Origin of the sequence: Catenuloplanes japonicus (assembly GCF_000717135.1) — a bacterium.
Taxonomy (GTDB): Bacteria; Actinomycetota; Actinomycetes; order Mycobacteriales; family Micromonosporaceae; genus Catenuloplanes; species Catenuloplanes japonicus.
The window spans coordinates 1-57,671 of the sequence record NZ_JNXY01000027.1 but is presented as its reverse complement, the minus strand read 5'-3'; the positions used below and the strand labels follow the sequence as shown (position 1 = coordinate 57,671).

Genomic DNA, 57,671 nt, shown 5'->3' with positions numbered 1-57,671 from the left:
GAGTGGGGCAAGGGCGGTCATGGCCGGCCCGCCAGCCGATCGGGTGCCGCGGACAATCGACATTCGCCGGTCGTCTGGCTCGGATCGGATGTGGGGGATGAGCCCTGCGCCGCTCGTGGTGATCGAGACCCGGCCTGTATCGCGCACGCGGTGGGATGGCCGTGCGGGCGGGTCTTTGTTCTCGGCCGGTGTGGCGCGGGAGCGGAAGGGAGGAGCGCCAGCGACGACCGGTGCCCGCGGGAGCGTGCGGACCGCAACCACCGCGAAGTGGGAAATGCTTCTTAAGATCTTGATCTTTGCTCTTCGGGATCGTGCGAGGCTACTGGCCGCCGGCGTTGAGGAGGGCGGGGAGGCGGGCGGCGAGGCGGTCGTACTCGTCGGGCTGGTTGTAGACCTGGCCGCAGATGCGGAGCCAGCCGCGGGCGTTCCAGGCGTTGACGCCGACCGCGGCGCCCAGTTTGTCCGCGATGAGGTGGCGGAGCGCGACCGCGTCCGCGTCGGTGGTGGCGACGCCGTGGGGCAGCGGGATGATACGCATGGCGACGCCCGCACCGCCGGGGTCCGGCAGGCTCGCGGCGCGAAGGCCGAGCGCGGCGCCGATCACCCGCTGGCCGTAGGCGGCGAGCGCCGCGTTGTGGGTGCGCACCCGATCGTGGCCGAGCGTGCGCAGCACGAAGAGGCCGCTCGGCGCGGACAGCCACGGCGTGTAGTCCAGCGTGCCCTGGGACTCGACGTTCGCCGGGAAGCCCTCACCGTGCTCCCAGGAGACGGCGAGCGGCTCGATCCGGTCCCGCCAACGAGGTGTCACGGCCAGCATTGCCACCGAGCGCGGCGCGAACGCCCACTTGTGCAGGTTGCCGACCCAGAAGTCCGCGCCGATCTCGTCGATGGCGAGCGGCAGCATTCCCGGGGCGTGCGCGCCGTCGACCAGGACCGCCACGCCGGCGCGGTGGGCGGCCTCCACGATGGGCACGAGCGGGAAGAGCTTGACCGTGGAAGAGGCGACCTGGTCCACGATCAGCAGGCGGGTACGGTCGGTGAACGCGCCCTTGATCAGCGACACCACCTCGCCGTCCCCGGCCGTCAGCGGCACCGCCACCGTGCGGACCACCGCGCCGGTCCGCCGGCACTCCCGGGCGGCCGCGACCGCGACCGAGCCGTAGCCGTGATCGGTCAGCAGGATCTCGTCGCCGGGGCGCAGCCCCATCGACTGCAGCACGATCGAGATGCCGGCGGTCGTGTTCGGAATCAGCGCGGTGCCGTCCGGGTCCGCGCCGAACTGCGTCGCCAGATGCCGCCGGGTGTGCCCGATGCGGTCGCGCAACCCCCGGGTGTAGAAACGCACCGGATCCAGCTCGATCTCGTCGCGGAGGCGCTGCTGCGCGCGCTGAACCGCGATCGGGGTCACGCCGACCGTGCCGTGGTTCAGATACGAGACGGCCGGATCCAGCGAGAAGAGCAATCGTGCGCCGGCTATCGCGTCCGGCGGCCGTACGTCACCAGCGCCCACCCGTCGATCGTAGTGGGCGGAACGGGCAGGACGCTGCTTTTCAGGCACGGGGGTGCGCCTGACGGTACGCGGCACGCAGCCGCTCGACCGAGACGTGCGTGTAGATCTGCGTGGTGGCCGGCGAGGCGTGCCCCAGCAGCTCCTGGACCACGCGCAGGTCCGCGCCGCCCTCCAGCAGATGCGTCGCGGCCGAGTGGCGCAACCCGTGCGGCGTGGTGTGCGGCAGGCTCTCGGCCCGCGCGTACGCCGAGACGACCCGCCGGGCGATCGTCGGCTGCAGACGGCCTCCCCGCGCTCCCAGCAGCAGCGCGTCACCGCTGTCCGGGCTGTTCAGGGCGGGACGCGCGGTGCGGAGGTAGACGTCCAGCGCCCGCTCGGCCGGCACACCGTAGGGCACCGACCGCTCCTTGCCGCCCTTGCCGAGCACCCGGACCAGGCGGCGCGTCCGGTCCAGATCGGAGACGTCCAGGCCGCACAGCTCACTGACCCGGATGCCGGTGGCGTAGAGCAGCTCCAGGACGAGACGGTCACGCACGTCCACAGGGGTGTCGTCGCCGTGGGCCGGGGACGTGACCAGCTTCTCCGCCTGGTCGGCCCGCAGCGGACCCGGCAGCGCACGCTGCGCCCTCGGACTGGCCAGCTGGGCACCCACGTCGTGCTCCAGGTGCTGTGCACGGTACGCCCAGGCGGTGAGCGCCCGCGCCGACGCCGCCCGCCGGGCCATCGAGGTGCGCGCGGCACCCTCCTCACGCTGCGCGGCCAGCCAGCTGCGCAACTCCGCGATGCCCAGGTCGCCCAGCTTCGCGCAGCCGGAGCCGGCCGCGTGCCCCAGCAGCGAGACCGCGTCACCCACATAGGCCCGCACGGTGTGCACGGACCGGTCCTCGACGGTCCCCAGGTGATGCGCGAACTCGTCGACGACCGCGCGCATTGCCGGCGGCAGGCTCTCGTAGATCGTCTGTGTCGCACGGGTGTGTCTGTGGTCGCTGCTCCCCATCCGTCGACAGTCCGCGCCGTCGAGGCCATCGTCAACCCGGCACGCGTGAGCGGCGCAGGCAGAGGGCGGCGGCGAAGCCCGGCTTCCGGGGCGAGGCCGGGTGCGCGGGCCGCCCGAGCCCGGTGCATCGCCCGAGAGCGCGGGACCGGCCGAGCGGGCGGGGCTCGAGTTGGCCCTCGGCGCTCGTGGAGAGAGCGTGGGGTCTCGTGAAGGGACCGGAGCGGGCACAGAGCAAGCGAGCCCAGATCGTGAATCGTGCAGGACTCGACCGGCGTCCGTCCGCATGGGCGGATCCGCCGGCCCTCCTCGCCTCGCGGGCCGGGCCGGCGGGACACCACAGAGGGTCAGGCGTTGCCGTCGGTCAGCTGGGGGAGTGCTTACGGAATGGGCAGGAAGGTCCCGGCCAGAAGTACTGAGTCCTCCTGACACCTTCGGGGTGACGCCTCGCGGGCGTGGAATTCTTCAGCTTCGGGCCGCGGCGGCACCTATTTTCCGGTCAGCTTTCGGCATCGAGGTCCAGACCAGCCGCAATGAACCGGGCTCACCGCGCCTGAAATTTCAGGAGATAGCGGCCCGTGGGCCAACCACGGCCTCGCTGACGCCGAAAGCTCAGTAACGATGCCCGCCCGACCTTCTTCCACAGTCCGAGCGCGTGCTTCCAATATCCGGGATTCAAGATCCTTTGCGTCTCCTTTCCCCGGCCCGCGAAAGGGCCACCAGAGACGCAAGGATCTTGAACAGCCCTGACGCCGGCCGCGAGCGGGGCCTTTGTCCTTTATGCGCCCGCAGTCACAGTGGTGACCGCCTGGCTGCCCCGTTTGCCGTCGACCCGCCCGCAGGGGTGCAGATCATCGGCAGGGCCGCCACCAACGCACCGGCGGCAAGGCGTGTGACGCAAGCCTGAACCCGACCACGACGAAACCAGCAGCGCGCCCGCCCGACGCAACCCTCAAAACCGGACCACCCGACAACCGCAGCCGATCAGCAAGAAGCGACCACCCACACGCGAGGACCACGCAGCCGCCGCGCGACAGACCAAAGCTGGCGGCCCTGCCGATGATCTGCTCGGCTTGACCCGGGTCGATGGCAAACGGGGCAGCCAGGCCGCACGAAACCCAGCCACGGATTCCGGTCCAGCGCAGCTGAAAAGGTGTTGAATCCTGCCCCGGAGCCGGAGCGCTCCCGCCGGAGGCAAAACCGCAACCAATCCTGAGCTCTCGGCGTCAGGACGAGGATGCCGCGGCCGCCAGGCTGCTAAATCATGAAATTTCGGGCACGGAGTGTCCGTCGACCAGGCGAGACCTCGAAGCCGAAGACTGAGCAAAGCGGCGAACGCAAGAACGAGCAAAGCCCCGACCACAGGCCCAGCGAACGCAGCAGCCATCTGGCCTGTCACCTCCCAATCCGACTACACGACGACCCAAGCCGCCGACATCACAGCGAAGCTGGTGGCCGTTCCGGCCTGGTGGCCGTTCCGGCCTGGTGTGGCCGTTCCGGCCTGGTGGCCGTTCCGGCCTGGTGGCCGTTCCGGCCTGGTGGCCGTTCCGGCCTGGTGGCCGTTCCGGCCTGGTGGCCGTTGGTTGCCCCCGGCGAGTAGTGCTCGTGAGGACCAGACGCGGCGGGAAGCGGAGCCGCCCGCCGCGATGGCCTCGGGAATGGTCACCGTCGCGGGGAGCGGCGGCGAGGGACGAGCGCGTAGGTGCCCTCCTGGGAGGTGATGAAGCCGAGTTCGGTGAGGAGGGCCAGGCGGCGCAGGGTGGTGCGGGGGTCGATGCCGGTGTGGGCGGACAGCTGGTCGGCCGTGGCCTCGCGGCGGCCGGCGGGGAAGGCTTCCAGCAGGCGGGCGGAGTCCTCGTCGAGGCTGTCGCGGTCCTGGTCGTGGCCGCGCGGGCGTGGGGCGAGGTCGTCGCCGATCGCGCCGACCTCTTCGAGGATGTCGGCGGCGCCGGTGACCAGGCGGGTGCCGGGCAGGTTGCGGAGCGCGTCGTGGCAGCCGACGGACATCACGGAGCCGACCGGGCCGGGGACCGCCATGGCGACGCGGCCGGGGATGCCCTGTGCGCGGCCGAGTGTCTGGACGGCGCCGCTGCGGGCCGCGGCCTCGACCACGACGGTGCCGCGGGTGACGGCCGCGATGAGACGGTTCCGGACCAGGAAGCGGTGCCGTAGCGGCTCGGCGCCGGGCGGCCATTCGGAGACGAGCAGGCCGCTGCCGGCGATCTGCTCGAACATGGCGGTGTTGCCGGCCGGGTAGGGCCGGTCGACGCCGCAGGCGAGGAACGCCACCGTGATCCCGCCGGCGCGCAGGGCGGCGCGGTGCGCGGCGCCGTCGATGCCGAACGCGCCGCCGGACACGACGGTCCAGCCCTTGCCGGCCAGGTCGAAGCCGATCTCCGAGGCCATCCGCTGCCCGTACTCGGTGGCGGCTCGGGCGCCGACCACGGCGACGGACCGGGCGAGCGTGGCGGCGAGCGGCAGCGGCCCCCGCACCCACAGGCACAGCGGCGGCCGGGTGTCCCGGTCGACGCGCTCGCGGGTGCTGCGCAGGTCGATCGTGCGGAGGTCGCCGACCTGGTCCGGCCACTCCGCGTCGCCGGGGATGATCAGTCGTGCGCCGAGTTCACCGGCGCGCGCCAGCAGCTGCTCCGCGGTCTGCAGCGGGTCGCCGGCCGAGAGGCGCGCCGCGGCCGTGTTGCGGGTCGCGGAGTGACAGGCCGGGTCGTTGAGGATGCGCCAGAGCGTCTCGGGCGCGCCGAACGCCTGGACCATCTCCCAGCCGATCAGGTGTCCGGGCTCGAGCAGCCAGGTCAGCGCGATCCGGGCCAGCCGGTCCGCCCGCGCGCTCATCCGTGCTCCCCGGCGCGCAGCTGGCTCGCCTCGGCCACCTCACCGGCACCGGGCCGGTCCAGTCCGTCGAGGTCGGCGATCGTCCAGGCCAGGCGCAGCGTGCGGTCGAACCCGCGTGCGGTCATCGAGCCCTGGTCCAGCGCCCGCTGGAGCCGGTGGATGTCGGCGGCGGGCAGCTGCCAGGGCGCGCGGCGCAGCGCGGCGCCGGGGACCTCCGCGTTGGTGCGCCAGCCCTGGGGCGACCAGCGGGCCGCGGCGGCCGCGCGCGCCTGCGCGACGCGGGCGGCGACGGTGGCGGAGTCCTCCCGCGGCCGATCCGCGCCGACCAGGTCGGCCGCGCGCATCGCGTGCAGCCGGACGCGCAGGTCGATGCGGTCCATCAGCGGGCCGGAGAGCCGGCCGAGGTATCGGCGGCGGGCCAGCGGCGTGCACTCGCAGGCGATGTCGCCGGCCGGTTTGGCGCACGGGCAGGGGTTCGCCGCGACGACGAGCTGGACGCGGGTCGGGTATTCGGTGGTGCCGCCGGTGCGGTTGAGCGTGACCCGGCCGGACTCCAGCGGCTGGCGCAGCGAGTCGAGCACCCGGGAGGCGAACTCGGGCGCCTCGTCGAGGAAGAGCACACCGCGGTGGGCCAGGGAGAGCGCGCCGGGCCGGGCGAGCCCGGAGCCGCCGCCGACGAGCGAGGCCAGCGTCGCCGTGTGATGCGGGGCCTGGAACGGCGGGCGGCGGATGAGCCGGCCGCCGGGCGGGAGCGTGCCGGCGATGGAGTGGACGGCGGTGACCTCCAGCGCGGCCAGATCGTCCAGCTCCGGGAGCACGGACGGCAGGCGCTCGGCGAGCATGGTCTTGCCGGCGCCGGGTGGGCCGATGAGCGCCAGGTGGTGCGCGCCGGCGGCGGCGACCTCGATGGCCCGGCGGCCGACGGGCTGACCGGCCACGTCAGCCAAGTCGGGCGCGGGCGGCAGCGGGGGCTCGGGGGAGCCGGGCGGCGGGAGCAGCGTGTCCGTGCCGCGGACGAAGCCGATCAGCCGTTGCAGCGTGTCGACCGCACGCACGTCGACGCCGGGCACGACGGTGGCCTCGTCCGCATTCTGCACCGGGACGACCGCGCGGGTGAGCCCGGCGCGGGCGGCCGCGTTGACCATCGGCAGCACGCCCCGGATCGGGCGCACGGTGCCGTCCAGGCCGAGCTCGCCCAGGATCGCGACGCCGTCCAGCCCGACCGGTGGCAGCTCGCCCGCGCAGGCGAGGATGCCGGCCGCGATGGCCAGGTCGAAGGCGGAGCCGCGTTTGGGCAGCGTGGCGGGGAGGAGGTTGACGGTGAGCCGCCGGTTGGGCCACTCCTCGCCGGAGTTGACGATCGCGGCGCGCACCCGGTCGCGGGCCTCGTTGAGCGCGGTGTCGGGCAGGCCGGTGAGCGTGACCCCGGGCAGCCCGGGGGCGATGTCGACCTCGACCTCGACGAGATGACCCTCCACGCCGACCAGCCCGACGCAGCACACCTTGGCGTAGCTCATCGTCGCCCGCCTTCAGAACGCGCTGCGGAGGTGTTCGACCGACGCGGCACCCCGGCGCCGGGGCGTCACGGCGACCACGTCGAAGCGGACATGCTCGCCGCGGGCGGGCGTGCCGGCCAGCCACCGGCCGGCGAGCCGGCGCAGCCGCTGCTGCTTGCGCGGGCCGACCGCCTCGGCGGGCACGCCGAACGTCGTCGTGCGGCGTGTCTTGACCTCGCAGAAGACGAGGTCGTCGCCGTCGGAGAGGATCAGGTCTATCTCGCCGTCGGCGCAGTGCCAGTTGCGGGCGACCGGGGTCATCCCCGCGTCGATCAGGTGCCGCAACGCCACTCGTTCCCCGTAGGCGCCGACCGCGCGGGTTGTGGGTGTCATGGGGTTCACCGTGGGTGGGGGCGGGGGTGGCGGGCAACGGCTCAAGATCGGGATGTGGAGGGGGAAACTGCCTGTGGACAGGCGGTCGATCTTGGGACAGTTGTGGTACGACACCCGTCACGGCAGTAGCGCGCGGAACTTTCGGTGACATACGGTGCCGACCGTGGATGGACGTCGGTATGCAGATGAACCAGAGCCGCAGTGGCAGGCCGACCGGGCCTGGGACGCGCCCGCGGACGACGCACGCGCGCCTGCCCGCCCGCGTCGCGCCTCCGACCCGCTGACCGACCCGACCGGCTACAGCGACCACTGGAACGTGCCGCGTGTCAAGGCGCCGGAGACGCCGGTCCCGGAGGTGCCCGCCCAGCCCGAGGTCCGTTCGCGGCGCGGGTACGACTACGACGCCGTCACCGGCCGTGGCCTGGAGGCGCTCCCGGTGGTCACGCCCACCTCCGCGGCCCCGGACACGACGCCCGCGCCCGCGGAACCGAACCCGGTCGCGGGCCTCACCGCCGCGTACCCGCTGACCGGCGACATCCCCCGCTACCGCACGGAGGCGCTGGACCGCGCCGCGCTCCGCCGCCCGCCCGCCGACCCGGGCGCGGCGCCGGCAACCCCGCCTCCCGCGCACGGCGAACCCGAGCCCGGCGCCCACCATGCGTATCCGGCCGCCGAGCCGGGCTATACCCAGATCCCCGTTGCCGAGCGCGTCTACACGACCCGTCGCCCCATCCTGGCCGTACCCATCGGCCTGGTCGTGCTCCTGATGGAGTTCCCCGCGCTGCGACTGCTCCTCGACGGCTTCACCGGCGGCGTCGCCGCGGCCGGCAACCTGGTCAGCGGCCTCGCGCTCGCGCTCAGCCTCCCGCTCACCGGCTTCGGCCTCTACGCGCTGTTCACCACCGGCCGCGCCGCCGATCACCGCACGTGGTGGCGCCCGCCACTCGCTCACCTCCCGCTCGGCCTCGTCCTGCTCGTCGCCGCCGCGGTCGCCGCCAGGTAGAACGGGGAACAAGAGCCCTCCCGGCCAGGTACGCCGGGAGCGGCGTATGCTTGCCCTCGGCGACCGTGACATGCGGTCGACCTCGCGCGCCTTCTTCACGGCGGCCGACGGTCACTGACAGTGATTGCCGACTTCCCGCCACGAGGCGCCGGCCTCCCTGGTCCCGATTCACGCGCACGAGCGCGAGCAGCGGGCCCGCCCTGGCCGGCGACCGGGCGCCAGGCGCCGGGCCGAATGGCATCGGCGGCACAACCAGGGACAACGCAGGGAGCATTTCACCATGGCTGTAGTCAGCATGCGTCAGCTGCTGGAGAGCGGCGTTCACTTCGGGCACCAGACCCGTCGGTGGAACCCGAAGATGAAGCGCTTCATCTTCACCGAGCGCAACGGCATCTACATCATCGACCTCCGCCAGACGCTCGATTACATCGAGAAGGCGTACGAGTACATCAAGAACACGGTCGCCGAGGGCGGCTCGATCCTCTTCGTCGGCACCAAGAAGCAGGCGCAGGAGGCCATCGCCGAGCAGGCGACCCGGGTCGGCCAGCCGTACGTGAACCACCGCTGGCTGGGCGGCATGCTCACCAACTTCCAGACGGTCTACAAGCGGCTTCAGCGCATGAAGGAGCTCGAGGCCCTGGGTGACCTGACCGGCACCGCCGCGGGTTACACCAAGAAGGAGACGCTGCAGCTCTTCCGTGAGAAGACCAAGCTCACGAAGACGCTGGGCGGCCTGCGGGACATGCAGAAGGTGCCGTCGGCGATCTGGGTCGTCGACACCAAGAAGGAGCACATCGCGGTCGACGAGGCCCGCAAGCTGGGCATCCCGGTCATCGCGGTGCTGGACACCAACTGCGACCCCGACGAGGTCGACTTCCCGATCCCGGGTAACGACGACGCGATCCGTTCCGCCGAGCTGCTGACCCGCGTGGTCGCCACCGCGGTCGCGGACGGTCTGATCGCCCGTTCGGGCCGTGCCGGCCGTGGCGGCGAGAAGCCGCAGGGTGCCGCCGTCGGTGCGGACGAGCCGCTGGCCGAGTGGGAGCGCGAGCTGCTGGAGTCGGGCGAGAAGAAGGCCGCCGCCGAGCCCGCCGCCGCTGAGGCCGCTGCCGAGCCGGCCGCCGCCGAGGCGCCGGTCGCCGAGCCGGCCACCGCGTCGGCCGAGTAACACCAGTCCTGCCGTGGGCCCGCGGGAGACTCTCCCGCGGGCCCGCACCACAGACCGCCGCCCTGCACGACACAGACATCGAAGAGAGAGTCATGTCCAACTTCACCGCTGCGGACGTCAAGAAGCTGCGCGACCTCACGGGCGCCGGCATGATGGACAGCAAGAAGGCCCTGACCGAGGCCGACGGCGACTTCGACAAGGCCGTCGAGTTCCTCCGCATCAAGGGCGCGAAGGACGTCGGCAAGCGTGCCGGCCGCACCGCCGCCAACGGGCTCGTCGCCCACTCCGGCAAGGCGCTGCTCGAGATCAACTGTGAGACCGACTTCGTCGCGAAGAACGCGGACTTCGTCGCGTTCGCGCAGGAGCTGGTCGAGCACGGCGCGAGCGCGGGCGTCACCGACGCCGAGGCGCTGAAGGCCAGCACGCTGGCCGACGGCCGCACCGTCGACGCCGCCGTGCAGGAGCTCTCCGCCAAGATCGGCGAGAAGCTGGTGCTGAACCGCTTCGCGCTGCTCGACGGCGTCACCGCCGTCTACCTGCACCGCAAGGCGCAGGACCTCCCGCCGGCCGTCGGCGTGCTGGTGGAGTACACCGGCAAGTCCGACGAGGCCGCCGACGCGGACGCGCGCGCCGTGGCGATGCAGATCGCCGCCATGCGCCCGAAGTACGTGACCCGCGAGGAGGTCCCCGCGGACGTCGTCGAGTCCGAGCGCCGGATCGCCGAGCAGACCGCTCGCGAGGAGGGCAAGCCGGAGGGCGCGCTGCCGAAGATCGTCGAGGGTCGCGTCAACGGCTTCTTCAAGGACACCGTGCTGATCGAGCAGGCCTCGGTCGCCGACAGCAAGAAGACCGTGAAGCAGGTTCTCGCGGAGGCGGGCATCGAGATCACCCGGTTTGTCCGGCTCGAGGTCGGCCAGGCCTGATCCAGGCCCGCACGTTTCGCGGCGCCGGCCGGGCAGGCCGGCGCCGGAGGCCATGAGTACGAGGAGGCCGTTGGTGTACTGCGACAGGCACCGCGGTCTCCTCGTCGCATATGGTGCACACCGCGACGGGTTCGTGTCGGCGTGGCAGCGCCGGTGGGTAACCCCGTCTCAAAGACAGCAGGCGAAGGGAAGGCGGGCCGCATGACGGTGGTGACCGAGCAGATCGCTCCGGTGGAGGCCAAGGCTGGCAGGCCGCGGCGGGTCGTGCTGAAGCTGTCCGGCGAGGTCTTCGGCGGCGGCAGCGTCGGCGTCGACCCGGATGTGGTGCAGGGCATGGCGCGCCAGATCGCCACCGTGGTCCGCCGCGGCGTCCAGGTCTCGGTCGTGGTCGGCGGCGGCAACTTCTTCCGCGGCGCGGATCTGCAGAAGCGCGGCATGGACCGCAACCGGGCCGACTACATGGGCATGCTCGGCACCGTGATGAACGCGCTCGCGCTCCAGGACTTCCTGGAGAAGGAGGGCATCGAGACCCGCGTGCAGAGCGCGATCACGATGGCCCAGGTCGCCGAGCCGTACATTCCGCTCCGTGCGATCCGTCACCTGGAGAAGGGCCGCGTCGTGATCTTCGGCGCCGGCGCCGGTATGCCGTACTTCTCGACCGACACGGTCTCCGCCCAGCGCGCGCTGGAGATCAACGCCGACGTGGTCCTGATGAGCAAGAACGGCGTCGACGGCGTCTACACCGCGGACCCGCGGACCGACCCGACCGCCACCAAGCTCGACACCGTGACGTTCGCCGAGGCCCTGCAGCAGGGTCTGCGGGTGGCCGACGCGACCGCGTTCAGCCTGTGCATGGACAACGGCATGCCCATGCTGGTCTTCGGCGCCGAAGGGGCTGACACGATCATCAAGGCCGTGGGCGGCGAGAAGATCGGCACCCTGATCACCGCCTAGGGGCGGGCAAAGCAAGATCAAATTCAAGAGCATGATGGGGTACGGGTGGTGCGCGCTTCCTGGGAGGCCGTGTACCCGCCCGACCAGCGATGATCCCCGGGTATTGGACGCAGCACCCGCCGAGCAGGAGTGAGGAGGCGAGGGAGCGGTGATCGACGATACGCTCCTCGAGGCCGAGGAGAAGATGGAGCGTGCCGTTGAGCACGCCAAGGACGAGCTGGCCGCCATCCGTACCGGTCGCGCCACACCGGCGATGTTCTCCCGGATCATCATCGACTACTACGGCACGCCCACCCCGCTGCCGCAGATGGCGTCCGTCGCCATCCCGGAGCCGCGGATGGCGATCATCAAGCCGTACGACGTATCGCAGCTGGGCGCCATGGAGAAGGCCATCCGCGATTCCGACCTCGGGGTGAACCCGGGCAACGAGGGCTCGATGCTGCGCATCCTGCTCCCGCAGATGACCGAGGAGCGCCGCCGCGAGATGGTCAAGGTCGCCCGGGGCAAGGCCGAGGACGGCCGGGTGGCGGTGCGCAACGTGCGCCGCCGCGCCAAGGAGGAGCTGGACCGCATCGTCAAGGACGGCGAGGCCGGCGAGGACGACGGGCGCCGCGCCGAGAAGGAGCTCGACGACCTCACCCACCGGTACGTGGGCCAGGTCGACGAGCTGGTCAAGCACAAGGAAACCGAGCTCCTCGAGGTCTGATGCCGCACCTCGACCCCTACGACGACGCGCGCGACGCACGGCAGCGGGCGCGGCACACCGGTGCCGCGCCCGATCCGTACTGGCCGGATCAGCACCCCGATCGTGATCCGCGCGGTGACCGGCCGGGCGGCCGGGAGCCGATCGCGCCCGTCTACGCGCCGCCCGGCACGGACGCGGGAGCCACCGCGGAGTTCGTCATGGATCGCCCGTCCGGTCCGCCCCCGGCCGTGATACCGGGCCGCCCGGGTGCCAACGTGCCCGGCCGCCCGGGTGCCGGCGTTCCCGGCCGCCCAGGTTCCGATGTGCCGGGCCGCCCCGGTGTCGACGCACCCGGCCGATCGGGCGCCATCGTGCCGGTCCGCCCGGGTCTCGACGTGCCGGTTCACCCGGGTGCCGACGCACCCGGCCGGTCGGGCGCCATCGTGCCCGTCCGTCCCGGCGCCGACGTGCCGGGCCGTCCAGGTGCCGGCGTTCCGGGTGCCGGCGTTTCCGGTCCCGGCACGCCCGGTGTCCGGGGCAGTGGCCCGCAGGGCCCGGGGGACACCACCCCGCGCGGCCCCGCCCTCCAGCTGCCCGCCGGCCCGTCGAGGACCGAGGACGACGACGCGGAGCCGCCGCGCCGCCGGGGCAAGGGCCGCCGTCGCGCGACCTGGTCTGGCGCGCCCGCCGCGGGCAACGCGATCCGTCAGGCCTCCTTCGAGTCCGAGGACCCGGAGAGTGCCAGGAGCAGACTGCCGGCGCCCGGCCGCAACCTTCCCGCCGCGATCGGTGTCGGCCTCGCGCTCGGCGCCGTGACCGCCGGCTCGCTCGTCTTCTGGCGCGAGGGCTTCCTGCTGCTGATCGCCGCGCTCGGGGTGGTCGGCATCTGGGAGATGACCCGCGCGCTCGCGGCCGGCGGCGCCCGCCCGCCGATGATCCCGCTGATCGCGGGCGGTGTGCTGATGGCCGGCCTGGCCTGGTTCGCCGGTCCGGACGCGCTCACGCTCGGCCTGCTGGTGACCGTGCTGGCCACGGCGCTGTGGCGGCTCGGTGACGGCCGGTCCGGTTTCCTGCGGGACCTCTCCGCGGCCACGCTGGTCACGGTCTACGTGCCGTTCCTGGGCGGGTTCGCGGCGCTGCTGGCGTACCCGGAGGACGGTGTGGCCCGGGTGGTCGTCACGGTCGTCGCGGTGGTGCTCACCGACACCGGTGGTTACGCCGCCGGCATCTTCCTGGGCAAGCACCCGATGGCGCCGTCGATCAGCCCGAAGAAGTCCTGGGAGGGCTTCGGCGGGTCCGCGCTCGCGTCCGCCGTGGGCAGCGCCGTGCTGGTCTGGCTGCTGCTGGACGTACCCCCGTGGTGGGGTGCGGTCTTCGGAATCGGCGTAACGATCTCCGCGGTGCTCGGTGATCTGGCAGAGTCGATGATCAAGCGGGATCTCGGCATCAAGGACATGAGCAACCTGCTACCGGGCCACGGCGGCCTGATGGACCGGCTCGACTCGATCCTGTTCGCGCTGCCGACCGCGTTCCTGCTGCTCTCGGTGCTGGCGCCGACCTCCTGAGCGCGGCGGCGGACGGCCGCCGGCGTGCGTGTGGAAGGGGCAGGGTGAGCGAGGACGCAGCTTTGGCACCCTGTGCGGCATTACTACCGGCCGTACCGTGGGAGACTGGTTGAGGTCGTGGTGGCGTTCCCAGCGTGGTGCGATTCCCGCCGGGTGACCCCGGCGGCACCGCCCGACCGAGACGTTTTGACCCGACGTAGTGAGGCGCTGCAGACACCGTGATGGGCCCGACTCTTCCTCTCATCCCCGTCGTTCCCAGCACCCCGGAGACGCCCGACGACGCCGTGCCCGCACAGGCCGGTCCTCGGCGCCGTCGTCCGGCGATGCCGCCGCGCCACCTGGCCGACCTCGATCCCGAGGCCCGCCGCGCCGCGGTCAAGGAGCTGGGACTGCCCGAGTTCCGGGCCAAGCAGCTCTCCACGCAGTACTTCGGGCGTTACGTGCGCGACGCGGCGGAGATGACCGACCTCCCGGCCGTGGCTCGGGAGAAGATCGGGGCAGACCTGTTGCCGCACCTGCTCACGCCGGTGCGCGAGATGTCCTGCGACGACGGCGCCACCCGCAAGGCGCTCTGGCGCCTGCACGACAACGCGCTCGTGGAGAGCGTGCTGATGGGTTACCCGGACCGGGTCACCGCGTGCGTGTCCAGCCAGGCCGGCTGCGGCATGGCGTGCCCGTTCTGCGCGACCGGTCAGGCCGGCCTGACCCGCAACCTCTCCACCGCCGAGATCGTGGACCAGGTCGTCTACCTGGCCGGCGTCGCGGCGAGCGGCGCGGTGGCCGGCTCCCCGCCGCGCCTGTCCCGCGTCGTCTTCATGGGCATGGGCGAGCCCTTGGCGAACTATCCCCGGGTGATCGCCGCGGTCCGGCGCCTGACGAGCCCCGCGCCGGACGGTTTGGGCCTTTCCCAACGGCATATCACGGTTTCGACCGTCGGTCTGGTTCCGGCCATGCGCAAGTTGGCCGATGAGGACCTTTCGGTGACTCTTGCGCTGTCTCTGCACGCGCCCGATGATGATCTGCGCGATGAACTCGTTCCGGTCAACCAGCGCTGGAAGGTGGCCGAGGTGCTAGATGCCGCCTGGGCTTACGCGGCGCGCACGGGGCGGCGCGTGTCGATTGAGTACGCCATGATTCGTGACGTGAACGATCAGCCCTGGCGTGCGGATCTGCTCGGTCGTCTGCTGGCCGGCAAGCTCGCGCACGTCAACCTCATCCCGCTGAACCCCACGCCCGGCAGCCGCTGGGACGCGAGTCCGAAGCCGGTGGAGCGCGAGTTCGTGCGCCGCCTGCGCGCGGCCGGCGTCTCCACCACGGTGCGCGACACGCGCGGCCAGGAGATCGACGGTGCCTGTGGACAGCTGGCGGCGAGCGCGCTCGACGGCGCGGAGGCACAATGAACCTCTCCTTGTGTGGGTATGTGTGTTGCGACGTCGCACAGTGTGACGTCGATCGTGGCGCACACAGCCGGGACCAAGGTGGAGAGGGTTCACTGATGGCGGCGTACGCGACGAGGGCGCCCGCCGGCGCCGAGCGAGCGAACCGAGACCAGGAGACACAGTGACGAGTCAGGGTCAGCGTTTCCGGAGGCGCGCGCTTCGCCGCGGGTACAAGGTGGAAGAGGTCGACTCGTTCCTCGACCGGGTCGAGGCCACGCTCGCCGGCGAGCAGAGCGGCCCCCCGGTCTCCGCGTCGGAGGTGCACGACGTCGTCTTCCGCGTGCGCTTCGGCGGCTACGACGAGTGGCAGGTCGACCTGCACCTGGACCGGGTGGAGCGGCAGCTCGCCGAGCTCGACGAGCGCGGCGGCGCCCGTGGGCCCGAGCGCGTTCCGGCCGGCGCCGACCGGATGGGCCCGCCCGACCGCATGAGCAGCAGCGGCTTCCCCTCGGGCCCGCAGGGCTTCGACGGCGCGGGCGGTTTCGACGGCCCCGGTGGCTTCGACGGCCCCGGTCGTCCGGACGGTTTCGACGGTCCCGGTCGCCACGGCCCGCCGGACCGGATGGGCCCGCCGGATCGCATGGGCCCTCCCGACCGGATGGGCCCGCCCGATCGCATGGGCCCGCCGGACCGAATGGGGCCTCCCGACCGCATGGGACCTCCCGATCGCATGGGACCACCGGACCGGATGGGACCGCCCGGCGGACGCGTTCCCGCCCGCGCCGGTGGCTTCGACGACGGCCCCCCGCCGTTCGGCGGCTTCGACGAGCCGCGCACCGGCGGTTTCGGCGGCCCGCCGCAGCGCGACCCGCGTGACCGTGGGGGCTTCGACGAGCCGCGCACCGGTGGCTTCGGCGGTCCGCCGCAGCGTGATCCGCGTGACCGCGACCCCCGAGACCGTGATCCGCGTGAGCGTGGCGGCTTCGGCGACGACCCGCGGACCGGCGGTTTCGACGTGCCCCCGCGGGACGACCCGCGGACCGGCGGTTTCGACGTGCCGCCGCGCGACGACCCGCGGACCGGCGGTTTCGACCTGCCCCCGCGCGGTGGCCCGCAGGGTCCCGGACCGCGTGGTCCGCAGGGGCCCGGCGGCTACGACCAGTTCGACGACCGTGACCCGCGTGACCGTGGCGGCAACTTCGAGGCGCCGGGCGGTGGCTTCCCCGGCTTCGAGCCCGGCCGGCACGGCAAGATGGACATGACGGCGGAGATCCGCCTGCCCGAGCTGGAGCGGCGTCCCCGCAACCAGCCGCCCGGCGGTCCGCAGGGTCCCGGCTTCGGCGGTCCGCCGCCCGGTGGCCCCCCGCCCGGCGCGTTCGGCGGCCCGCCGCTGCCACCCGGCGGCGGGCCCGGTGGTGGCCCCGGCGGTTATGACGGCCCGGGTGGTTACGACGGTCCCGGTGGCCCCGGCAACGGCTTCGGCGGCGGCCCGGGTCCGGGCGGCCCCGGCCCCGGTATGGGCGGTGGCGGTGGCGGCGGTGACATGCAGCGGGTGGACCACCTGCGGCGCACGTTCCAGCCGCGGCGGTTCGGCAGCGGGTACGACCCCGACCAGGTGGACCGGCTGTTCGACGAGATCCTCACGGCCATGTCCGGCCGCGGCCCGATGCCGGTGAACGAGAACGATCTGGACACGCTGCAGTTCGGCCTGGTGCCGGGCGGCTACTTCGAGGCCGAGGTGGACGCGGCGCTCAAGGAGGTCAAGGACATCCTGCTGGGCCATTGAGCACTGGCAAAGATCAAGCCCGCTTCCGTCGTACCGTGGAAGCGGGCTTGATCTTTTGGTTCGAAGATCTGTGGGGGAACGCTATTCGCGCAGGCCGGCGCGGCGCAGGACCACGTCGCCGACGAGGATCGCCGCGATGCCCACCGCGATCACGATCAGGAAGATGTCCTCGATCCGGCCCTCGTGGTTTCCGCAGGTCATCGCCAGCAGGCCCAGGATGGTCAGCACCGCCAGGATGCGTCCCGCCTTGCGATTGCCAGGCTTGAGCTGATCGGGCGCGACCACCGGCTCGCTATCCGACACTGTGGGTCCTTCCTCCGCTGTGCGTTCACATCCGCCGGTTAGTCTGACATGCGGTGGATGTTGTGACGCATAAGCCTCCCGGCCGACGCACCGGCGGCGCTTCCCGCGGGTCCGGTAACGTCTGGCTCGAACCACCGCCGTCGTAGCTTAAGGGAGCAGTGCCGTGCGAGTGACGGGAACCGGTCATGCGAGCATGCGGATCGACACCGCTGCCGGAAGCATTCTGACCGACCCCTGGGTCAACCCGGCGTTCTTCGCGTCGTGGTTCCCGTTCCCGGACAACTCGCAGCTGGACTGGGAGTCGCTCGGCAAGGTCGACTACCTCTACGTCTCGCACCTGCACCGCGACCACTTCGACGCGGAGAACCTCAAGCGTCACGTGTCCAAGAAGGCCGCCGTGCTCCTGCCGGAGTACCCGACCAGCGAGCTTGAGGACGAGCTGCGCGAGCTGGGCTTCCGCAGCTTCATCAAGACGAGGAACGAAGAGGTCGTGGAGCTCGACGGCGGGCTCAAGATCATGATCCAGGCGCTGATCTCGCCGACCGACGGCCCGATCGGCGACTCCTCGCTCTGGGTCGAGCACGACGGCATCCGCCTGCTGAACCAGAACGATGCCCGCCCGAGCGACCTGTCCCGCTTCGCCGAGCTGGGCCACGTGCACGCGCACATGCTGCAGTTCTCCGGCGCGATCTGGTACCCGATGGTCTACGAGCTGCCCGAGGCCGCGAAGCGCGCGTTCGGCAAGCAGAAGCGCGAGCGGCAGTTCGACCGCACCTGGCGCTACATCGACGACCTCAAGGCCGACCACGTCTTCCCGATCGCCGGCCCGCCGTGCTTCCTGGACGACTCGCTCTACCAGTTCAACGACATCTTCGGCGACGAGGGCGCGATCTTCCCCGACCAGAGCGTCTTCCTGTCGGAATACGCCAAGGTCGGCGGCACCAACGGCGTCGTCCTGCTCCCCGGCTCCGTCTCCGAGCTGAACACGGAGGGCGGCGTCACCACCGCGCACCCGGTGCCGGTCGACGAGTTCTTCGCGAACAAGGCCGCCCACCTGGAGGAGATGCGGGAGCGCAAGCGCCCGATCATCGAGGCGGAGAAGGCGTCCTGGCGGCACCCGGAGGTCGACGTGCTGGCCGAGATGAAGCGGCGCATCGAGCCGCTGCTCGAGGCGTCGATCTACATGGCCAAGGGCGTCGGCGGCCCGGTCCGCTTCGATCTGGTCGGCTACGACGGCGAGTCCGTCGAGTCCATCGTGGTCGACTTCCCCGGCAAAGAGGTCCGGCAGTACGCGGACGAGAAGGTCCGCTACCGCTTCAAGACCGAGCGCGCGCTGATCGAGCACCTGCTCTTCACCGGCGAGGTCGACTGGGTCAACTCGCTCTTCCTCTCCTGCCGCTTCTCCGCCGCGCGCATCGGGCAGTACAACGAGTTCGTCTACGCGTTCTTCAAGTGCCTCTCCCAGGAGCGCCTGCAGTACGCCGAGGGCTGGTACGACGAGCACGAGCGCGCGGTCGAGGCGGAGAGCATCGAGCTCGGCGACTGGGAGGTCCAGCGCCGCTGCCCGCACCTCAAGGCCGACCTGACCCGCTTCGGCATCGTCGACGGCGACCAGCTCACCTGCCAGCTGCACGGCTGGCGCTTCGACCTCCCCTCCGGCCGCTGCCTCACCTCCGTCGGCCACAAGATCCGCGCCGCCCGCAAGGACGCCCCGGCCGAAGCCTGATCCACCGCTGCGCGGGAAGAGCATCCACATCCTCTTCCCGCTTCCGGCGCGTCTGCTCCCGATTGAGCTTGCCCAGCGACGATCCCGAACCCCGACTTCCCGCTTCCGGCGTGGTCCGGCAGCGTTGCTCCCGCGGGCAAACCTCGCGGCGGGCTCCGCCTGCGCTCCGCACGCCGCATCGGAGCCGGTCCCGTCGTGGTCGGGAAAGATCACGCGATTCCCGCGGTGCCGCCGATTCCCGACCGCGTCGCGAGTTCGCGCGCCGTGGTGCGGTGACGGCTGCCAGGCCTGACGCCGAGATGTCGTGATCCATCTCGTCGGGCCGGCCCGCTTCTGGCGCGATCTATCCGAATCGGAACACGGCTGCGGAACCTGGGATCAGGTGTTCGTGGCGATTCTGTGCTGACCGTCATGAGCTGATATTTCGGGCGTGGGCGCGGTGGTCGGTGACGCCTCGGCAGGCACCAGGCACGGCGGAGCGGCGCGGGCGGGTTTGCCCAGGGGCGCGGAACCGGCGGGGAGGAGCGCCGGCGACGACCGGTGCCCGCGGGAGCATGCGGACCGTCACCACGCCGGAAGCGGGAAGAAGAATGTGGTCTTCGGGGTGTGCCGCGTGTGGCGGTAAAAGGGTTGCCGGTGCGGCGCGGGCGGCTGATGATCGCGGGATGGCGTTGCATGAGGACGAGGTGCCGGCCGGCGAGGCGGTGGTCCGGGGGCTGCTCGTCGCGCAGTGTCCGGAGTGGGCGGAGCTGCCGCTGAGCAGGGCGGGCGCGGGGACGGACAACACCATGTACCGGCTCGGGGACGAGCTGCTGGTCCGGATGCCGCGCCGGCCGTTCACCGCGGGAATGCTGGTCAAGGAGCGGCACTGGCTGCCCCGTCTCGCGCCGCACCTGACGGTGGCGATTCCGGAGCCGGTGCACGAGGGCGCGCCGACGGACGCGTTCCCGCTGCCCTGGTCGGTCTACCGCTGGATCGACGGCGACGAGGCCGGTCCGGGGACCGTGCGGGACTGGGGCGCGTTCGGCCGTGACCTGGCGGAGTTCGTGAACGAGCTGCACGGCACGGACCTGATGGGGGCGACCCGCGACGGCGACCTGTCCTGGTACCGCGGCGGCCTCCTGCGCGACTGCGACGACTGGGTCAGTCCGGGCTTCGCCGCCTGCGAAGGGCTGGTCTCGGACGTGCCCACGCTGGAACGCCTGTGGCGCGAGGCCCTGACGCTCCCCGATCCGGTCGCGCCGCACACCTGGCTGCACGCGGATCTGAAACCGACGAATCTGCTGGTACGCGACGGTGCGCTGCACGCGGTCATCGACTTCGCCGGCATCGCGGTCGGCTTCCCGGACGCGGAGCACGCGCCGGTGTGGGACCTGCCGCCCGAGGCCCGCGACGCCTACTGGAACGTGACCGGCCTCGACGACCTCACCTGGCAGCGCGCCCGCGCCTGGGCGATCGCGCCGGGCGTCAGCGGCCTCTCCTACTACCGCGAGTCGTTCCCCGAGTTCGCCGAGGAGTGCCGCGCGCGCCTGGAGTCGATCATCGCTGGAGCGCGCTGAGGACGGCGCGGGCCGCGTTGTGGCCGGCCGCGCCGATCACGCTGCCGGCCGGGAACGTGCCCGCGCTGCCCGCGAACAGGCCGTCCAGGCCGGTCTCGTACGGCATCCGGTCCGTGAAGGAGACCGTGTTGTCGACGTGGTGGATGTGACCGCCGGTGATGCCGAAGTGGGCCTCGATGCCGGGCGGCGTCAGCGGCACCACGTCCGCGACCAGGTTCCGCGTGCCCGGCGCGTACGACTCGCAGACGTCCAGCAGGCGCTCCACATAGGAGGGCAACAGCGTGTCCCAGCTGCCGGCGGCCGGTGCGTACGGCACCGACTGCACGAACAGCGCGGACGAGTGGTGCCCGGCCGAGTCCTGGAGCGAGTCGTCGACCGTGGTGTGCAGGTACCACTCGACGGTCGGCTCGGACGGCAGCTCACCGGCGACCACCGAGTCCCACATCGCGCGCAGCGAGGCCATCGGCGCACCGCCCGCGGACGAGCCCGGCAGCAGGTGGATCGTGGCGCCGAACGGGCTCGGCGCGCCCGGCGGCAGGCAGGAGAAGGAGGGCAGGCCGGAGAGCGCCAGGTTCACCTTGAGCGTGGTGCCGGTCCGCCGCACCGACCGCATGCGCGCCACCAGCGCCGGGGGCAGCGAACCCTCAGGAACCAGATCCATCAGCCGGTACGGATCGCAGGCGCCGAGCACGACCGAGGACCGGATCGTCCGGCCGTCGGCGAGCGTCACGCCGGACACCGCACCGCCGTCCACGTCGATCGCGCTCACCTCCGTACCCACGAAGATTTTTGCTCCTGAGGAGCGTGCGGCGGACGCGAACGTGGCGGACACCGTGCCCATGCCACCCGCGGCGATCATCCAGGTGCCGTCCGCGCCCGGCAGCCGGCACATGTTGTGGACCAGGAAGTTGTGGCCGGTGCCGGGATCGTCCGGGCCCGCGTTGAGGCCGGACAGCCCGTCGGTCACCGCGTACATGGAGATCAGCAGCTCGGAGTCGAACTCGAACCGGTCGAGGTAGTCGGCGACGGACCCGCGGACCAGGTCGGCGAAGGCCTGTCGCAGCGCGGGCCGGAGGTACCGTTCCGCGGTCTCCTCGACCGGCAGCGGCGGGGCCAGCCAGGCCGGGGCCAGGTCGTCGCGGATCGCGGCCAGCTCGGCCTGCATCGCGTCGTCGGCCTTCACGTCCGCGGCGGAGAAGAACGACGTCATCTGCGCCCGGGTGGACGCACGGTCGCTGCCGAAGAGCAGGTACGGCCCGTCCGGCGTCGGCAGGAAGTAGTGCGGGTCGCGGCGCAGCACCGGGATCTCCACGTCCAGCGTGCGCAGCAGCTCCGGCGGCATGAGCCCCAGCAGGTACGACCCGGTGGAGTGCCGCAGGTCCGGCACGCGCGGGAACGGCGCCTCGGTGCGGGCCGCGCCGCCGAGCACGCCGGCGGCCTCCAGGACCACCACGTCCAGGCCCGCGCGGGCCAGCAGGATCGCGGAGACCAGCCCGTTGTGCCCGGCCCCGACGATGATCACATCGGCTGTGGAGGGAAGCATGGCGTGAGCCTACGGCTTCATGGGCGAGGTGCTCCTGCTCGCCGCGAATCCGGCCAGCACGATCACGTGGAAAAGGTAGAGCCACAGGCCGACCGCGACCACGGCGCCCACCGGATCGAGCCCGCCGAACGGCAGCCCCAGATCCAGCGGCAGCGAGCAGAACAGGATGAAGCCGTGCAGGAAGCCGGACAGGTTCGCGGCCGTGAACGAGCCGACCAGCACGGTCCGCGGCCACCCGGAGCGACGGCCCGGCGCCAGGCCACGGTAGATCCAGATCAGCACCGGCGTCAGCGCCAGCCACACCGCGGCGAACGAGACCACGATGCCGAGCAAACGTGCCCAGCCGCCCTGGTCGAAGAGCCGGGCCGCGTACGGGACGGACGCCAGCGTGGCCGCCAGCAGCCCCGGCGACGCCACCACGATCGGCAGCAGCAGCACCCGCCCGCGCCACCCGGCCAGCGACTCCTGCGGCCCGGCCACGGACACGAACGCCCGCCGCAGCCCCTCGCCGTAGAACGTGGCCGGCAGCAGCGAGGCCAGCGCCAGCATCGGCGTCAGCCCGATACCGGCCTCCAGCAGTGCGGACGCGGCCCGGTCCGCGCCGATCCGGTCCGGCAGCGCCTGGATCGCCGGGTCCGCCAGCGCGCGCATCGCCTCCGCCCCGGCCAGCACGGACGCGGCCCAGATCGCCAGCAGCGCCACCGGCACCACCGCGATCCCGCCGTAGTAGGTGATCGCCGCGGCGTGCAGCGCGATGTCCCGCCCGCGCAACGGCGTGAAGAGCCCCATGACTCTCTCTTTTCCCGGATGACGTCCGCGCACGCTACGGTCGGGCAGGTGGTGACGCTGCGGACAGACCGTTTGGAACTGCGCCCCTGGCGCGAGGACGAGGCCGACCTCGCGCGGCTGCGCGACATCCGGTCCCGGCCGGAGGTGGCCGGCTGGCTCGCCGACCGCCGCCCGGTCACCGAGCCGGCCGCGATCCTGGCCATGGTCCGCCGCTGGGCCACGCTGTCCGAGGAGACGTCCGGCCGCTACGGCGTCTGGGCCGTGCAGCCGCGCGGCACGGACACGGTCGTCGGCGGCGTGGTGCTGAAGCCGCTGCCGGGCCTGGACAACGCGACGTACACCGCTGACATCGAGGCCGGCTGGTTCCTGCACCCCGACTCCTGGGGCCGCGGCTACGCCACCGAGGCGGCCCGCGCGCTGCTCGACCGCGAGTTCGCCGCGGGCGCCCCGGAGATCTACGCGGTCGTCTACCCCGGCAACACCGCCTCGGCCGCGGTCGCCACCCGTCTGGGGATGCGGCCGCTGGGCCTCCGTTCCGACCGCTGGTACGGCGGGACTCCGCTGGAAGCCTTCGTGCGCACGAACGGGGGACGGGGCAGCGCCGGTAGGCTTGCTTCGGCATGATGTTCCGCGGAGAGGGGAGGTCACGTGGGAGCTGAGCCGATTGAAGAGTTCGACGAACCCGCTGTGGAGATGCCAGTCGGACCCTCGTTCCAGTGGCTCGGCATTCGTGACGAGCCCTGGACCTCTCACCTCGCTTTTGAGTTGCTGCCCGAGACCAAGGGTCCTCGGGTGGAGGTCTTCCGTGGGAGTGTCGTCGTGAGTCCGCATGCAGGAGTCAACCATCAGAGCATCGAGCTCAATTTGGCCTTTTTGCTCAAACAGGCGGCACGGCGAGTCGGCTACTTCGGTTATCACGAGATCAATGTGATCTCTGGTGACGACCTGTTCATCCCCGATGTGGTCGTTCTACGCGAATCGGGCGTCGACAAGGCTGGTGTTCCGATCGAGTCCGCCGTGCTGCTGGGCGAGATCGTTTCCGCCGGTAATCGGCGCAAGGACATCATCGACCGCCCCAAGGAGTACGCCGCGGCCGGCGTCCCGTTCTTCCTCCGGGTCGAGTTCCGCAACCGGATCCCGGCGATGGTGCTCCACCAGCTCGTCGACGGCGAGTACCAGCCGCTCGTCGCAGCCGCCGCCGGCACCATGTTCGTGATGAAGGACCCGTTCGCGTTCGAGATCGACCCCGCTGACCTGCTGGACGAGTAGCCCGCCGGGCGTCCGGCGGGCTTCCGGGACCCGTGGGGGAGAATGGGGGCGTGAGTTCGCCTCGGCACATCGTCCTGCTCGGCTCGACCGGGTCCATCGGCACACAGGCCATCGACATCGTGGTGCGCAACCCCGAGCGCTTCACGGTCGTGGCGGTCGGCGCGGGCGGCGGCAACGTCGAGCTGCTGGCCAGACAAGCGCTTGAGCTCGGCGTCGAGGTGGTCGGCGTGGCGAAGGCCACGGCCGCGCAGGATCTGACGCTCGCGTTCTACGCCGAGGCGTCGCGCCGCGGCTGGACCAGCGGCGAGTTCAAGATCCCGAAGATCGTCGCCGGTCCGGACGCGATGGCCGAGCTGGCCGCGCTCCCGTGCGACATCGTGCTCAACGGCGTGGTCGGCTCGCTCGGCCTGGCGCCGACGCTGGCCGCGCTGAAGCACGGCCGCACGCTCGCGCTGGCCAACAAGGAGTCGCTGGTCGCCGGCGGCGCGCTGGTCCGCGCCGCGATCCAGCGCCCGGACCAGATCGTGGCCGTCGACTCGGAGCACTCCGCGCTGGCCCAGTGCCTGCGCGGCGGCAGTGCGGACGAGGTGCACAAGCTGATCCTGACCGCGTCCGGCGGCCCGTTCCGCGGTCGCAAACGGCACGAGCTGCAGGACGTGACGCCGAAGCAGGCGCTGGCGCACCCGACCTGGGACATGGGCCCGGTCATCACCATGAACTCGGCCACACTCGTCAACAAGGGGCTCGAGGTGATCGAGGCCCACGAGCTGTACGGCATTCCGTACGACCGGATCGAGGTCGTCGTGCACCCGCAGTCGATGATCCACTCGATGGTCGAGTTCGTGGACGGCTCCACGCTCACCCAGGCCAGCCCGCCGGACATGCGGCTGCCGATCGCGCTGGCCCTGGGCTGGCCGGACCGCGTGCCGGGCGCGGCGAAGCCGGTCGACTGGAGCACCGCGAGCGCCTGGACGTTCGAGCCGCTGGACAACGAGGCGTTCCCGTCCGTGGCGCTGGCCAAGAAGTCGGGCGCGGAGGGCCGCTGCCGTCCCGCGATCTTCAATGCGGCGAACGAGGAGTGCGTGGCCGCGTTCGCCAGCGGGGATCTGCCGTTTCTGGGCATTGTCGACACCGTCCGTGACGTTCTGGCCGAGGCGCCCGATTTCGGGGAACCGAGTACCGTCGACGACGTGCTTTCTGCCGAGGCCTGGGCGCGGACGCGAAGCCGAGAGATCATTGCGACGAGCGCCGGACAGCCGGCGGGCCTGACCGGGGGAGCCTGATGGGTGTGATGTTCTGGGTCGGCGTGCTGGTCTTCGCGATCGGCCTGATCATTTCGCTGGCCCTGCACGAGGCCGGCCACATGTGGTCGGCACAGCTGTTCAAGATGAAGGTCACCCGGTTCTTCATCGGTTTCGGCCCGACCCTGTTCTCGTTCCGCCGCGGTGAGATCGAGTACGGCGTGAAGGCCATCCCGGCCGGCGCGTTCGTGAAGATCGTCGGCATGGTCCCGCAGGACGACGACGTCGAGCCCGGTGACGAGCCGCGCGCGATGTGGCGGCAGGCGCTCTGGAAGCGGACGATCGTCATGGCCGCCGGCTCCGCGATGCACTTCGCGCTGGGCACGGTGCTGCTCTGGGGCACGTTCGCGTTCGTGCCGTTCAGCAACGCGGCCCAGGTCGACGAGGTCCGCCCCGAGGTCGCCTCGATCTCGGAGTGCACCACCGCGAAGATCCAGGTCGAGAACAAGAAGCAGGTCGTGTGCGACCCGGCCACCAGCCCGCCGAGCGCGGCGAAGGCGGCCGGCCTGCAGCCCGGTGACGTGATCACCGCGGTGAACGGCACGCCCGTGACCGGCTGGGCGCAGATGAGCGGGCTGATCCGGGCCGCCGGCGGCCGGTCCACCACGATCACGTTCGAGCGGGCCGGCGCGTCGCAGACCGCGACCGTCACGATCCCGCTGGCCGAGAAGGTCAAGCAGGACTCGGACGTGCAGACGGTCGAGGACATCACGCCGGACGACATCGAGACGGTCGGCGTGCTCGGCATCTCCCCGGTGATCCCGAAGACGGTGGCCGGCCCCGGCGCCGCGTTCGGGCTCACGTACCACGGCGTCATCGACATGGTGCAGGGCACGTTCGAGTCGCTGAAGCGCATCCCGGAGAAGATCCCGCTGCTCTGGGCCGCGATCGTCGGCGAGGAGCGCGATCCGGAGACGCCGATCAGCGTGCTCGGCGCGACCCGGCTCGGCGGCGAGCTCGTCGAGCGCCAGGAGTACGCGGTCGCGCTCAACCTGCTGGTCGTGCTCAACTTCTTCATCGGCATCTTCAACCTGTTGCCGCTGCTCCCGCTGGACGGCGGCCACATCGCGATCTCCTGGTTCGAGCGCGTCCGGTCGTGGCTCTACGCTCGTCTCGGCCGTCCCGACCCGGGCCGGGTGGACTACTTCAAGTTGATGCCGTTGACCTACGTGGTCATCCTCATCTTCGGGGCGTTCACGCTGCTCACGCTGACCGCCGATATCCTCAACCCGATCACTCTGAACTGAGTCGAAGGACAGCCTTGTGACCGCCATCAGTCTCGGAATGCCCGCCGTCCCCCCGCCGCCACTCGCGGCCCGGCGCGCCAGCCGGCAGATCATGGTCGGATCCGTCCCGGTCGGCGGCGGCGCGCCGGTGAGCGTGCAGTCGATGACCACGACGCTGACGTCCGACATCAACGCCACGTTGCAGCAGATCGCGGAGCTGACCGCGTCCGGCTGCCAGATCGTCCGCGTCGCCGTACCGTCGCAGGACGATGTTCTGGCCCTGCCCGCCATCGCCAAGAAGTCGCAGCTCCCGGTGATCGCGGACATCCACTTCCAGCCGAAGTACGTGTTCGCCGCGATCGACGCGGGCTGCGCGGCCGTCCGGGTCAACCCGGGCAACATCCGCCAGTTCGACGACAAGGTCAAGGAGATCGCGAAGGCGGCCGGCGACGCCAAGGTCCCGATCCGGATCGGCGTCAACGCGGGCTCGCTGGACAAGCGCCTGCTGGAGAAGTACGGCAAGGCGACCGCGGAGGCGCTGGTCGAGTCCGCGCTGTGGGAGTGCTCGCTGTTCGAGGAGCACGGCTTCCGCGACATCAAGATCTCGGTCAAGCACAACGACCCGGTCGTCATGATCCGGGCGTACCGGCAGCTCGCCGAGCAGTGCGACTACCCGCTGCACCTCGGCGTGACCGAGGCCGGCCCGTCCTTCCAGGGCACGATCAAGTCCGCCGTCGCGTTCGGCGCGCTGCTGGCCGAGGGCATCGGCGACACGATCCGCGTCTCGCTCTCCGCGCCGCCGGTCGAGGAGATCAAGGTCGGCAACCAGATCCTGGAGTCGCTGGGCCTGCGCGAGCGCGGCCTGGAGATCGTCTCCTGCCCGTCCTGCGGCCGCGCCCAGGTCGACGTCTACACGCTGGCCGAGCAGGTCACGGCCGCGCTCGACGGCTTCCCGGCGCCGCTGCGCGTCGCGGTCATGGGCTGCGTGGTGAACGGTCCCGGTGAGGCCCGCGAGGCCGACCTGGGTGTCGCATCCGGCAACGGCAAGGGCCAGATCTTCGTCAAGGGCCAGGTCATCAAGACCGTGCCGGAGTCGATGATCGTCGAGACGCTGGTCGAGGAGGCGCTGCGCCTCGCCGACGAGATGGGCACGGAGCTCCCGGAGGAGCTCCGCGACCTGCTGCCCGCCACGAAGCCGATCGTGACGGTCCACTAGGGCCTGGGTCCGGTTGACGGGGCGGAGCCCCGGGCCTGCTTCCACCAGGCCCGGGGCTCCGCTCTTCTTCGTGGTCACCCGTCACTCGTCCGCGGCGAGAATCGCGTACAGCTTCCGCCGCGTCTCGGTGAGCACCTCCAGCGCCTGCTGCCGCTGCTCCGGCGTGCCGTTGATCCCGACCTCCTTCAGCGCGTTCATGATCCCGAACGCGGCCTGCCGGAAGTCGTGCGCCTGCGACACGTGCTCGTCGCCGAACTCGGCCCACGGCGGGTTCTCCGCCGCGCCGGCCGCCGCCTCGCGCCCGGCCTCGGTCAGCGAGAACTGCTTCCGCCCGCCGGCCGTCTCCGCGACGATCAGCCCCTCGTCCTCGAGCAGCTGCAGCGTCGGGTAGATCGACCCCGGGCTCGGCTTCCAGATGCCGCCGGTGCGCTGCTCCAGCTCCTGCATCATCTCGTAACCGTGCATCGGCCGCTCGATCAGCAGTGCCAGCACGGCCGCGCGCACATTCCGCCCGCGCCCGCCGCGCCCGCGCCCGTGGTGCCCGCCCGGCCCGTGATGCGGCCCGCCGTGCCCCGGCCCGTGCCCCGGTCCACCGGGCCCCCACGGCCCCATCCCCGGCCCGAACGGCGGGAACCCGAACCCCCGCCGCCGCGCCTCTTCGCCCCAGAACTCCCTGTTGAAGCCCTTCATGACTCTTCTCCATCCTGCCGCCGCGATTATCGGCGTGCCATCGCTGATACTTCGACGATATATCGGAAACCTATCGCCGCCAACCCTGAGAGCAACCCCGAAGATCAACCCCTAGGTCTTCCCGCTTCCAGCGTGGTGGCGGTCCGCATGCTCCCGCGGGCCAACCTCGCTGCGCGCCAAGACTCCGCCGGCGCTCCGCTTGCCGCTTCGCGTCGGAGCCGGTCCCGTCGTGCACGGACACGCGCGGCCCCCGCGCCGCCTCGCGTCCCGCCGGCGTCGCACGCCGCGCGGCCCGGGGGTGGCCGGGAATGCCGGTGGTCCGGGCCACACTGGTCACCATGAGCGATGAGGTGACGCTGCGCGATGTCGTCGACGCCGATCTGGAGGCGTTGTTCGTGCAGCAGCTGGACCCCGAGGCGGCCGAGCGGGCGCGATTCCCCAGCCGCGACCGCGACACGTTCATGACCCACTGGGCCACCCGGATCCTCGGCGACCCGCAGGTCTTCGTCCAGACCGTCTCGGTCGACGGCGAGACCGCCGGGAGCATCGTCGCCTGGTGGGAGGAGAACCGACGCTTCCTCGGCTACTGGTTCGGCCGTGCCTGGTGGGGACGGGGCATCGGCACACGATCCCTCGCCCTGTTCCTGGAGCGGGAACGGACCCGCCCGATCTACGCCGACCCGTTCGAGGGCAACACCGCCTCCGTGCGCCTCCTGGAGAAGTCCGGCTTCCGGCGCGACGGGACCGTGCGGCACGGGGAGAACACGCACGTCATGCTGGTGCTGGATTAGAGCAGCGGCAGGATCTCCGCGGTGGGGAGCACGGTGCCGAAGCGGGGGAACAGCACGGTGAGCGCGTGCGTGTGCTCGGTCTCGGTCACGCCGCTCATCGCGTCCGCGGCGAAGATCAGGTCGAAGCCGTGGTCGGCCGCGGCGCGGGCGGTGGACTCGACGCCCATGGTGGTGGCGATGCCGGCCATGACGACCGTGGTGATGCCGCGTTCGCGGAGGCGGTCGGCGAGGCCGGTGCCGTAGAACGCGCCGATCGTGCGCTTGACCACGACCAGGTCCTGCTCGTGCGGGGCCAGTTCGGGGACGAGATCGCTGCCGGGCGGCTGTTCCGCGACGTCCGGGCGCTCGACGCGGACCAGCACGACCGTGCCACCGCCGTCCCGCACGGCGGAGGCGAGCGTGACCGTGCGCGCGACCACGTCGGCGCCGAGGTGCGGGCCCAGATCCCGCGTGACGATCCGGGGCATGAGGTCGACGGCGATCAGCGCGGTGCGCGCGGCGGTGAGCTGCATGCGCCGAGTGTGCCAGGCCGGGCGCGCACCGCGCCCGGCCTGACCGGACACTCAGAAGCGGCTGAAGACCCTCAACGCGGGCAGCGCGCGCCCGCTGTAGTCGAAGAGCGCCTGGTTCTCCCACCCGTCGCCGGAGGCGGGATCGGCCGGGTCCCAGCCGGCGCCGGCGACCGCGGTCCAGGTCGGCTCCCAGTAGAAGACGCCGAGCGCGCCCGGCACGCCGTCGACCACGGTCAGGATGTCGCGCAGCGCGTCGGACTGCCCGCGCGGCGTCGCCGGATAGCCGCCGGTCGCGGCCAGCGACGCGGTGAAGATGTTCGCCTCGTGGTCGTTCTCCGCGGTGGTGAAGCCGTAGGCGGTCTCCGCGACCATGACCGGCTTGCCGTACCGCGTGGAGAGGTCCATCAGGTTCGCCTGCAGCGCGCCGAGCGTGCCGTGCCAGTAGACGTAGTGCGAGACCGCGATGACGTCGAACGGGACGCCGCGCGCCACGGCCTGGTCGAACCACCAGCGGTGCCCGCCGTTGTCGCCGCCCTCCGCGAGGTGCAGCACGACCTTGGTGGACGGTGACGCGGCCGTGACCGCGTTGCTGCCGGCGGTGAGCAGCGCGGCGAGCCCGTCCCAGTTGTCCCAGCGGCCGTCCGGCCACAGCAGGCCGCCGTTGATCTCGTTGCCGACCTGCGCCATGTCGGCCGGGGTTCCCTGCGCACGCAGCGCCGCGAGCACCGTGTACGTGTGGTCGTAGAGCGCGTCCACCAGCCCGTCGAACGACAGCGAGGCCCAGGCGGCCGGCTTGTTCTGCTTGCCCGGGTCGGCCCAGGCGTCCGAGTAATGGAAGTCGATCAGGAGTTTCTGGCCGGCCGCGTGGGCGCGGCGGGCCTTCGCCAGCGTGTCCGCGAGATCGTTGTAGCCGTCCGCCGGATCCACCCAGACCTTGAGCCGGATGTAGTTGACGTCGTTCGCCGCCAGCAGCGAGAACGGGTCCCGGCGCGGGCCGGAGAAGTCACGGTAGACCGCGCCGTGGTCCTCGTTCTTCGAGAGGTGCGAGACGTCCGCGCCCCGGACGGCGAGGCCGGCATCCGAGGGGGACCGGCCGAACGTGACGGCGTCGAAGTTCGTCCACTGGCCGGCCGCCGCGTCCGAGTGCAGCACGATCGTGCACCGGCCACCGGTGACGTTAACGGTGACGGCGATCCGGACCCAGCCCTCGCCGGTACGCGGAATCGCCGCCCGCTCCTCGGCCGAGCCGCAGTGGCGGAGCGAGACGTACGCGTCCGGCTGGTTGCCGTCCGACCGCACGCGCACGCTGAGCGTGTGCGGCCCGCGGGCGAGCCCGGTGACCGCCTGCGAGGTCTCCACCCGGTAGGCGGCGGCGGACCGGTGGGTGAGCTGTGCGGCACCTTCGTAACCACCGGCCTCGGTGAACGAGGCGGCGCGGCTGCCGCTCTCCGACCAGCCCGCACCACCCGCCTCGAAGCCGGGATCGGCCACGGTGGACGACGCGGCGGACGCCGGGCCGGCGGCGGTGAGGACGAGGCCGAGGGAGAGGACCGATATCAGGACGGGTCTGCGAAGCATGACGGGCTCCTCGTGAATGCTGTGAGCGCTCACAGTCCGTCGACGTGGGTGTGAACCCGGAAACCTCGACGTAACGCTGTGAGCGCTCACGGAACCATTCACCCGGATCGCTGTCAAGCCCCGGCGTGCAGCACCCGCACCTCGCCGGCGGGCACGACCGCGTTCCCGTCCACTGCGGACCCGGTGATCAGCTCCGACGCGAAGGATCCGGGGACGGAGACGTCCGCATCGGTGTGGTTCAGCACGATCGTGTAGTCGCCGCGCCGTACCACCTCCACGCCCGCGGGCAGGTCGCGCGCGGGCAGGCCGAGCCCGGCCGTGAACGCGTCCAGCGATTCGCCGGTCAGCCGCGTGGAGACGTAGATCGCCCGGCCCTCGCCGTAGGCGTGCGACGTGATCGCCGGGAGCCCGGCCGCCGGACCGTCCACGTAGGAGGCCAGCACGGTCGCGCCGTCCAGCTGAAGCCGCTCGGCCCAGACGTCGCCGACCATGCCGGAGTCGAGCGCCACCGCCTCGCCGGCGTGCAGCGGCAGGAACTCCTCCACGCGCAGGCCGAGCACGTCGCGCAGCGCGCCCGGATAGGCGCCCGGGTGCACGGCGTCGTTCTCGTCCACGATGCCGGAGAAGTAGGAGACGACGAGCGTGCCGCCGCCCGCGACGTACTCACGCAGGTTCGCGGCGGCCGAGGCGGTGAGCAGGTAGCTGGCCGGCGCGATGACCAGCGGATATTTCGACAGGTCCGCAGAAGGCCGGGCGAAGTCGACGGTCACGTGCCGCCGCCACAGCGCCTCGTAGAACGCCTCCTGCCGCTCCCGGAACGTGAGCTCGGAGGACGGCCGCCACGGCAGCTCCAGCGCCCACCACGACTCCCAGTCCCAGAGCATGGCCGCGTCCGCGGTGACGGCCGTGCCGCGCACCGGCTGGAGTGCGGACAGCGAGGCGCCCAGCGACACGACGTCCCGCCAGATCCGGGTGTCGGTGCCGCCGTGCGGCAGCATCGCGGAGTGGAACTTCTCGGCGCCGATCCGGGAGGCGCGCCACTGGAAGAACATGATGCCGTCCGCGCCCCGGGCCAGGTGGGCGAGGCTGTTGCGTACCATCTCGCCCGGCTTTTTCGCGATGTTGCGGGGCTGCCAGTTGACCGAGCCGGTGGAGTGTTCCATCAGCAGCCAGGGCGTGCCGCCCGCGACGGACCGGGTCAGGTCCGCGCACATGGCCAGCTCGATGTGGTTGTCCGGGCGCTCGGCCTGCAGGTAGTGGTCGTTCGAGATCACGTCGACCTCGGCGGCCCAGGTCCAGTAGTCGATGTTCTTGCAGTTCGCCAGCATGAAGTTGGTGGTGACCGGGATCCCGGGCGACAGCGTGTGCAGCAGGTCTCGCTCGCGGCGGAAGTTCGCCAGGTGCGCGTCCGAGGAGAAGCGGTAGAAGTCCAGCTCCTGGGCGGGGTTGACCGCGGTCGGCGCCACGATCGGCGGTGCGATCTCCTCCCAGTCGGAGTACCGCTGACTCCAGAACGTGGTGCCCCAGGCCGCGTTCAAGGCCTCTAAAGTCTGATATTTCGTGATCAGCCACTCGCGGAACGCGGCGGCGGAGACCGGGCAGTAGCAGAGCGCGTTCGCGCCGCCGTACTCGTTGTGCGAGTGCCAGAGCACCACGGCGGGGTGGTCCGCGTAGCGGCGGCCCAGCTCGGAGGTGATGCCGGCCGCCGCCGCGCCATAGTGGGGCGAACTCGGGCAGAACGTCTGCCGTGCGCCCCCGCCCAGCGGCGTCCCCTCCCGCGTCCACGGCCGCGCGTCCGGGAACGCGCGCAGGAACCACGGCGGCGGCGCCGCGGTCGGCGTGGCCAGGTCCACCGCGATTCCGTGCGCGTGCATCAGGTCGAGGAGCCGGTCCAGCCAGCCGAACTCGTACCGCCCCGGCGTCGGCTCGAGCATCGCCCAGCTGAAGATGCCCACGCTGACCAGGTTGACGCCGGCCTCGCGCATCAGCGCCGCGTCCTCGGCCCAGACCTCCTCCGGCCACTGCTCCGGGTTGTAGTCGCCGCCGTAGGCGATCCGGTCCAACCGGGGGATGAGCGGCGCGGCCTGCGGTACCGCCAACTGAGACACCTGGACCATGTGCGGCTCCGAACTGTGAACGCTCCCAACGTATGCGACGCATGATTGCACAGCTTTGAACAGCGCCGCCAACAGGAAAAGTGGCCCTTGACACTGTGCGTGTTGCGAGCAAGGCTGTGAGCGCTCACAGTTGTTCACACGCCGGTAACGCCGGCACTCACCGGGTCGGCACGCCATGGGCACCCGTGAAGCCGGCCCGATCCCCGCGTCGCAGGTAGGCCGCCCGCATTCAGGGCGAAACCGCACGTAGATACTCGAAGAAAGGCTCCCGATGAGGCCTTCGATAGGCAAGTCCCTCGCCGCCGCCGCGCTGGCGACCACGCTGCTGGCCACCGCCGCCTGTTCCGGTGGCGGCGACACGGAGGAAGAGCCCACCGGCCCGGTCGAGCTGAGCTTCTGGTCCTGGGCTCCCGGCATCGAGAAGACCGTCGACCTGTGGAACTCGCAGAACCCCGAGATCAAGGTGGTGCTGAGCAAGCAGGCCGGCGGCGCGGACATCGTCACCAAGCTGCTCACCGCCGCGAAGGCCGGCAACCCGCCGGACCTGGCCCAGGTGGAGTACCAGTCGCTGCCCACGCTGGTCAGCAACGACGTGCTGGCGGACATCGCGGAGCAGACGAAGGACGTCAAGGACAAGTTCCCGGCCGGCGCCTGGCAGCAGGTCACGCTGGGCACCGAGGCCGTCTACGCGATCCCGCAGGACTCCGGGCCGATGATGCTCTACTACCGCGAGGACATCTTCAAGGAGATGGGCCTGACGGTGCCGAAGACGTGGGACGAGTTCGCCGCGACCGCGCGCACCGTGCGGCAGAAGGACAGCGCGAAGTACCTGACCACGTTCTCCGCCGCGGACCCGGGCTGGTTCGCCGGGCTCGCGCAGCAGGCCGGCGCGTCCTGGTGGGGCATCGACGGCGAGACCTGGAAGGTGTCGGTCAACGACGCCGCCACGAAGAAGGTCGCCGACTACTGGGGTGGCCTGGTCACCGAGGGCGCGATCTCCGGCAACCCGATGTATACGCCGGAGTGGAACAAGTCGCTCAACGACGGCACGATCATCGCCTGGCCGAGCGCGGTCTGGGGCCCCGGCGTGCTGGAGGGCAACGCGCCCGACACCAAGGGCAAGTGGGCAATGGCGCCGCTGCCGCAGTGGTCCGCCGGTGAGAACAAGACCGGCAACTGGGGCGGCTCGACGACCGGCGTGACCGCGGCGTCCAAGCACAAGACCGCGGCCGTCAAGTTCGCCACCTGGATGAACACGGACACGGCCGCGACCGACTCGCTGATCACCTCCGGCGCGATCTACCCGGCGGCCAGCGCGGCGCAGGCCAGCCAGCACCTGCAGGCCCCGCCCGCGTTCTTCCCGCAGCAGGCCGACTTCTACACCTCGGCCAAGACGATCGCGGACTCCGCGGCCGGCTTCACCTGGGGGCCGAACACGAACGTCACGTACGACACGTACAAGGACGCGTTCGCCAAGGCGATCACGGACAAGACGCCGTTCTCCGCCGCGCTGGACGTGATGCAGTCGGCCACGGTCGCCGACATGCAGAAAAACGGCTTCACGGTCGCCGGCTGACATGAGCGCCACGGCCACCACCGGCCGGAAGCGGAAGGGTACGGCGCCCCGCGGGGTGCCGTACCTCTTCCTCGCCCCGGCGATCATCCTGTTCACGCTCTTCCTGCTGCTGCCGATCGGCTACGCGATCTACCTGAGCTTCCGCCAGATCAAGGTCAGCGGGCTCGGCCTCGGCAAGGGCTCCCGCACCGAGATCTGGGCGGGCCTCGACAACTACGCGAGCGCGCTCGGCGACCCGGAGCTGCTCGGCAGCGCGCTGCGCGTGCTCGCGTACGGCCTGGTCCTGCTCCCGATCATGCTTGGCCTGGCACTGCTCTTCGCGCTGCTGCTTGACGCGCCGCGGGTGCGGTTCGGCCGGTTCGCGAAACTGGCGATCTTCCTGCCGTACGCGGTGCCCGGCGTGATCGCCAGCATGCTCTGGGGCTTCCTCTACCTGCCCGCGGTCAGCCCGTTCAACGACGTGATCGGCGCGCTCGGCCTCCCCGAGCCGAACATGCTCGGCGGCGGCTCCGTCTTCTTCGCGATCGTCAACATCGCGGTCTGGGGCGGCGTCGGCTTCAACATGATCGTGCTGTTCACGTCGCTGCGCGCGGTGCCGGGCGAGATCTACGAGTCCGCCTCGATCGACGGCGCGTCCGACCTGCAGATCGCGTTGCGCATCAAGATCCCGTTGCTGATGCCGTCGCTGATCATGACCACGGTCTTCTCGCTGATCGCCACGCTCCAGGTCTTCACGGAGCCGCTGACGATCCGCTCGCTGACCAACTCGATCTCGTCCACCTGGACGCCGCTGATGAAGGTCTACCGGGACGCGTTCTCGCAGAACGACATCTACTCCGCGGCCGCCAGCTCCGTCGTGATCGCGGTGGTCACGCTGGTGCTGTCCTTCGGTTTCCTCCGCCTGGTGTCACGCCAGGCCTTCGGCGGTGAGAACAGATGACCACGGTTCTTCACGATCAAGATCTCGCCACGGTACGGGCGGGAGCGCGCAAACGTACCTCCTGGCTCGGCTCGTCGATCCTGATCCTCGGCGCCGTCTACTGCCTGCTGCCGATCGCCTGGGTGGTCGCCGCGTCGACCAAGAACGGCTCGGACCTGTTCACCACGTTCACGTTCGCGCCCGGCACCGGCTTCCTCGAGAACCTGTCCGACCTGTCCTCGACCGGCGACGGCATCTACTGGACGTGGCTGTTCAACACCGCGATCTACGCGGGCGTGGGCGGCGTGCTGTCCGCGCTGGTCTCCGGCATCTCCGGCTACACCCTGGCCAAGTACCGGTTCGCCGGGCGGAACGCGATCTTCAACGTGCTGCTGGCCGGCGTGCTCGTGCCCGGCATCACGCTCGCCGTCCCGCAGTACCTGCTGCTGGCGAAGGTCGGCCTGACCGACACCTACTGGGCGGTGCTGCTGCCGCAGATCATCAGCCCGTACGGCATCTACCTGGCCCGGATCTACGCGGCCGCGGCCGTGCCGGACACCGTGGTCGAGGCCGCGCGCACGGACGGGGCCGGCGAGTTCCGGATCTTCGCCCGCGTCGGGCTGCCGATGATGGTGCCGGGGCTGGTGACCGTGTTCCTGTTCCAGTTCGTCGCGATCTGGAACAACTTCCTGCTGCCGTTCATCATGCTCTCGTCGGACGACAAGTTCCCGGTCACCGTGGGCCTGTTCACGCTGCTCAACCAGGGTGCGACCGTGCCGGCGCTCTACAGCCACGTGATCATCGGCTCGTTGCTGTCGATCATTCCGCTGATCGCGCTGTTCCTCACGCTGCAGCGGTACTGGCGGACCGACCTGATCTCCGGTGCGGTGAAGGGCTGATGTGTCCGTGCAGGAGAATGTGATCCGTGGCTGATCCGAACCGTTCCCGCAGCACCCGCCCGCAGCGTCAGCGCCCGACGATGGACGACGTCGCCGCGGTCGCGGGTGTCTCGCGGGGCACGGTCTCCCGCGTGCTCAACGGCGGCCACAACGTCAGCGGCCCCGCGCTGGAGGCGGTCGAGCGCGCGATCCGCAAGACCGGCTACGTGGTCAACCAGCACGCGCGCAGCCTGGTCACCCAGCGGTCCGACTCGGTTGCGTTCATCCTCTCCGAGCCGCAGGACCGGCTCTTCGAGGATCCGAACTTCAACAACCTGCTGCGCGGCTGCACCCAGGTGCTCGCGGAGCACGACATCACGCTGCTGCTCACCGTGGCCGGCACCAGCGAGGACCGCAAGCGCATCGGCCGCTGGGTCACAGCCGGGCACGTGGACGGCGCGCTCGTGGTCTCCAACCACCTGGGCAGCCCGCTGCTGGACGAGCTGAAGGGCCGCGGGCTGCCGTTCGTGGTCTGCGGCCGGCCGCTCGGCCACGAGCGCGAGGTCAGCTACGTGGCGGCGGACGACCGGGACGGCGCGCGGCAGATGGTCACCTACCTGCGCTCGCGCGGGCACCAGAAGATCGGCATCATCGCCGGGCCGCTGGACACGTCCGGCGGCGTCGACCGGCTGGCCGGCTACCGCGACGTGGTGACGGACGCGACGCCGGCCATGATCGAGGGCGGCGACTACAGCCAGGCGTCCGGCGAGGCCGCGATGGAACGGCTGCTGCGCGCCAGTCCGGACCTGGACGCGGTCTTCGTCTGCTCGGACCTGATGGCGGTGGGCGCGATCTCGTACCTGCAGCGGGCCGGCCGGAGCGTCCCGGGCGACATCGCGATCGCCGGCTTCGACGACTCCAAGGTCGCGACCACCACCTCGCCCAGCCTGACCACGATCCGCCAGCCGTTCAACCGGGTCAGTCAGGAGATGGTGCGGCTGCTGCTGGCCCACATCGCGGGCGAGGAGCACGCCGCGGTCATCCTGCCGACCGAGTTGATCATTCGTGAGTCCGCTTAGAGTCGATTGATCACGGGTACGGTGCATTCGGGGACATTCATCGATTTGAATCGAGGAGGTTCGCGACATGCGGAGAACCACTGCAGTGACCTCGGTGGTCACGCTCGGCCTGGCGCTGGCGGGCGCGGTGACCGTGAACGCGGCGGCGCAGGCGGATGCCGTACCCCTGGCTGAGGGTTTTGATTTTGATGCCCCTTCGGTCGTGGCCCAGGGCCTCGAAGTGCCGTGGGGCCTGACCTGGCTGCCGAACGGCGACGCGCTGGTCGCGGAGCGAATGACCGCCCGGCTGCTGCGCCTCCCCGCCGCCGGCGGCACACCGGTCGTGGCCGGCGTCGTGCCCGGCGTGTCACCGGTCGGCGAGGCCGGCCTGCTCGGGCTGGCCGTGTCGCCGGACGAGTGGGTCTACGCCTACCTGACCAGCGCGTCCGACAACCGGATCGTGCGCTTCCGGCTGAACGCGACAGGTACGCCGGAGACGATCCTGACCGGCATCCCGCGCGGCAGCATCCACGCGGGCGGGCGCATCGCGTTCGGCCCCGACGGCAAGCTCTACGCCGGCACCGGCGACGCCGGCAACACCGCGAACGCGCAGAACCCCGCCAGCCTCGGCGGCAAGATCCTCCGCCTGAACCCGGACGGCTCCGTGCCCGCCGACAATCCCACGCCCGGCTCCCCGGTCTACACGCTCGGCCACCGCAACGTGCAGGGCCTGGCCTGGGACGCGACCGGGCGCCTCTACGCCTCCGAATTCGGCCAGAACACCTGGGACGAGGTCAACCTGATCCGCCCCGGCGCCAACTACGGCTGGCCGACCGTCGAGGGCATCGGCGGCGACGCACGCTTCACCGACCCACTCGTCGTCTGGTCCACCGCGGAGGCCTCCCCGAGCGGCGCCGCCATCGCCGGCTCCACGCTCTACGTCGCCGCCCTCCGCGGCGCCCGCCTGTGGACCGTCCCGCTCACCGGTTCCGGCGGCGTCGGCACTCCCGTCGCCGAACTCCAGTCCCAGTTCGGCCGCCTGCGCACGGTCGCCGTCGCCCCCGACGGCTCCCTCTGGACAGCCACCAGCAACCGCGACGGCCGAGGCTCCCCGATCCCCGCCGACGACCGCATCCTCCGCTTCCCGCCGGCCTGACCGATCCTCACCGCCGATCCGCGCGCGGGCAGCACCCGTCTGCCCGCACACGGTTCGCGCGGTGCCGCGGGCCTTGCGGTGTCGCGCGGTTTCTGCGGTCCCTGCGGTGTTCCGGTCCCTGCGGTGTTCCGGTCCCTGCGGTGCTCCGGTTCCTGCGGTGCTCCGGTTCCTGCGGAGTCGCTTGGATCCTGCGATTCGGCCTCGCTGTGACCGCCGGGCGCTGCGCGCCCGAAATTTCACGCAATAGCATCCCTCTGGCCGACCCGAGAGCGCTATTACCGAGTCCTCCTGACACCTTCGGGGTGACGCCTCGCGGGCGTGAAAATTCTTCAGCTTCGGGCCGCGGCGGCGCTTATTTTCCGGTCAGCATTCGGCTACTGAGCATTCGGCGTCGAGATTCGGACCCGCCGCGATCAACCGGGCACCCTATGCCCGAAATTTCGGTAAATAGCGGCCCGCGCGCCGACCGTGACGACCGTGCTGACACCGAAGCTCGCCAAATGCCGCCCGCGCAACCAGGCCGCCCGACCGGCCTGCTCCCACACTCCGAGCGCGTCCCTCCGATATCCGGGACTCAAGATCCTTGCATACGCCACCGGTGTGCCGGACCACGGCGGAACCGGCTCCTCGCGTCGTGCGGAGCGCCAGCGGAGCCCGACGCGAGGTTTGCCCGCGGGAGCAACGCTGCCGGACCACGCCGGGAGTGGGAAAGCATGATTTTGATCCTGTTTGTCGCCTTCTGGTTCGGCGTGAGTACCGGTGGCGAGGCGGGTCGCCCCGGGCGAGATCGAGCGCCCGCGGGGGCGACGCTGCCGCACCGCGCCTGAAGCGGGAATTGGATGGAGGCTTGATTTGACCTGCGGTTTCAGGCTTTGAGGGCGTGTTCGATGAGCGTGACCGCGCGGCCCACGCCGCTCTCCGCGCGGACCTCCGCGCTCAGCGACGCGCAGCGCGTCGCGACGGCCGGGTCCGTGGTCAGGGCGAGCAGCGTGGAGCGCAGCTCGTCCGCGGTGACCGATGCCAGGTCGATGACGCGGGCGACGCCGAGCGCCGCGAGCTGTTCCGCGTTGGCGAACTGGTCGGCGGCCTGCGGGGCGGCGATCATCGGGACGCCGTGGAAGAGGCCCTCGCTGCTGCCGCCCATGCCGGCGTGGGTGAGGAACGCGTCCGCCTGGGCGAGGATCGCGGGCTGCGGGACCCACGGGTGAACCTCCACCGTGGACGGTACGGGTCCCAGTGCATCGACGGGGACCTCGCGGCCGATCTGGAGCACGGTGTGCCAGCCGGGCAGTGTGCCGAACGCGGCGATGCAGCGGCGGTAGAAGTCCGGGTGGTCGGTGAAGGCGGAGCCGAGCGAGACCAGCAGCACGTTCTTCGCGCCGGCCGGGCGGGACCACTGGTCGGTCGCGGCGCGGGCGCCGAGCAGCGGGCCGACGAAGTCGACGACGGACGGGTCCACCCGGTCGGCGAACGGTTGCAGCGCGCGCGGGATCAGCGCCAGCGCGCGGTCCGGCCGGCCCATGAACTCGGGGCCGTCGGTGATCGGCGAGCCCTCGGCGGTGAGCCAGGTGGTGAAGCGGCGGTAGTAGTCCGCGCCGCGCGGGTCGGCGCGCATCGCCTCGATCATCGGGGCCATCTCCCGCTCGTAGCCGTCCCAGGCGACCATCGTGGGGGAGAGCTGGATCGCCGGGATGCCCCACTCGGCGCCGAGGAGGCGGGCGGGGGAGCCGGCGATGTCGTAGAGGAACAGGTCGGGGCGGTCCCGGTCGTACGCGGCCCGGAGCTGCGGCAGCATGGCGATCGCGTCGTCGAGGAACATGGTGAGCTGCGCGATCTGGTCGAGGTCCGTGCCGCCGTCCTTCGGCAGTGCGGACTCGTAGGGTTTCAGCTCGGCGCCGGTGGCGCGCACGGTCGCGGCCCAGGACGGGTCGTTGGCGTAGGTGACCCGGTGGCCGCCGGTGACGAGCGCGCTGACCAGCTCCAGGCTCGGGTTGACGTGCCCGTGGAACGGGATGCTGACGACGGCGATGTGCGGCATGGGATCTCCCTCGACGATGGCGAGACGAGGCGTCTCGTCTCGCCATCAACCGTGCGCTACGGCCACGCGCTTGTCAAGACGAGACGGCCCGTCTCGCTGAGATAGGGTGACGGCGTGTCAGCACCGGACCCCGCCCGCCGCAACGAACGCTCCCGCCGCGCGATCCTGGACGCGACCCGGGCGCTGCTCGCCGAGACCGGGTACACCGAGCTGACCGTCGGCGCGATCGCGGCGCGGGCCGGCGCGGGCAAGCAGACGATCTACCGCTGGTGGGGCGGCAAGAGCGCGGTCGTGCTGGACGCGCTGGTCGACGCCGTCGAGGTGGGCGGCATGACGCTGACCGACACCGGTGACCTGCGCGCCGATCTGAGGCTGGTCCTGCGCGCCACGGTCGCGGAGTTCGCCGACCCGCGGCTGTCCGCGACCACGCGCGCGCTCACCATCGAGACGCTGATCGACGACGAACTGGCCGGGCACGTCCGCGACCGGCTGCTCCGCCCGCAGCTGGACGCGGTCAAGGACCGGCTGCGCACGGCCGACCTGCGCGACGGCGTCGATCTGGACCAGGTGGTGGAGCTCATCTTCGGGCCGCTGTACCACCGCTGGCTGCTGCGGACCGGCCCGCTGACCGAGGAATGGGCGGACGGGCTCGTCGATCTCGTCATGGCCGCGATCCGGCCCGATCGCTGACGGTCAAAGTTGCGATTCCGGGGTACGGGCAGGTCGAGCGAAAGGGCGGGGAGTTGATGCACGCGAGGACCCGGGGATCTGGCAGGCTTGAGGGCGTGCTGACGGTGCCGGTTCGCCAGCTCGGCGAGACCGAGCGCGGGGCTGTGATGAGGGTCCTCGACGCGGATCCGTTCGCGACCGCGCAGGTCGCCGAGCGGATCGCGGCGCACGGGTTGTCCTGGTGGCGCAGTGACGGGCGCGTCTACGGCTACGGCGCGCGCCGCCAGCTGGAGTCGTTGCTCTGGTCCGGCGCGCACCTGACGCCGATCCTCGCCACCCCGCCCGCGGTCGAGGCGTTCGCGGAGCTGGTCGCGGGCGAGCACCGCGGCTGCTCGTCGATCGTCGGCCGGGCGGACGCGGTGCTCGGGCTCTGGGAGCGGTTGTCCGGCACGTGGGGCGCGGCGCGCGAGATCCGGCCGAATCAGCCGATCCTGGCCACCGGCGAGGTGCCGCCGATCGCCGCCGACCCGGCCGTGCGCCTGGCGGAGAACTCCGAGATAGACGCGCTGTTCCCGGCCGCGGTGGCGATGTATACCGAGGAGGTCGGCGTCTCGCCGCTCGCGGACGGCGGTGGCAGCGGCTACAAACGCCGGGTCGCAGAGCTGGTGCGGGCGCGGCGGACGTACGTGCGCACCGAGCACGGCCAGGTCGTGTTCAAGGCCGAGCTGGCCGTGGTCACGCCGCACACCGCGCAGGTGCAGGGCGTCTGGGTGAACCCGGCCTGGCGCGGGCAGGGCATCGCGGCACCGGCGATGGCCGCGGTGGTGACGGACGCGCTGCGCCGCGTCGCACCGACCGTCAGCCTCTACGTCAACGACTACAACCACGCAGCCCGCCGGGTGTACGCGCGGTGCGGCTTCCGGTCCGCGGGCACGTTCGCGACCGTGCTGTTCTGATTCTGGGATTCCGGCCCGCCCCGCGCCAAGCTGATTACGATCGGTGACGATTGAGTCACGACTCAGCTGGGGTGGGTAATGGGTCAGATCGTGAAACAGGTCTCCGAGACCACGACGAAGTACTACTGGTACCCGGGCGAGCGGAAGGAGTGGCTGCGCGCGCTGCTCGCGCTGGGCGCAGGCTTCGGCGTGTTCGCGCTGCTCTGGCTGATGACCCGGGACCTGCTGGTCGCGACCGTGGCCGGCACGTCCGTGGCCGCGGCGGTGACCGGGTCCAACTTCGGGCGGCGGGACGCGCGTGCACTCGACGGCTTTCCCAAGCTCGGCGACAAGGCGGCGCGGCGGGCCGCGGTGGGGCACACCGGCAGGGCCGCGTGGCGCGCGCTGGCCCACGGTTTCGGCGGCGCGGCCGCGGCCGTGCTCATCATGAACCTGCCGGACCGGGGCTTCCTCGCGGACTGGATCCTGCCGATGGTGCCGGCCGTGGTGGGCGCGCTCGGGCACCAGGCCGGGATGCTGCATGCGCGGCTCGGCGTCACGGTCTCCACGGTCGGCCCGGCCAAGCGTCTACTGGAAAGCCCCTAAAGGCCGAAATTTCGGCCTTTTCCTGGCAGGGTGTACGTGTGCGAGTGGGCAGGCGGTTTGCGGCGACCGGGATTCTCTCGCTGAGCCTCGCGGTCGCGGCGTGCGGAGACGGCGGCGGGCCCGGCGACACGCGGCCGGGCGCGCAGGGGTACCGGGTCGGCCTGCTGCTTCCCGAGTCCCGGACCACGCGGTACGACACGTTCGACCGGCCGTACATCGAGGCCCGGCTCGGCGAGTTGTGCGCCGACTGCGAGGTGCTCTACCGCAATGCCGGCTCTGACGCGGACAAGCAGGCCACCCAGGCGCGCGAACTGCTCGACCAGGGCATCAAGGTGCTCATCCTGGACGCGGTCGACTCCGCCGCGGCCGAGTCCATCGTGGAGGACACGAAGGCGCGCAGCGTGCCCGTGGTCGCCTACGACCGGCTCGCCGAAGGGCCGATCGATTACTACGTGTCGTTCGACAACGAGAAGGTCGGCCAGGTGCAGGCACAGTCGCTGCTGGACGCGCTCGCCGCGAACGGGACCACCACAGGCGGCCCGATCGTCATGGTCAACGGCGCGCCCACCGATCCGAACGCGGCGTCGTACAAGTCCGGTGCCCACTCCGTGCTGGACGGCAAGGTCTCGATCGGCGACGAGTTCGACACGGTCGACTGGTCCGCCGAGAAGGCCCGCGCCGGCGTGGAGGCCGCGATCACCAAACTCGGCGCCGGCAAGATCGTGGGCGTCTACGCAGCCAACGACGGCACGGCCGGCGGCGCGATCGAGGCCCTCCGGAGCGCCGGCGTCACCACGATGCCGCCGGTCACCGGCCAGGACGCGGAGATCGCCGCCATTCAGCGCATCCTCTCCGGCGAGCAGTACTCCACCATCTACAAGGCGATCAAGCCCCAGGCCACGGTCGCCGCCGACATGGCCGTGGCCGCCGCGACCGGCTCCCGCTACACCGGCAAGGCCACCACGTTCACCGACAACGGCACGCGCAAGGTCACCTCGGTGCTGCTGCCCCCGGTCGCGGTCACCCGCACGAACGTCAAGGACACGGTCATCGCGGACGGCTTCTACACCGCCCCGCAACTCTGCACCGGCGTCTACGCGGCGGCCTGCCAGGAGTCCGGCATCTCGTGACGCCCGCCGGGCGGCCGCGCCCGTGGGCGGTCACCGGCCCTGCGCGCGGCCGCGGTCTCGCGCCTGCCATAAGACGAAATATCGGGCGTGCAACGGGTCTGGGGTCGTCTCCAGCGAGTTCAAGCGCCCGCGGGAGCATGTGGTCCGCGACCACGCCGGAAGCGGAAATGATTTAGATCTTGAGTGTGCGCTCCGGGTGTTTCAGCGGTAGACGCGCGTCCGGGCGTACGGGGTGAAGCCGACAGTCGGGTAGACATGGCGCGGGACCGGGTAGCCGTCGTCGCCGCGGGAGTAGACGATCGCGGTGTCCGCGCCGGCGTCGCGGAAGGCGTGCAGCGTGCGGAGGATCGCGGCGCGGGCCAGGCCCCGGCGGCGGTGGACGGCCAGCGTGCCGATCGGCTCCAGCAGGCCCGCGTGGTTGGTGTCGTCGTACCAGCCGAGGCAGTACGAGACGAGCTCGCCGTCGTCGTCCTCGACGACCGTGTCGAACTCCATGCGGTACGCGGGCCGCGCGCTCAACGTGCGGTAACGCTCGTCCGTGACCGTGGACGGCGCCCAGATCTCCCGGTGCAGCGCGGCCCGGCGGTGCAGTTCCGCACGATCCCGCACCGGCCGGACCGTCACGCCGGACGGAGGTGACGCCGCGGGCGGCAGCGTGTCGTCCAGCGTGATCCGGTGGGCCAGGAAGAACGGGCCGTCGTCGCCCGGATCGGTACGCAGCCCGGCCCGGACGAGCGCGGCCGCGAGATGGTGCTCCGTCTCCAGAATGCTGACCGACAAATCCGGATATGTTGTCTGAGCCCAGGCCAGTGCCGTGTCCGCCGCGTCCGGCCGGGCCTGGTCCGCGTGGAAGGTCAGCGTGGCGCCGTCCTGCCGCTCGGTCCCGTGCGCGGAGATCGCGGCCAGCACCCGGCCGTCCTCGTGCCACAGCGTCGTCCGCGTCCCCGGGATCGGCCCGTCGTACTGCCCGAACTGCCACGCGATGTCGCCGACGTGCCACCGTGACACCGCGGTCCAGGTGCGCCGGGTGAACTCCTGCAGCGCGTCGAGATCGTCCGGGCCGCTCAGGTCACGCCGTTCCACCACCATGACGCGGATCTTCTCAGGTGCACGCCGATCGATCTACCGTGTTTACGCACCAATCCCGGAGGAGACGTGAATCGGTCAGCAATCCAGATCAAGATCTTGCTGTCCCGCTTCCGGCGTGGTCCGGCAGCGTTGCTCCCGCGGGCGCTCGATCTTGCCTGGGGGCGGCCCCAGACCCCGAGCCCGCTGGTGCGATGGCTGGGCCGTGCGCCTCGCCGCCGGGATGCGCGCCGGTCGGGAGGCGACAACCTCAGATCAAGGTCTTGCTTGCCCGCTTCCAGCACGGCCCTGCAGCGCTGCTCCCGCGGGCAAACCTCGCGTCGGGCTCCGCTGGCGCTCCGCTCGTCGCGAGGAGCCGGTGCCGTCTTGGCCGGCGAAAACCACACCCTGCGCCATGCCTGCTGCTTCGTCCCCGGGCCCGGGGCCGCGGGCGTTGCGGCGAAACGGGTGCGGGCCCGGGGACGAAGGGCGGGATGAGGGGCCGCGGCTAGAGGAAGAGGGCGGCGAGGGCGGCGGCGATCAGGGCGGTGACGGCCAGGCTTGCCCAGCGTGTGATGGGGTTGGTGCCCTCGCGGAGGGTGGGGATGGTGCGGAAGGAGAGCGCCGCGATCGCGGCGCCGGCGGCGGACAGGGCCAGGGGGAGCGCCCAGAGCCAGGGCGGGATGATCAGCCAGTCGCCGGTGGGGTGGACGACCGTGAGGCAGCCGGCGGAGATCAGCGCGGCCTCGGCGAGTTGCAGGCGGTCGGCGCGGCCGCGGACCGCGGTGGTGAACAGGGACGCGCCGGCCAGCAGCAGGAACACGGTGACCACGGTGGCGGCCCACTCCGGGGGCGTGCGGCCCTCCGCGGGCGGGTCGGCGCCGAGCAGGCGCAGGCCGATCGCGTCGACGCTGCGGGTGGTGTTGCCGAGCACGGCGATGCCGCGGCCGGTGGCGGGGTCGAAGCCGGCGAACGTGCGGAAGCCGCCGGTGCCGCCGTTGTGCCAGACGACGGCCGCGTCGCGGGTGAGCCAGCCGTAGCCGATCCGGTCCTGCGCGTCCGCGTCGAACCGGGCCGTGGTGGCGGCCTGGCCGGGGGCGGTGCCGGCGAGCAGCGCGGTGAGCAGGCGGCCCAGGTCGGCTGCGGTGGACCAGGCGCCGGCGCCCGCGGGCGCGATGCCGGACGCGGTCCACGGCGCGGTGCGGCGGCCGGTCGGGGTGCCGCCGGTGGCCGCGCCCGGCGGTGGCGCGGCACCGTCCAGTGTGAACACGGTGTCGTGCATGCCGAGCGGGGTCAGGATGCGGTCGGTGAGCAGCCGGGGGTACGGCGTGCCGGTGCGCGTGGCCAGCGCGAGCCCGAGCACGGACGCGCCGTAGTTGGAGTAGGCGAACGTGCCCCGGCCGTCGAGCTTCTCCGTCTCGGAGAGCGCGCGGGCGATGTCGTCGGTGCCGATGCCCGCGTACGGATCCTGCGCGCGCATCTGACGCAGGAACAGCGCCGCCAGGTTCGCCGGTGGCAGGCGCGGCAGGCCGGACCGGTGGCTGGTCAGCTCCTCCGCGGTGACGGCCGCGGCCGGGCCCTCGGTGCCGGGCAGCAGCGTGCCGAGCGTGTCGCGCGCGCTGAGCACGCCGTCCTGTTCCAGGTCCGCGAGGAGCATGCCGGTCAGGCTCTTGGTCACGGAACCGATCTCGAACGGCGTGTCCGGCGTGATCGTGTCGTCGCCGAGCGAGGCGTACCGGACGGTGCCGCCCTCCACGTAGGCCACGGAGAGCGCCCGGTATCCCTTCGGATCCCCGGCCGCGTCCCGGACCAGCGCGGCGAGCGCGGCGTCGCCGGTGTGCGTGTCCCGGAGTGACGGCGGGCGCGGGGCGGCGAACAGCGCGACGGCGCCGGCCAGGAGCCCGGCGAGAACGGCGGCGACGGCGACCCTCATCGGGCGCTCGCGGTCAGGATGACGAGCAGCGGCACCACCCGCTCGCCCGGCACGTCGTAGACGCCGCGGGAGGACGACCGCAGCCAGTCGGCCGTGACCAGCTGCTTCAGGTGGTGGTAGAGCTGGCCGGTGGTGCCCAGGCCGTCCAGCTCGCCGAGCTCGGTGGCGGTGCGCGTGCCGAGCAGCACCTCGCGCAGCAGTCGCAGCCGGACCGGGTGGGCGAGCGCGCTGAGTGCGCGCACGGACGCGGACCAGTCCGCCTCCAGCGTGATCGCGGTCGGCACCGGGCCCCACTGCCAGTCCCAGATCGCGCCGGTGGGCAGCTCGACGTGGCCCGCGTAGACGATGCCGCTGTCGACGGTGTGGCGGATGCCGTTGAGCGCGAAGAAGCGCTCGTCCTCGGTGCCGGTCGAGACGCCGGCTGAGGCACCGGTGGTGACGTCGGCGGAGGACGGCTCCGCGCCCTCGAGTGCGGTGAGCCGGGCCTCGATCAGTGCGAGGCGCGCGGCGATCTCTGAGTTCTCCATAATTCCATTGTTACGTAATTACGTCGTGACGCAACCCGCTTTTGCGCGCCAGGGCCGAAAGGGTAGGTTTCTACACTGACTGGTCAGTCTAAATAGTTGAGGTGAAGGCATGCCGGTCGTCGAGGCACGCGGGCTGGGCGTCCGCCACCGCAAAGAGTGGATCTTCAAGGACATCGACTTCGAGGCGGACGAGGGCGAGCTGGTCGCGCTGACCGGGCCGGCCGGCAGCGGGCGCACGTCGCTGCTGCTCGCGCTGGCCGGGCGGCTCCGGACCAGTGCGGGCACGGTGCGGTGCGACGGGCCGGCCGCGCTCGGGCTGGTCGCGGGCGTCCACGAGCCGGAGCCGGCGCTGACCGTGGCGGAGAACCTGCGCGAGCGCCGCCTGCTGCTCGGCCGGCGCGCAAGGCCCGGGGCCACGGTGGAGCCACCGTTCGGGTTGCGGCCGGACGCGCGGGTCGCGCGGCTCACGCCGTACCCCCGGCAGCTCCTGGGTCTTGCTCTGGCGCTGCTCGGCGGGCCGCGGCTGATCGTGGTGGACGACGTGGACCAGGGGCTGGACACGTCGGAGCGGGCGGCGCTGTGGGAGGTGCTGGCGCAGGTCGCGGCCGAGGGGCCGGCCGTGGTCGCGAGCTGCCGTGAGTCCGCCTCCACCCGAGTTTTCACACTGAAAGAGGGAAAATAATGACCTGGCTGGGGCTGCGACGGTTCACGCGCGGGCGGCTGCCGGTCGCGGCGCTGGTGGTGCTGGCCGTGGTGCCGTTGCTGTACGGCGCGCTGTACCTCTACGCGTTCTGGGATCCGCAGGGGCGGCTCGACCACATCCCGGTCGCGCTGGTCGATCAGGACGTGGCCGCGACCGCGAGCGACGGCAGCACCGTGCACGCGGGCGCGGACCTCACCGCGGAGCTGCTCGATCGCGAGGTCTTCGGCTGGCGCGTCACGGACGAGGCGACGGCACGGCACGCGCTGGCGGACGGTGACGTGCACCTGATGCTGCGCATCCCGCCGGGCTTCTCGGCCGCGCTCGCCGCCGGGCCGGACCAGGACGCGGCCGCGCGGCAGGCCCGGCTGGAGGTGACGTCCGACGACGCGGTGAACTACCTGTCCGGTCAGTTCGCGCGGACCGCGTTCGCCGAGATCAGGGCCGCGGCGTCGGCCAGCGCGTCCGGTGAGTACTTCGACCGCATGCTGGTCGGCTTCACCGATCTCAAGAAGCAGACCGGCGAGGCGGCGGACGGCGCGCAGCAGCTCGACGACGGGCTCGGCACCGCGTCCGGCGGCGCCGGCGACCTCGCGGACGGGCTGGACTCGGCGTCGGCCGGCGCGGGCGAGGTCGCGGACGGGACCCGGCAGGCCGCGGACGGCGCGGACCGGCTCGCCGACGGACTGGCCACGCTGGACGACGGCGCGGCCGAGCTGAAGATCGCGACCGCGCGGGCCGCCGCGGCCGGGCAGGCGCTCGCCGGCCGGGTCGATCAGGCCGCGGACACGGTCGGGCCGCAGCTCGCGGCGCACGCGGACGAGATCGCGACCGCGGCCACCACGATCGCGGACGGCGCGGACCTGATCGCGGCGAACCTGGACACGCTGATCGGGCTCGCGGACCAGGTGGAGACGGACGCGAATGCCGTGATCGACCGCATCGACGCGCTGGTCACGGCGCATCCGGAGCTGGCCGGCGACCCGGCGCTGACCGCGGCGCGCGAGGCCGCGGCCCGGACCGCGGACACCGCCGCCCGGCTCGGCGAGCGGGCCGGCGCCGGGGACCTCGCGGCCCTGCGCGCGGACATGGCCCGCGTCGCCACCACCGCCCGCGCGGTCGCGGCCGCCGCACCCGGCCTGGCCGGGGACCTCGACGCGGCCCGCACGCAGATCGACGCGTTCGCGGACGGTCTGGACCAGATCGCCGGCGGCGCGGACCGGCTCTCGACCGGGCTGCGTACCGCGGCCGGCGCCGGCTCCGACCTGAGCGGCGGTCTCTACAAGCTCTCCGACGGTACGAGCGAGCTGTCCGCCGGCCTGGTCACGCTGGACGACGGCGGGCGTGACCTCGCGTCCGGCCTGGTCCGGCTGCGCGACGGCGCGGATCGGCTGGCCGTCGGGCTGACGGACGGCGCAGGGCAGATTCCCGGGTACGACGACGCGGCCGCCCGCGCCGGCATCCTGGCCGACCCGGTGGGCCTGGACCGGTCCGTGCAGCATCGGGCCGAGACCTACGGCGTGGGCTTCGCGCCGTACTTCCTCGGCCTCGCGCTCTGGGTCGGCACGATGATCACGTTCATGCTGCTGCGGCCGGTCGAGCGTCGGCACGTGATGAGCGGCGCGCCCGGCCGGCGGGTCGCGCTGGCCGGGCTGCTGCCCGCGGTCGTGGTCGGGCTCGCGCAGGTGGCCGTGCTGTTCACCGTGGTCGTGCTGGCGGTCGGGCTGGATCCGGTGCACCCGTGGCAGACCGTGGGCTACCTGGTCGTGACCTCGCTGGCCTTCGTCGCGGTGCAGCAGGCGATCGGCGCCTGGGCGGGCACGCCCGGACGGCTGCTCACGCTGGCGCTGCTCATGCTGCAGCTCACCTCGTCCGGCGGGACGTACCCGGTGCAGACCTCGCCCGGGTTCTTCCAGTGGATCCACCCGTTCCTGCCGCTCACGTACGTGGTCGACGGGCTGCGGCGCACGATCGACGGCGGCGGCGCGGGCCAGGTGGTGAACGGCGCACTGGTGCTGCTCGGGTTCGCCGCGGGCGCGTTCGCGCTGACCGTGGCCGCGTCCGTGCGCGGCCGGCGGCTGACCCCGGGCACGCTGCACCCGGAACTCGTGATGTGATTTTCCGGTGACGGACGGGCGGGCCCGGCGGCGGGCCGACACGCGGCAGAAGCTCTACGAGGCCGCGGTCGAGCTGATCGCGGAGCAGGGCTACTCCGCGACCACGGTGGAGGACATCGCGCTCCGGGCCGGCGTGGCGAAGGGCACGGTCTACTACAACTTCGCGTCCAAGACGTCGCTGTTCGAGGGCCTGCTCCGGCACGGGATCGGCCTGCTCACCGAGTCGTTCCGGTCCGCCGTGGACGGGCTGCCGCCGCGCGCGGCACTGTCCGCGCTGGTGCACGCGCAGCTGGTCTACATCCGGGACTACCGGGCGTTCGCGCAGCTGCTGCTCTCCGAGATGTGGCGGACGAACCGGGAGTGGCAGCAGACGCTCACGCTGCTGCGCGAGGAGGCGATCTCGGTGATCGCGGAGACGATCGCGCGCGGCGTGGACGGCGGCGACCTGCCCGCGGACCTGGACGTGCGGGTGGCGTCGTCCGCGCTGTTCGGCGTCGGGCTGGTGGTCGCGGTGGACTGGCTGGTGTTCACGCCGGAGCGCCCGATCGAGGACGTGGAGGCGTCGCTGCTGGCGATCGTGCGCCGCGTCCCTCTGACCTGAATGCCGGAAATTTGAGTATCTCGGGCGATAAAGCATCGTTTTACCCGGTGTGATGAGCGCCCGGCCGATCTTCGTGATGGGGTGCCCGCGATCCGGCACCACGATGTTGCAGCTCATGCTGCACGCGCACCCGCGGATCGCGATCCCGCCGGAGACCCGCTTCCTGCTCTCCGGGTACGCGCTGCGCGGCCGCTTCGGCGACCTGCGCCGGGAGGACCGCCGGCGCGCGCTGGCCGACTGGATCTTCGGCGAGGAGACCAAGGTCGCGGACCTCGGCCTCGACCGGGCCGCGGTGACCGCGGAGATCGTGGCCGGGCCGCCCACGCTCGGGTCCGCGATGGGCACGGTCTTCCGCGCGTACGCGCACCGCTTCGGCAAGCCGCGCTGGGGCGACAAGCGGCCGTCGTACATCCACAACGTCGACGTCATCCGGCGGCTCTTCCCGGACGCGCAGATCGTCACGATCACCCGGGACGGCCGCGACTGCGTGGCCTCGCTGCTGGAGATGCCGTGGCACCAGGACGGCATCCACAAGGCCATCTCCGCCTGGGCCCGCGCCGTCGACGGCGCCCGCCGGGCGGAACGGCTGCTCGGCCCGGACTCCTACTTCCCGCTCCGGTACGAGAGCCTGGTCCAGGACCCGGAGACCGAGCTGCGGCGGCTCTGCGCGTTCCTCGGCGAGGACTTCGACCCCGCGATGACCCGGCCGGACCGGGTGGCGTCGGTGGCCGTACCCGAGCGGAAGAAGTGGCACGTCCGCACGCACGCCGAGGTCGGCGACGACCGCGTCGGCACCTGGCGCGACCGCCTGGAGCCGTGGCAGATCGCGCTCTGCGAGGACGCGCTCGGCGACCGCCTGGCCGCCGAGGGCTACGCCCTGTCCGGCCTCGGCTCCGCGCCCCCGTCCCAGCGCCTCCGCTACGCCACGGTCGCCGTCCGCCACCGCCTGGGCGCGGTCCGCCGCCACGCCTCCAACGCCTACCACCGCGTCCGCCCGGACGGCCGGCTTCCGGCACAGCCCGGCGGAATTCTTGACGACAGGTCGAGATAACAGCATCTTATTGATCATTCATGTAGTCGGTGACCCGACTGTATGGATGCGGGGAATGATCGGTCGGCAAGCATAATATTCGCCTCGTGACGCAGTCCCAGGAACGCGCTGCTGTAGAAGAATCTGCGCAACCCGATCGATCTGAGCCGGCCCTCGGCAGGTTGCTTGCTGATATCGGGGTTGCGCTGTCCCTCACCACCGCGATTCTTTACTACTTCGGATGGGTTCGCACCCGGTTCCAGGCGCGGGAACTCGGATTCGACGTGTCGGCGCTGGACCTCAGCACCACGGACTATCTTCTGAAGAGTCTTAATGTTCTCTTCGTCCCGCTCATCGGGCTTGCGCTCGTCGGGCTGCTTGCCTACACAATCCACTCACAGGCCGTCGCACCCGCGGTGGCAGGCGGGCGCCGAGCCTGCTCGCTGGTCGCTCGCCTTCTCGCCTGGGCTTGGCTTCCGCTGGCGGTCGTGGCGGTGCTCATGATGCTGACGCCTGTCCGCGGATACGCCATACCAGTCTGGCTGACACTGTCAGTCCTCTGTGCTCAGTACGGCCGCTGCCTCCGGCGGCTCGTCACCGGCACGGATCCGTGGGAGCGACCGACTCGGCTCCTTGTCGTGGCGCTTCTGATTCTTGCGGTTTTCTGGACCACCGAACGAGTCGCCCGTACGGCAGGCGAGATGTACGGGACGGATTACGTGAACAATCCTTATCAGTTGCCGGCGGTCTCTGTGTATTCCGCCAAGGACATCCATCTGAGTGGGCCGGGTGTTGTCAGCGAGCCGCTGACGGGAAAAGAGTCCGCGTTCACGTTCAGGTATTCGGGCCTACGGCTCCTCGAACGTTCCGGAGATCGATTCTTCTTTATCACCACCGTGCCTGGACGCGTCGTTGTCCTCCGAGAGGGTGACGGCATGCGAATGGAGTTCACCGAACATGCGAAGTAGGGCGACTGTGGCCTCCCCGGTAATCCTGCTGTTGGTGTTCGTGGCAGCTTTGGGATGTGGGCGGGCGGTTGACCGGCAGGTCAGCGTGGCTCCGACGAACTCCGGGGTGGCATCCGGCGAACCGGGCCACACACCACAGGCTACGGGCGAGGGGCGCGAGAACGCCGGTGCGGGACCGGAGGAAGACGGCCGCCCTGCGGAGCCGAAGGGTTCGACCCGAGTTGTCGAGTGGCTGCGTAACTTCACCCCGTCCGGCGGCTCGGGTCCAGACGGGAACGCCACCGACAGCGCCTATGCGAACCTCATGCAGGGTGACTGCCAGGGAGCATGGGAGGTCGCGGCTGACGGAGTTTTCCGTGCGGACACTTTCAGCGCGTCCGAATCGCTTCGGCGACTGTATCGAAGCGCCGCAGCCGCATGCTTGGCCGCGTTCCACGGGCGGCGGGACCTGTGGGCAGAGGCGCACGAGTGGTACAACAACATCGATCCTGGCAGTTTCAGCTGCTGGGACCGCCTGGTCCACGAGTTCGTGAGATCGATGATAGATGTGCATCTTGCCGACGCTGACGCCCTGTTTGTGCGAGGCGGGAACACGAGATCCGGTTGTCCTGAGCTGAAAGGTCTCCGCCCGAACTCAGGTCCGAGGGAGGGCGGCTACCAGGTCGAGGTTCTCGGCAGGAATCTGCCGGACTCGCTGGACATGGTGTGGGAGGACGGGGCCGTCCTGACGGCGCGGCGGGCGTACCAGGGTGGTCCCCTGCTTTTTACGGTGCCGCCGGAAGCGCCTGACGGCGATGGATTCGTCCTGCTCGGCATCGCTGGAGGGCCGCGTATCGAGGTCGTGCTCGCGGACTTTCGTTATTTACGTACGGATGAGATCGTCCCGCCGCACGGGACCGGCGAGCCCACGCCGGACGTGCCGCCGACTACGGTGGTGGGCTGACAAGTTGGGTCGTTCGGCTGCGCACCCGGGATCCCCGGCGTAACGTCGGAGACAGCAGAGGGCAGAAGGGCGATAGTTCCGCTGGAACGAAGGCACCGGAACCCGCTGCGTCACACGGCAGGGACGGGGTGAGAGCCCTGAGACCGCCGTGCATATAAGAAACCCCCAGGCATCGCCTGGGGGTTTCTTGGTGTCCGGAACCGCGGGGACCGGGCGTGGTGCGAGAGAGATGACCACGCCCGGTCCGCGCCGCGTGGAACGGAGCCGGCCGAAGGCCCCGCCGGAGAGCAGGACCGCCGAAGGCCCTGCGTCACCCTTGAAGGATGCGGCGCTACCAGGCGATATGCAACGCAATTAGGCGTACGCCGGAACGAATCTTTAACCTCATGAGTATTGACCGACGTGATCCTCCGGGACGAGACTGGCGCGCACCCGCAGGCGTTCGGAGGTTCTCGTGAGCACCGAAACCCCAGCACAGCCCGCCGATGACGATGCCCGCCTGCTCGCCGAGCTCGGCTACCGGCAGGAACTGCGCCGCTCCTGGAGCGGCTTCTCCAACTTCGCGATCTCCTTCTCGATCATCTCAATCCTGGCCGGCTGCTTCACCACGTTCGGCCAGGCGTGGAACAACGGCGGCCCGGTCGCGGTCGCCTGGGGCTGGCCGCTGATCTCGATCTTCATCCTGATCATCGGTCTGTGCATGTCGGAGCTGGTCTCGGCGTACCCGACGGCCGGCGGCATCTACTGGTGGGCCGCGAAGATGGGCCGGCCGGTGCACGGCTGGTTCACCGGGTGGCTCAACCTGATCGGCCTGGTCGCGGTCACCGCGTCCGTCGACTACGGCTGTGCCACGTTCCTCAACCTGACGCTCTCCGCGCTGTTCGAGGGCTGGGCGGGCACGCTCAACCAGGCGTTCCTGCTCTTCGTGATCATCCTGGTGCTGCACGCGGCGATCAACATCTTCGGGCACCGCATCATCGACGTGCTGCAGAACGTCTCGGTGTGGTGGCACGTGTTCGGCGCGGCCGCGGTGGTGCTGATCCTGCTGCTGGTGCCGGACGAGCACCAGAGCTTCCAGTTCGTGTTCACCGAGCGGTTCAACAACTCGGGGTTCGCGGAGGGGGCGACGGGCGGGCCGACGTACTGGTTCTACGTGCTCCCGCTGGGATTCCTGCTCACGCAGTACACGATCACCGGCTTCGACGCGTGCGCGCACGTCTCCGAGGAGACCAAGGGCGCGTCCACGGCCGCGGCCCGCGGGCTCTGGCAGTCGATCTTCTACTCCGCGATCGGCGGCTGGATCCTGCTGCTGTCCTTCCTGTTCGCGGCCACGGACGTGAACGCGATCAACGAGGCCTACGGCTTCTCCGGTGCGATCTTCCAGACCGCGCTCACACCGTTCTTCTACAAGGCCGTGATCATCATCTCCACGGTCGGCCAGTTCTTCTGCGGCATGTCCTGCGTGACCTCGATGTCCCGGATGACGTACGCGTTCAGCCGCGACCGCGCCGTACCCGGCTGGCGGCTCTGGGGAAGCGTCGACCGCAACGGCACGCCGGTCAAGGCGATCCTCGGCGCGTGCGCGGCCGGGCTCGTGCTCACGCTGCCGGCGCTCTACCAGAAAGAGGGCGTGCCGATCGCGTTCTACGCCGTGGTCTCCGTCGCGGTCATCGGCCTCTACCTGGCGTTCCTCATCCCGATCGCGCTCCGGCTGCGGATGGGCGACGCGTTCCGGCCCGGCCCGTGGACGCTCGGCCGGAAGTACAAGATCCTGTGCTGGATCGCGGTGCTGGAGATCGCGGTCATCTCCGTCTACTTCGTGCTCCCGATCGTGCCCGGCGGCGTGCCCGGTGGCGCCGATTTCGCCTGGTCAGCCGTGAACTACGCGCCGATCGCCGTCGGTGGCGTGGTGGCGTTGGTCGCGCTCTGGTGGTTCGTCTCGGCCCGGCACTGGTTCACCGGCCCGCGCCGTACCGTCGAGGAAATTGATTGATCGTCCTCTGTGGTCACTGTTGAACAGAGTTTGAGCGCTCTGACAGGATGTTTGTGAACATCATTCGGGGTAAGGCTTAGACGATGTTGACTGGCCTGGTTTCGCCCGCCGGACTCCCGGCGGGCGAGGCCCGACCCACCAGGAGGTCCACACGTGGTTTCTCGACGGACACTGCTCACCGGCGCGACGGTGGTGGGCGCGGGAGCGATCGCGGCAGCGGCGGGCGGTGTCGCCTACGCGGCCGCTGAGCCGCGCCGAATACCTCGCACCCTCGCCCGCGAGCGCGGGCAGGTGGCAAGCCGTGAGCAGAACGTCGTCGCCGACTTCACGCTGACGCACCTCTCGGTGACAGCGGCGGCAAGTGCGGCGGTGCGGTTGCAGGACAGCAAGGGCTGGAGCGACTGGATCGAGCTCGCCACCTGCCAGGGCGGCCGCGACGACATCACGACGCCCGGCAACCGCTCGCTGATCCTCGCGCACGGCGTCACCGGCTACGAGGTGCAGACCGCGGACGGCGGCCCCACTGTCGTCCGTGAGCTGAACACGATCGACGGCCCGGCCGGCCAGGTCGCCGCGGTCGCGAAGAGCGCGATCCCGATCCGCGGCTCCGCGCCGCTGGAGCTCGGCCGCTACCTGCCCCGCCAGGCGTGGGGTGCGGACGAGTCGCTGCGGCTCAACCCGGACGGCACCCAGAAGTGGCCGGCCGAGTACTTCCCGGTCCAGGCGCTGTCCGTGCACCACACCGGCGTCTACGCGCACAACGACGACCCCGACCCGGCCGCCACGGTCCGGGCCATCTACTACGACGACGCGATCGGCGACGACTACGGCGACGTCGGCTACCAGCTGCTCATCGACGAGGCCGGCACGGTCTACGAGGGCCGCTGGTCCGGCGACGACGGCGTCCCGGTCTACGGCGGCACCGCGGGCACGGACGGCCGCCCGAAGGCGGTCAACGGCGCGCACGTGGGCAGCTTCAACGCCGGCAACATCGGCATCTCGCTGCTCGGCCGCTTCACCAGCCGCCAGCCGACCGCCGCCGCGCGGCAGTCACTGGTCAAGGTGCTGGCCGGCTTCGCCTCCCTCAACAACCTGAACCCGACCGGCCAGGTCGACTACGTCAACCCGGTCTCCGGCCGCGGCGGCCGCGTCAACGCGATCCTCGGCCACCGCGACTGGGCCGCCATCGGCGCCGGCACGACCGAGTGCCCCGGCGACGCCTTCCACCCGACGCTGGTCGCGCTCCGCCAGGAGGTCGCGGCGCAGTTCGCCTGATCCGGTCGGCATACCGCGTCGCCGTCCAGCCCTTCGGGGCCGGGCGGCGACGCGCTTTCTGGCTTCAGGGGGTTAGGGGCAGAGCGAAGATCAAATGCTTCTTTGCCCGCTTCCGGCGTGGTCGCGGGCCGCGCGCACGCTCCGCAGGGTGAGCACTGCGCCCGACATTTCATGAGATAGCCGGCCGAGGTCGGTGGCCCGTGCCGCTCGTGCGGTCCGTGGAAGATC

At 71.4% G+C, this 57,671-nt stretch carries 49 protein-coding genes; 33 read left to right on the top strand and 16 right to left on the bottom strand.

The window, feature by feature from the left end; all coding sequences use genetic code 11:
* Positions 1-319 precede the first annotated feature (319 nt).
* The 5 genes from OP04_RS33095 to OP04_RS33075 form a co-directional block, all read right to left on the bottom strand.
* Entirely contained in the window at positions 320-1,510 is a 1,191-nt protein-coding gene (locus OP04_RS33095; protein ID WP_033343856.1) for an aminotransferase class V-fold PLP-dependent enzyme, read from the bottom strand.
* Between the two features lie 40 nt (positions 1,511-1,550).
* The gene (locus tag OP04_RS33090) at positions 1,551-2,507 is read right to left on the bottom strand and encodes a tyrosine recombinase XerC (RefSeq protein WP_033343855.1); all 957 of its coding nucleotides are present in this window, start codon (positions 2,505-2,507) and stop codon (positions 1,551-1,553) included.
* 1,659 nt (positions 2,508-4,166) lie between these two features.
* Complete coding sequence (locus OP04_RS33085) at positions 4,167-5,354, bottom strand: DNA-processing protein DprA (protein WP_085066958.1); 1,188 nt, start codon at positions 5,352-5,354, stop codon at positions 4,167-4,169.
* The gene (locus OP04_RS33080) at positions 5,351-6,871 is read right to left on the bottom strand and encodes a YifB family Mg chelatase-like AAA ATPase (RefSeq protein WP_033343854.1); all 1,521 of its coding nucleotides are present in this window, start codon (positions 6,869-6,871) and stop codon (positions 5,351-5,353) included. Before OP04_RS33080 ends, OP04_RS33085 begins: the two co-directional genes overlap by 4 nt.
* Positions 6,872-6,883: 12 nt before the next feature.
* Positions 6,884-7,252 carry a YraN family protein gene (locus OP04_RS33075; protein ID WP_408606807.1) on the bottom strand — a complete coding sequence of 123 codons (369 nt, stop codon included), beginning with the start codon at positions 7,250-7,252 and terminating at the stop codon, positions 6,884-6,886.
* Between the two features lie 154 nt (positions 7,253-7,406).
* Here OP04_RS33075 and OP04_RS50350 point away from each other — a divergent pair, with 154 nt between their 5' ends.
* From OP04_RS50350 to OP04_RS33035, 8 genes are all read left to right on the top strand, one after another.
* On the top strand, positions 7,407-8,246 hold the full coding sequence (locus tag OP04_RS50350) for a hypothetical protein (RefSeq protein WP_157240702.1): 840 nt from the start codon (positions 7,407-7,409) through the stop codon (positions 8,244-8,246).
* A gap of 280 nt (positions 8,247-8,526) precedes the next feature.
* Positions 8,527-9,414: a 30S ribosomal protein S2 gene (rpsB, locus tag OP04_RS33065; RefSeq protein ID WP_033343852.1), complete on the top strand. Its 888-nt coding sequence runs from the start codon at positions 8,527-8,529 to the stop codon at positions 9,412-9,414.
* A 92-nt stretch (positions 9,415-9,506) separates the two neighbouring features.
* A complete protein-coding gene (tsf, locus tag OP04_RS33060) occupies positions 9,507-10,337 on the top strand; it encodes a translation elongation factor Ts (RefSeq protein WP_033343851.1) in 831 nt (276 codons plus the stop codon).
* Positions 10,338-10,538: 201 nt separating this feature from the next.
* Positions 10,539-11,291, top strand: a complete 753-nt coding sequence (gene pyrH / locus OP04_RS33055) for a UMP kinase (RefSeq protein WP_033343850.1) — start codon at positions 10,539-10,541, stop codon at positions 11,289-11,291.
* A gap of 148 nt (positions 11,292-11,439) precedes the next feature.
* Positions 11,440-11,997: a ribosome recycling factor gene (gene frr, locus OP04_RS33050; protein ID WP_033343849.1), complete on the top strand. Its 558-nt coding sequence runs from the start codon at positions 11,440-11,442 to the stop codon at positions 11,995-11,997.
* Positions 11,997-13,541 carry a phosphatidate cytidylyltransferase gene (locus OP04_RS52255; protein WP_232323833.1) on the top strand — a complete coding sequence of 515 codons (1,545 nt, stop codon included), beginning with the start codon at positions 11,997-11,999 and terminating at the stop codon, positions 13,539-13,541. Before frr ends, OP04_RS52255 begins: the two co-directional genes overlap by 1 nt.
* A 221-nt stretch (positions 13,542-13,762) precedes the next feature.
* Positions 13,763-14,941 (top strand): 23S rRNA (adenine(2503)-C(2))-methyltransferase RlmN, encoded by a 1,179-nt coding sequence (gene rlmN / locus OP04_RS33040; protein ID WP_033343848.1) that lies wholly within the window; start codon positions 13,763-13,765, stop codon positions 14,939-14,941.
* A 160-nt stretch (positions 14,942-15,101) separates the two neighbouring features.
* Positions 15,102-16,706, top strand: coding sequence for a DivIVA domain-containing protein (locus OP04_RS33035; protein WP_033343847.1), 1,605 nt, complete (start codon positions 15,102-15,104; stop codon positions 16,704-16,706).
* A gap of 81 nt (positions 16,707-16,787) precedes the next feature.
* Here the strand turns inward: OP04_RS33035 and OP04_RS33030 are convergent, their stop codons facing one another.
* Complete coding sequence (locus OP04_RS33030) at positions 16,788-17,009, bottom strand: DUF2631 domain-containing protein (RefSeq protein ID WP_033343846.1); 222 nt, start codon at positions 17,007-17,009, stop codon at positions 16,788-16,790.
* A 163-nt stretch (positions 17,010-17,172) separates the two neighbouring features.
* Here OP04_RS33030 and OP04_RS33025 point away from each other — a divergent pair, with 163 nt between their 5' ends.
* Both OP04_RS33025 and OP04_RS33020 read left to right on the top strand, forming a co-directional pair.
* Positions 17,173-18,735 carry a Rieske 2Fe-2S domain-containing protein gene (locus OP04_RS33025; RefSeq protein ID WP_033343845.1) on the top strand — a complete coding sequence of 521 codons (1,563 nt, stop codon included), beginning with the start codon at positions 17,173-17,175 and terminating at the stop codon, positions 18,733-18,735.
* A 665-nt stretch (positions 18,736-19,400) separates the two neighbouring features.
* Positions 19,401-20,294: an aminoglycoside phosphotransferase family protein gene (locus tag OP04_RS33020; RefSeq protein ID WP_033343844.1), complete on the top strand. Its 894-nt coding sequence runs from the start codon at positions 19,401-19,403 to the stop codon at positions 20,292-20,294.
* Here the strand turns inward: OP04_RS33020 and OP04_RS33015 are convergent.
* On the bottom strand, positions 20,275-21,837 hold the full coding sequence (locus OP04_RS33015) for a phytoene desaturase family protein (RefSeq protein WP_033343843.1): 1,563 nt from the start codon (positions 21,835-21,837) through the stop codon (positions 20,275-20,277). The two genes, OP04_RS33020 and OP04_RS33015, sit on opposite strands and share 20 nt — an antisense overlap.
* 9 nt (positions 21,838-21,846) lie before the next feature.
* On the bottom strand, positions 21,847-22,626 hold the full coding sequence (locus OP04_RS33010; RefSeq protein WP_051799462.1) for a YhjD/YihY/BrkB family envelope integrity protein: 780 nt from the start codon (positions 22,624-22,626) through the stop codon (positions 21,847-21,849).
* A gap of 18 nt (positions 22,627-22,644) precedes the next feature.
* Here OP04_RS33010 and OP04_RS33005 point away from each other — a divergent pair, with 18 nt between their 5' ends.
* Genes OP04_RS33005 through ispG form a run of 5 tightly spaced genes read left to right on the top strand, consistent with a single transcriptional unit; the run spans position 22,645 to position 27,638 of the window.
* On the top strand, positions 22,645-23,250 hold the full coding sequence (locus OP04_RS33005) for a GNAT family N-acetyltransferase (RefSeq protein ID WP_051799461.1): 606 nt from the start codon (positions 22,645-22,647) through the stop codon (positions 23,248-23,250).
* 24 nt (positions 23,251-23,274) lie between these two features.
* Positions 23,275-23,895, top strand: a complete 621-nt coding sequence (locus tag OP04_RS52250) for a Uma2 family endonuclease (protein WP_085066957.1) — start codon at positions 23,275-23,277, stop codon at positions 23,893-23,895.
* 50 nt (positions 23,896-23,945) lie between these two features.
* On the top strand, positions 23,946-25,178 hold the full coding sequence (gene dxr / locus OP04_RS32995) for a 1-deoxy-D-xylulose-5-phosphate reductoisomerase (protein ID WP_033343842.1): 1,233 nt from the start codon (positions 23,946-23,948) through the stop codon (positions 25,176-25,178).
* A gap of 5 nt (positions 25,179-25,183) precedes the next feature.
* Positions 25,184-26,443, top strand: a complete 1,260-nt coding sequence (locus OP04_RS32990) for a M50 family metallopeptidase (RefSeq protein WP_033343953.1) — start codon at positions 25,184-25,186, stop codon at positions 26,441-26,443.
* Between the two features lie 16 nt (positions 26,444-26,459).
* The gene (gene ispG / locus OP04_RS32985) at positions 26,460-27,638 is read left to right on the top strand and encodes a flavodoxin-dependent (E)-4-hydroxy-3-methylbut-2-enyl-diphosphate synthase (protein WP_033343841.1); all 1,179 of its coding nucleotides are present in this window, start codon (positions 26,460-26,462) and stop codon (positions 27,636-27,638) included.
* An 81-nt stretch (positions 27,639-27,719) separates the two neighbouring features.
* On the opposite strand, the gene OP04_RS32980 is transcribed toward ispG, so the two are convergent.
* A complete protein-coding gene (locus tag OP04_RS32980) occupies positions 27,720-28,328 on the bottom strand; it encodes a PadR family transcriptional regulator (protein WP_033343840.1) in 609 nt (202 codons plus the stop codon).
* A 338-nt stretch (positions 28,329-28,666) separates the two neighbouring features.
* Between OP04_RS32980 and OP04_RS32975 the strand changes: the two genes are divergently transcribed.
* The gene (locus OP04_RS32975) at positions 28,667-29,119 is read left to right on the top strand and encodes a GNAT family N-acetyltransferase (RefSeq protein WP_198154061.1); all 453 of its coding nucleotides are present in this window, start codon (positions 28,667-28,669) and stop codon (positions 29,117-29,119) included.
* On the opposite strand, the gene OP04_RS32970 is transcribed toward OP04_RS32975, so the two are convergent.
* From OP04_RS32970 to OP04_RS32960, 3 genes are all read right to left on the bottom strand, one after another.
* Complete coding sequence (locus OP04_RS32970) at positions 29,116-29,631, bottom strand: isochorismatase family protein (protein WP_033343951.1); 516 nt, start codon at positions 29,629-29,631, stop codon at positions 29,116-29,118. The genes OP04_RS32975 and OP04_RS32970 overlap by 4 nt on opposite strands.
* A 51-nt stretch (positions 29,632-29,682) precedes the next feature.
* Positions 29,683-31,209, bottom strand: a complete 1,527-nt coding sequence (locus tag OP04_RS32965) for a glycoside hydrolase family 53 protein (RefSeq protein WP_033343839.1) — start codon at positions 31,207-31,209, stop codon at positions 29,683-29,685.
* Positions 31,210-31,322: 113 nt separating this feature from the next.
* The gene (locus OP04_RS32960) at positions 31,323-33,326 is read right to left on the bottom strand and encodes a beta-galactosidase (RefSeq protein WP_033343838.1); all 2,004 of its coding nucleotides are present in this window, start codon (positions 33,324-33,326) and stop codon (positions 31,323-31,325) included.
* 271 nt (positions 33,327-33,597) lie between these two features.
* Here OP04_RS32960 and OP04_RS32955 point away from each other — a divergent pair, with 271 nt between their 5' ends.
* The 5 genes from OP04_RS32955 (at position 33,598) to OP04_RS32935 (ending at position 38,913) form a co-directional block, all read left to right on the top strand.
* Positions 33,598-34,902 carry an ABC transporter substrate-binding protein gene (locus OP04_RS32955; protein WP_033343837.1) on the top strand — a complete coding sequence of 435 codons (1,305 nt, stop codon included), beginning with the start codon at positions 33,598-33,600 and terminating at the stop codon, positions 34,900-34,902.
* 1 nt (position 34,903) lies between these two features.
* On the top strand, positions 34,904-35,842 hold the full coding sequence (locus OP04_RS32950; protein ID WP_033343836.1) for a carbohydrate ABC transporter permease: 939 nt from the start codon (positions 34,904-34,906) through the stop codon (positions 35,840-35,842).
* On the top strand, positions 35,839-36,720 hold the full coding sequence (locus tag OP04_RS32945) for a carbohydrate ABC transporter permease (protein WP_033343835.1): 882 nt from the start codon (positions 35,839-35,841) through the stop codon (positions 36,718-36,720). The genes OP04_RS32950 and OP04_RS32945 overlap by 4 nt, the downstream gene beginning before the upstream one ends.
* A gap of 26 nt (positions 36,721-36,746) precedes the next feature.
* Positions 36,747-37,778: a LacI family DNA-binding transcriptional regulator gene (locus tag OP04_RS32940; protein ID WP_033343834.1), complete on the top strand. Its 1,032-nt coding sequence runs from the start codon at positions 36,747-36,749 to the stop codon at positions 37,776-37,778.
* Positions 37,779-37,845: 67 nt separating this feature from the next.
* Positions 37,846-38,913 (top strand): PQQ-dependent sugar dehydrogenase, encoded by a 1,068-nt coding sequence (locus OP04_RS32935; protein ID WP_033343833.1) that lies wholly within the window; start codon positions 37,846-37,848, stop codon positions 38,911-38,913.
* An 865-nt stretch (positions 38,914-39,778) separates the two neighbouring features.
* Here OP04_RS32935 and OP04_RS32930 read toward each other — a convergent pair.
* A complete protein-coding gene (locus OP04_RS32930; protein WP_033343832.1) occupies positions 39,779-40,951 on the bottom strand; it encodes a macrolide family glycosyltransferase in 1,173 nt (390 codons plus the stop codon).
* Between the two features lie 114 nt (positions 40,952-41,065).
* Between OP04_RS32930 and OP04_RS32925 the strand changes: the two genes are divergently transcribed.
* The 4 genes from OP04_RS32925 to OP04_RS32910 all read left to right on the top strand — a co-directional run bounded on the left by OP04_RS32925 (position 41,066) and on the right by OP04_RS32910 (position 44,291).
* Positions 41,066-41,641: a TetR/AcrR family transcriptional regulator gene (locus tag OP04_RS32925; protein WP_033343831.1), complete on the top strand. Its 576-nt coding sequence runs from the start codon at positions 41,066-41,068 to the stop codon at positions 41,639-41,641.
* A gap of 95 nt (positions 41,642-41,736) precedes the next feature.
* Positions 41,737-42,576 carry a GNAT family N-acetyltransferase gene (locus tag OP04_RS32920; protein WP_033343830.1) on the top strand — a complete coding sequence of 280 codons (840 nt, stop codon included), beginning with the start codon at positions 41,737-41,739 and terminating at the stop codon, positions 42,574-42,576.
* Between the two features lie 78 nt (positions 42,577-42,654).
* Positions 42,655-43,161 carry a hypothetical protein gene (locus OP04_RS32915; RefSeq protein WP_033343829.1) on the top strand — a complete coding sequence of 169 codons (507 nt, stop codon included), beginning with the start codon at positions 42,655-42,657 and terminating at the stop codon, positions 43,159-43,161.
* Between the two features lie 44 nt (positions 43,162-43,205).
* The gene (locus tag OP04_RS32910) at positions 43,206-44,291 is read left to right on the top strand and encodes a sugar ABC transporter substrate-binding protein (protein WP_033343828.1); all 1,086 of its coding nucleotides are present in this window, start codon (positions 43,206-43,208) and stop codon (positions 44,289-44,291) included.
* A 201-nt stretch (positions 44,292-44,492) separates the two neighbouring features.
* On the opposite strand, the gene OP04_RS32905 is transcribed toward OP04_RS32910, so the two are convergent.
* The 3 genes from OP04_RS32905 to OP04_RS32895 form a co-directional block, all read right to left on the bottom strand.
* A complete protein-coding gene (locus OP04_RS32905) occupies positions 44,493-45,380 on the bottom strand; it encodes a GNAT family N-acetyltransferase (RefSeq protein WP_051799458.1) in 888 nt (295 codons plus the stop codon).
* Between the two features lie 484 nt (positions 45,381-45,864).
* Positions 45,865-47,289 (bottom strand): serine hydrolase domain-containing protein, encoded by a 1,425-nt coding sequence (locus tag OP04_RS32900; RefSeq protein WP_051799457.1) that lies wholly within the window; start codon positions 47,287-47,289, stop codon positions 45,865-45,867.
* Complete coding sequence (locus tag OP04_RS32895) at positions 47,286-47,816, bottom strand: helix-turn-helix domain-containing protein (protein WP_033343827.1); 531 nt, start codon at positions 47,814-47,816, stop codon at positions 47,286-47,288. Before OP04_RS32895 ends, OP04_RS32900 begins: the two co-directional genes overlap by 4 nt.
* 109 nt (positions 47,817-47,925) lie before the next feature.
* On the opposite strand from OP04_RS32895, the gene OP04_RS32890 reads away from it, so the two are divergent.
* The 8 genes from OP04_RS32890 (at position 47,926) to OP04_RS32855 (ending at position 57,443) form a co-directional block, all read left to right on the top strand.
* Positions 47,926-48,498 (top strand): ATP-binding cassette domain-containing protein, encoded by a 573-nt coding sequence (locus OP04_RS32890; protein WP_051799456.1) that lies wholly within the window; start codon positions 47,926-47,928, stop codon positions 48,496-48,498.
* Positions 48,498-50,633, top strand: a complete 2,136-nt coding sequence (locus OP04_RS32885) for a YhgE/Pip domain-containing protein (protein ID WP_033343826.1) — start codon at positions 48,498-48,500, stop codon at positions 50,631-50,633. Before OP04_RS32890 ends, OP04_RS32885 begins: the two co-directional genes overlap by 1 nt.
* A gap of 7 nt (positions 50,634-50,640) precedes the next feature.
* Entirely contained in the window at positions 50,641-51,234 is a 594-nt protein-coding gene (locus tag OP04_RS32880) for a TetR/AcrR family transcriptional regulator (RefSeq protein WP_033343825.1), read from the top strand.
* A gap of 52 nt (positions 51,235-51,286) precedes the next feature.
* The gene (locus OP04_RS32875; RefSeq protein WP_232323831.1) at positions 51,287-52,285 is read left to right on the top strand and encodes a sulfotransferase family protein; all 999 of its coding nucleotides are present in this window, start codon (positions 51,287-51,289) and stop codon (positions 52,283-52,285) included.
* An 86-nt stretch (positions 52,286-52,371) separates the two neighbouring features.
* Positions 52,372-53,232, top strand: a complete 861-nt coding sequence (locus OP04_RS32870; RefSeq protein WP_157240700.1) for a hypothetical protein — start codon at positions 52,372-52,374, stop codon at positions 53,230-53,232.
* Between the two features lie 7 nt (positions 53,233-53,239).
* On the top strand, positions 53,240-54,175 hold the full coding sequence (locus OP04_RS53810; RefSeq protein WP_157240698.1) for a hypothetical protein: 936 nt from the start codon (positions 53,240-53,242) through the stop codon (positions 54,173-54,175).
* Between the two features lie 454 nt (positions 54,176-54,629).
* On the top strand, positions 54,630-56,168 hold the full coding sequence (locus tag OP04_RS32860; RefSeq protein ID WP_033343821.1) for an amino acid permease: 1,539 nt from the start codon (positions 54,630-54,632) through the stop codon (positions 56,166-56,168).
* A gap of 153 nt (positions 56,169-56,321) precedes the next feature.
* The gene (locus OP04_RS32855; RefSeq protein WP_198154060.1) at positions 56,322-57,443 is read left to right on the top strand and encodes a peptidoglycan recognition protein family protein; all 1,122 of its coding nucleotides are present in this window, start codon (positions 56,322-56,324) and stop codon (positions 57,441-57,443) included.
* Positions 57,444-57,671 lie beyond the last annotated feature (228 nt).

Bases quoted from the DNA above. Each gene is read 5' to 3' on its own strand.
- OP04_RS33090 (WP_033343855.1), bottom strand. From the start codon at position 2,507: ATGGGGAGCAGCGACCACAGACACACCCGTGCGACACAGACGATCTAC.
- OP04_RS33085 (WP_085066958.1), bottom strand. From the start codon at position 5,354: ATGAGCGCGCGGGCGGACCGGCTGGCCCGGATCGCGCTGACCTGGCTG.
- OP04_RS33080 (WP_033343854.1), bottom strand. From the start codon at position 6,871: ATGAGCTACGCCAAGGTGTGCTGCGTCGGGCTGGTCGGCGTGGAGGGT.
- rpsB (WP_033343852.1), top strand. From the start codon at position 8,527: ATGGCTGTAGTCAGCATGCGTCAGCTGCTGGAGAGCGGCGTTCACTTC.
- tsf (WP_033343851.1), top strand. From the start codon at position 9,507: ATGTCCAACTTCACCGCTGCGGACGTCAAGAAGCTGCGCGACCTCACG.
- pyrH (WP_033343850.1), top strand. From the start codon at position 10,539: ATGACGGTGGTGACCGAGCAGATCGCTCCGGTGGAGGCCAAGGCTGGC.
- OP04_RS52255 (WP_232323833.1), top strand. From the start codon at position 11,997: ATGCCGCACCTCGACCCCTACGACGACGCGCGCGACGCACGGCAGCGG.
- rlmN (WP_033343848.1), top strand. From the start codon at position 13,763: ATGGGCCCGACTCTTCCTCTCATCCCCGTCGTTCCCAGCACCCCGGAG.
- OP04_RS33020 (WP_033343844.1), top strand. From the start codon at position 19,401: ATGGCGTTGCATGAGGACGAGGTGCCGGCCGGCGAGGCGGTGGTCCGG.
- OP04_RS33015 (WP_033343843.1), bottom strand. From the start codon at position 21,837: ATGCTTCCCTCCACAGCCGATGTGATCATCGTCGGGGCCGGGCACAAC.
- OP04_RS33010 (WP_051799462.1), bottom strand. From the start codon at position 22,626: ATGGGGCTCTTCACGCCGTTGCGCGGGCGGGACATCGCGCTGCACGCC.
- OP04_RS33005 (WP_051799461.1), top strand. From the start codon at position 22,645: ATGACGTCCGCGCACGCTACGGTCGGGCAGGTGGTGACGCTGCGGACA.
- OP04_RS32980 (WP_033343840.1), bottom strand. From the start codon at position 28,328: ATGAAGGGCTTCAACAGGGAGTTCTGGGGCGAAGAGGCGCGGCGGCGG.
- OP04_RS32975 (WP_198154061.1), top strand. From the start codon at position 28,667: ATGAGCGATGAGGTGACGCTGCGCGATGTCGTCGACGCCGATCTGGAG.
- OP04_RS32970 (WP_033343951.1), bottom strand. From the start codon at position 29,631: ATGCAGCTCACCGCCGCGCGCACCGCGCTGATCGCCGTCGACCTCATG.
- OP04_RS32965 (WP_033343839.1), bottom strand. From the start codon at position 31,209: ATGCTTCGCAGACCCGTCCTGATATCGGTCCTCTCCCTCGGCCTCGTC.
- OP04_RS32960 (WP_033343838.1), bottom strand. From the start codon at position 33,326: ATGGTCCAGGTGTCTCAGTTGGCGGTACCGCAGGCCGCGCCGCTCATC.
- OP04_RS32955 (WP_033343837.1), top strand. From the start codon at position 33,598: ATGAGGCCTTCGATAGGCAAGTCCCTCGCCGCCGCCGCGCTGGCGACC.
- OP04_RS32950 (WP_033343836.1), top strand. From the start codon at position 34,904: ATGAGCGCCACGGCCACCACCGGCCGGAAGCGGAAGGGTACGGCGCCC.
- OP04_RS32945 (WP_033343835.1), top strand. From the start codon at position 35,839: ATGACCACGGTTCTTCACGATCAAGATCTCGCCACGGTACGGGCGGGA.
- OP04_RS32935 (WP_033343833.1), top strand. From the start codon at position 37,846: ATGCGGAGAACCACTGCAGTGACCTCGGTGGTCACGCTCGGCCTGGCG.
- OP04_RS32930 (WP_033343832.1), bottom strand. From the start codon at position 40,951: ATGCCGCACATCGCCGTCGTCAGCATCCCGTTCCACGGGCACGTCAAC.
- OP04_RS32915 (WP_033343829.1), top strand. From the start codon at position 42,655: ATGGGTCAGATCGTGAAACAGGTCTCCGAGACCACGACGAAGTACTAC.
- OP04_RS32905 (WP_051799458.1), bottom strand. From the start codon at position 45,380: ATGGTGGTGGAACGGCGTGACCTGAGCGGCCCGGACGATCTCGACGCG.
- OP04_RS32900 (WP_051799457.1), bottom strand. From the start codon at position 47,289: ATGAGGGTCGCCGTCGCCGCCGTTCTCGCCGGGCTCCTGGCCGGCGCC.
- OP04_RS32895 (WP_033343827.1), bottom strand. From the start codon at position 47,816: ATGGAGAACTCAGAGATCGCCGCGCGCCTCGCACTGATCGAGGCCCGG.
- OP04_RS32890 (WP_051799456.1), top strand. From the start codon at position 47,926: ATGCCGGTCGTCGAGGCACGCGGGCTGGGCGTCCGCCACCGCAAAGAG.
- OP04_RS32885 (WP_033343826.1), top strand. From the start codon at position 48,498: ATGACCTGGCTGGGGCTGCGACGGTTCACGCGCGGGCGGCTGCCGGTC.
- OP04_RS32875 (WP_232323831.1), top strand. From the start codon at position 51,287: ATGAGCGCCCGGCCGATCTTCGTGATGGGGTGCCCGCGATCCGGCACC.